Raw genomic sequence first — 57671 nt, 5'->3', positions numbered from 1 at the left:
TGACAACGCCCGGGCCACCTTCCCGCGCGGCGCGACCTCTGGCCCGGCCGCTGGAGCGGCCCTTGGGCGCACCACCGGGACCACCGCCGGGATCACCACCGGGAGCGCCACCGGGGTCTCCACTGGGGCCGCCACTCGGGCCGCCACTCGGGCCGCCACTCGGGCCGTCACTGGGACCGTCAGCTTTTTTGCCTGTTCGGCCGCTGTTTTCGGGAGCGGTCGGGCCATGCTCCCTGTCGCTCACCTGCCCGCCGGGTCCATGCCTTGGTCTGCTTTTTGTCTTTTTCCTTTCCCCTGCGATCATCTGCTTCAAACGCTCCTGCACGGGGTCTGCGATCATGGCCCGGCTCCAGGGCTGCGTCTCCTGCTCGATCAGGTTTTTCAACCGATCTGCCAGATGTGCATCGGGCGTGATTTTGCCCTGTTCCGGCACGTAGTGTCCGGGGCCGAGAACATCCGTGCCGTAACGCAGGGTCCAGACGACAAGACCGCTCTCTCGCGGTTCAAGCAGGACCGCATGTTCGCGCCGGTACAGCACCAGCCGTCCAATCCCCCGTGTGCCGGTGCGCTGCATGGCCTCGCGGATCACCGCGAAGGCTTCCGCGCCGATCGCGTCATCGGGCATGAGGTAATGCGGCGTATCGTACCAGATCCAGCCGATATCGTCCGCGCCAACGAATTTTTCGATTTCGATCACATGCGTGCTGTCGAGTGCCACGGCCTCAAGCTCCGCATCCTCCAGCAGGACATATTGCCCGTCGGTCCGTTCATACCCCATAACGAGCGCGTCATCAGGGACCGGCGCTTGGGTCCGTGCATCGACATAACGGGCTAAAACACGGTGCCCGGTCCTGCGGTTGACCGTATGAAAAACAATCCGCCCGCCCTGGGTGGTGGCCGGGATCATGGACACCGCGCAGGTCACGAGCGAGAGCTTGAGATGCCCGGTCCAGAACGGTTTGGCCACCATGACTTACATGCTCAGGATGTTTTCGGGCTTTATGCGGCCCAGCACCGCATCGCGCAGGCCAAGCCAGTTGCCCACCACGCGGCCACGCCGGTCAATATAGGGTTCGGACCACAGGCTGCGCAGCGTGTTCATGGCAAGGTGGCGCGCAATGCTGCGCAGCGCATGGTCGAGCGGGTAAGACCCCTTGCCCGCCAGATAAAGCGGATTGGCCACTTGGGAATAACCCAGCTTACGGCCCGGCGTGCGCCCCAGCTTGCTGCCCAGATGCACGCCCCGCGCCCCGTTGACACAGGCGATAAGGCCCAAAGCCCCCGCCCGGCGGGAAAAGTCGATATCCTCATACCAGCCGTAAAGGGGCAGGCGTTCGTCAAAACGCAGCCCGGCCTCGCGGATAGTGGACAGACGATAGGCCATGTTGCAGCCGTAAGCGCTCCATGTAGGCCGCACCACGGACAGGCCCGCCACAGGATTGCTGCCGGGATCGGCCAGAATGGCGCGGGCTTCCGCCACGCTCAGCCCAGGCCCCTTGGCCCCGTCCGCCAGAACCCGGCCGGTGGCCACCACAATATCGGGGTTGCCCGCGAACGCATTGGCGCACTGGGCCAGGTAGGCCCTGTCTGGAATGAAATCGTCATCGAAAAACACGACAAGATCCGCATCCCCCGCCTGATCGAGAATGACATTGCGCTGGGCGGCCAGCCCGCGCGCACCCTGCACGATGCTGAGATTGGGGGCATCCGGCAGGCCCGCCACATCCTCGGGCGTGGGGGCGCAGACAATGATCCGCGCAGGCACATGGGTCTGGCGCTGGAGTTCCGCCACCGTCTCGCGCAGGATGGCGGGGCGGCCACTGGTGGCGATCCCCACCGTAATCTTCATGGCGCGGGCCTGTTGCATGACGGTGCTGCTTTCCACCACCAACCCCTGCGCCTGCTGGGCCAGCAGTTCGTGCGACAGGGCAAGGTGGCGTTGCGCATAGGCGTGGGAATTCAGGTCCGTGCGCATGCGCGCGCGTGCGCGCTCCACCATGGCGGCACACAGGGCGGGATCGCCCGCAAGGGCTACAATGGCTTGCCCCAGGGCCGCCGCATCCCCCACGGGCACGTATTTCACGCACCGGTCGTCAAAATAATGGCGCAACCCGCCAGTATCCGTGGCAATGACCGGCAGGCCGCGCACCGTTGCCTCCTCGATCACGGTAATGCCCGAGGCATGCAGGTTTTCACCCAGCGGCACCACCACAAGATCGGCCCGGTCATACAGGGCGAACAGGTCGTCGTTATGGGTGACGGCAACGCGGGTCACGTGGGCCGGGGTGGGGATGGAGCGCGCGGTGGCGACTGTCAGCGCGCAGGCCGCCCCGCCGGGCAGGTGGGCGGTGGCGTCGATCAGGGTCTGCCAGTCGCGGTGGCGGTCATTGCCCACGGACAGGACCTGTATGGGGGCACCGGCCGGGCGGGGGGCGCGCTTACGCTGGGGCATGGCGTCGGCACAGATCCCGAATGCCACCCACTCCAGCCTTTTGCCGGGAAAAATGCTGCGGGCCTGCTTCATGTTTTCGGGGGAGAGAAAAGTCAGCATATCCGCCCTGGACAACAGATGCTGCATCAGCAGTCTGCGCCATACCGGTTCATGCGGCCAACGGTCCATCAGCCAGACGCTCTGCGCGATCAGGGGGGGGTGCGCGGCCCAGGGTGTCAACTGGTAGAGTGCAAGCACCGCAAGGGCCTGGGCTTCCGTATGGGTCCAGACCACGTCGGCCGAGAGAATGCCCTCCCGATTACGCCAGGCCTGCATGAAGTCGAACCCCGCAACCAGCCGCACGCCGTACCGCAGCATGCGCGAGAAAAAATTCTCGCGTCGGTCTTCCGACTGCACGACAACAGTGTCAGGCCCGGCGGCGCGATAATACCCGTAGGCGTAGGGTTCGTTAATGCCGGGTATTTCGCCCCTGTTCCACCGGGCGTTCCAGTCGCTGGCCCCGTATCCGTAACTGAGTTGCACAAAAACACGCAAAGGGGCGGAATACTGCTCCAACATGAACGGGCCTCCGTGGCGCAGGGTCAGAAAATGCCGACCGATACGATCTTGAAATTCTGGTCCGCCATGCGCGCCACCAGGGCGGCATGGGCCATGGCGGCCCGGTGCGGTGTGGAAAACGCGTGGCAGTAACTGCCCTCTATCCCGACATGCATGCCAAACCGCATATTGACCGTACGGGCAAACCGGCCACCATAGGTATACACCGCCATGCGCGATGTGCGCGGCAGACGCGAGGGTTTGCTGATGAACAGCCTCTGGCTGCCCTGATCACCTATGCTGCACCACACCGAACGCGGCGGGTTGTCCGGGTCGTCATCCGCATGGGCGGACGGGACCATCAGCAGCAGGCACAGGGCCACGCCCAGCCCTGCCGCCAATGGACCTGCCGCATATGACGCAGATGAGCCTGCCGTAAGCAGGTTTGCCAAAAACGGGCGGGCCAGAAACCGGTGGGCCAGAAAAAAGCGTGCCAGAAACAGGCGGGTCATGGGGTCAGGCTCCTTGCCACATCCAGCAGGGACCGCGCCGCCCGGTCCCAGGTAAAACTCGCGGCCCGCGCCTTGCCCGCCGCGCGCATGTCCCGCGCACTGGCGGGTGTGTCCAGCACATCCAGCACCGCGCGGGCGATCGCGTCGGGGTCGGTCGGGTCGGCGTAGAGAGCCGCCGCCCCGCAGATTTCGTGCAGGACCGCGATATCCGCCGCCACGACCGGACACCCGCAGGCCATGGCCTCCAGCGGGGGCAGGCCAAAACCTTCATACAGCGACGGGAACACGAAACAGGCCGCTGCCTCGTATAACGCGCGTAATTCGCGATCGGTCACACGCCCGACGTAAATAGCCGGGCTGGGCAGCGTCTGCCCCCCGCGGGCATTGAATACCGCGCCATTCACGCTACCGCTGATGACAAGCGCAATGCCCCGTGCGGCAAGGGCTCGGGCCAGCGCATCCAGCCGGGCGAGGTTCTTGTGGGGGGCCAGGTTCCCCACCGCCAGCACAAAACGCTGCGGGTGTAGGCCAAAACGCGCCAGAATGGACGGATCGGCCGCGACGTCGGCAATATGCTCCGCCCCTTCGCTGATGACGGCAATGCGGTCCGCGCTGATGTGCAGGTATTTCGCCAGTTCCATGCGCGAAAACGCCGAAACCGTGACCAGCCGTGTACGCGTATGGCGCAAAAGCCTGTGCAGGACTTTGTACCAAAGGCGGAATTTCCACGAATACGATCCGGGCTGGCTGAAAACCCCCGCATCGTGAATGATCACAATCCGGGGACCGCCCCACAGGGGGCCGGTATTGCCAAGGTTCAGCAGCACGCCATGCCTTGCGGCACCCGGCAGGTCGACCTGTTCCCAGAGCTGGCCGCGCCGGGTGCCCACAACACGACGGGCCTGCTCCATGGCATAACCCGCCGACTGGCCCACGGACTGGCCTACAGACGGCCCGGCGGCATGCCCCACGGGCTGACACACGGGCTGCCCCTGGGCTGCATTTTCGCACGGGGCGGCGGGGGTCAGCATGATGGGCGCGGCCTGACCGTCGGCCCGGCTGATACGGGCCAGCGCCTGGCTGATTTCCAGGGCGAAACGCTGCACGCCGCTGAGCGGCTGGGTCATGAAGCGGCCATTCACGTAAATGACCGGCTCCGCCACAACGCTGGTGTCGTGCATGATGTTCAGCCCCGTGGCAGCAGTCCGTAATGATTATAGATCCGGAAAGGATGTTGCTCCGCCTCGTCCAGCCCCTCCTGCGGGGCCTGTGTCAGAACGGCACCCAGAGTGCGGGCGTCGTAGCTGTGCAGCGTGCGCATGGCCTGCACCAGTGTTGCCGCCGACGTGTGCCCCCATTTGACCACCATCACCACGCCATCGGTCAGCCGTGACAGCACCGCCGCATCAGGAAAAGCCAGCGCGGGCGGGGTGTCCAGCAGGATCAGGTCGTATTGCGAACTGACCTGGGCGAGAATACGCCTGACTTCCTCGGGGGAAAGCATGGCCCGGCCTTCGCGCTGGGCCATGCCCGCCGGGGTCAGGATATCGACGCCCGGCAGCACGTCGCGTTCCAGCCCCACCAGCAGCGGGTCCACGGGCATCTGGCTGTCATGGGGAACGCTGAGCGCGCCCATGACACGCATGGCCGACGGGTTGCGGATATCGCAGTCGATCACCAGCGCGCGTTGCCCGCCCCGCCCCGTATTGGCGGCAAGAGAGAGCGCGAAGGTAGTTTTGCCCTCAGCATGTTCGGCCGATGTCACCAGCACCACCTTGGCGCGGAAACGGCTATGGCCGAACGACAGAACGCTGCGGATGGATTCCACGGTTTCCAGGTACACCGAACGGTGCCGCCCGGTGTACTGCCGCACCAGCGAGCCGGTAAAGGCGGGCACCAGCCCAAGCGCGAACAGGCCGGGAATGGCGTCCAGCTCCGCTGTGCTGCGCACGCCTTTGCGCGTGCGGTCTATGACAAGCGCTGCCCCGGCCCCGGCCATGAGCGAGAACAGGAGCGCAATGGCCATGTACTGCTTGCGTGGCGGGCCCGAGGCCTCCAGCGGGGGGGCTGCGCGCGAAATCAGCTCCGCTTCCGCGACCTGGAGTTCCGCCTGGGTGGAAGTCTGGGCAAAACGGCCCAGATAATCCTGATAGACGGTGCGCGCCGCCGTGGCCTCGCTCTGGAGCTGGCGCAGGGTCACATCGGCCTCGTTCTCGGCTGTCACCTGTTCCTGCAACTTGTCCACCGCCGAGGAAAGCGCCTTGACGCGCGCCTCAGCACTGGCCAGTTCCTTGGCCGCACTGCTGGCAATATGCTGGACTTCCGCCGCGATCCGGCTGCGGACCTGTGCCGCCGCCGCCCGGGTGGACTGCAAGGTGGGGTTGCCGTCCATCATCACCTGCCCAAGACTTGCCGCGCGGCTGCTGATCTGGGCCTCCTGCGCCTGAAGCTGCTGGATAAGGGGCGAGGACACGGCATCGGGAATACTGTCCAGACTGCCGTTGCGCACCGCGTTCCTGACCTCGTCATACCGTGCGCGGCGTACTTCCAGGTCGGCGCGGGCCAGAATAAGCTCGTGGTTCATCTGGGTCAGTTGCTGGTCCGTGACCGTGCCGCCCCCGCCATCCCCATTGGCGCCATTGCCCATGGGCGCGCGTTCCAGCTCGGCTGCGATCAGGCCGTTTTTCTCACGGAACGCCTGCACCGCCTGTTCCGCCTTGCGCAGACGTTCGCGCAGGGGGGCGATCTGCTCGTCCAGCAGCGCATTGGCCTGCCACGTGGCGGAAACCTTCATGTGCCGCTTGAAGTCGAGATAAACGTCGGCATAGGCATTGGCGATCCGCGCACTGGTCTGCGCCGTGCCCGTACTGGCGGTAATGGTAATGATATAGGAGCGCCCGTCATTGAGGATGGTCACCCAGTGGTCGAGCAGACCGGCCACGGCCTGCACGCGCTCTTCCTCCGTCAGCGGGGGGGCTGGCGGGGCATGCACGAAAAAGCCCGTGACCGTATTGATGATCCGCCGTGGCAGGGACACGTTTTCCATCGCCGCGCGGATCACGGGGTCATGGGTCAGGTCCAGTTTACGCACCACAGCACTGGCAATGGCGGGGCTGCGCAGGATGCTGACTTCGCTGTTGACGGCCACCGTATCGACATCGGTCTGGGACACGGTCGCCTGAAGGTCGCGAAAAGGTGCCTGCCGCGTCCCCACGATCAGGATGGATGACGCATTATAATAGGGTTTGAGCGAAAAAATCCCGATCCCCGCCGGTATGGCAATGGCCAGCGCCACCGCCCCCATGGCCAGCCGGTGGCGGTTCATGATGGTAAAGGCATGCAGGGGCGAGACATGTTGCCCCGCCATCGGGTCCGGCGGGGCATTGGTGTAGGATGATGGCAGTTGCAACGTCGTCATCACATGCGTCCTCCGAAAAAGAACCGGTGTGCGGGGTGGTTTGACTTACCGCGCGCCTTTTTGCGCCAGAACGGCGGGTACGGTTTTCACAAGGATTACGATATCGCGCCACAGGCTCCAGTTCCGGACGTACCAGTTGTCGAGCTGGACGCGCCGCACATAGGACGTGTCGCTCCGCCCGCTGACCTGCCACAGCCCCGTAATGCCCGGACGCGTGGCGGTGTAGTACGCCATGTCCTTGCCGTAATGCACCTCCTCCGCCGCAACGATCGGGCGCGGGCCGACAAGGCTCATTTCCAGGCGCAGGACATTGAACACCTGCGGCAGTTCATCCAGGCTGGTCTTGCGCAGGATCCGGCCGATGGGCGTGACACGCGGGTCGGCTGTCAGCTTGCGGGTGGCGGCCCATTCCGCCGCCGCCTGCGGGTCGCGCGCCAGCAGGTCCGCCAGAACGGCATCGGCATTCACGCCCATGGTGCGGAACTTCAGGCACCGGAACGGCCGTCCGTTGCGCCCCACACGCACATGCCCGAACACCGCAGGCCCACCATCCAGACGGACCAGACCGTACACCACCACCAGAACCGGCAGGATCGCCAGCAGGACCAGCGACGCCACGAACAGGTCGAGCGCGATCTTGGCCACGCGATGCAGCGGGCTGTCGAGCCTGCTGCGAAAGGACATGACCATGCCGTCATGGCTGAAATAGGACTGGCACCCGTAATCCAGCGGCAGGCCACCCAGCGGGGGCATAAGAGAAAATGGCAGACGGGTCCGTGCGATATGCTCGATCACGGCCTGACCATGAAAATCGTGGCTGTCGATCACCAGCAGCAGCCGCGCAGCCCCGTGGCGTGCCAGCAGCATGCGCTGCAGGGACGGGCCGGGCATGTCCAGCAGGCGCGAGGACGACACACACCCCACCGAACGCAGGCCGGGAAAGCGCTCGGACGAAAAAATTTCTATGGCGCGGGCGCAGGCCTCGGGTTCGCCGGCCAGCAGCACGGGAATGCGCCACAACCCCCATCGGTGCAGAAAACGCTTGGTAGCCTGCCGCAATGTCAGGTCGATGATGGGAAAAAGTATGAACGGCATAAGCCCTGCAAGCGTCGGCAGCGCAGGCCATGACAGAACCGTGAAAACACAGCCCGCCGCCACGGAAGCGCCGATGACCTGCGCCGATTCACGCCAGAACGGCAAACGGTCGGTGTAATGGCGCTGGTACAGAAAATACCCGACCATGACTGCAAACAGCACGGAATACGGAAAAAATCCCTGCGGGTGGTCCTGGCTGCCCATGCCCAGCACGATGCCCTCCGCCCCCACGGCCAGAATTGCGGCAACGCAGTCTGCGGCAAGAAGTCCCGTCACACAGGAGATGTGAATATGCCGCAGCGATTTGGCCGCAACAGCAAAATCATCGCCGTCATGCATCGGGGCGCCCTCGTAGGAGAGGGTCGTGATAGCCGGCCCGACTGCCGCGTGAGAAACCTGGGCACCCATGATATGCTCCGTGATGACAGAAATGCAGAGACAGTGTCTGTGGGATTTGGATTGCCCGGCCGGGACAGAAGGAAGAACCGCCGGTTCCGCCCGTCTGTCTGGCCCTGACAGCCCCTATACGTGGCAGCCGCAATCCAAGTTTCTCCAAAGGTTAAAAAAAACTTTTTTCTGAGATCACGGAAACGTGACATCCAGCCTGCCGGGGAAGCGTGCCACTATCGCTCATGGTGGGGGACCGGCAACCTGAACGGACGTATAACCGGGCAAGCATAGCCGACCACCCCGCCAAACACGGGAAAAGAACAGAAAAAATAAAGAAGCTTTTTAAAAAACGGCTTCTTTCATCCATCCCTTCGATGACTGATTGGTAGGACATGCCAGTGCGCAAATTCATGGTCATCGGGCTGAGCCTGACTGCTCCAGCCCAGTTTTTTTTGGCCCACAGCGCATGTGCTCAGGTTATCGACAACTATTTCCCCGCCATTGGCAGCGGTGCGGGCGACCTGGAACAGGAACCCGCCCAGATTCGCGTGAATGAGGCCTATGCCCCGCTGGGCAAGCGCTTCGGCCCGCTGCGTATCGACGCGGACGCCGCGGAGGGGGAGGGCTACAACAGCAACGTCGACCGTCTGGTCGGCGGGCATTCCAGTGCCGTGGTGTCGACCCAGGCGAACCTGTCCGCCGTGGCCCGCTGGGGCCAGCGCGACCAGGTGCATGGCGCGATCGGTGTGGACGACACACGCTACCCCTCCCGCGGGATCCAGAACCGCACGAACTGGACCGCCAATCTGGGCGGGGTGCATGATTTCGGGCACGACACGATCGGGGCGGCCTATACCCATCTCTCCCTCGTCCAGACCCCGACGGATCTGGGCGCCCTGGTCATGAGCCGGCCCGTGCCCTACCAGGTGGACGACATAAGGGCGAGCTACACCGCCACAACCCACGGGCGGCTGAGCTTTATTCCCCAAGGGGGAATCCAGCGGTACCATTTCGACTATTTTACCCCCTCCGCCCTGCAGCCCACCCAGAGCTACCGTGACCGCGTGCTGATTTCGCAAGGGGTGACGGCGCAGTACGAACTGCGGCAGGACAGCCATATCCTGCTTGTCCTGCAGGGCACGGAAATCCGTTACCAGAACCGTATCGACAACGCGCCCTCGCGCGATTCCAACGGTGCGGCCATTCTGGCGGGGTACGATTTCGGCCAGCGGGGGCCGGTCCGTTTCCGTGCCCTGGTGGGGTACCAGACGCGGCGGTACCGGGCGGGGGCCTACAGTGTCATCAATTCCCCGATCGCGGAGGGCGAGCTGACCTGGCTGCCCACGCGACTGACAACCGTGAGCGCAAGCGTGCGCCACGGGATCGAGGACAGCGCGTTCGAAAATGTGGTGGGATATACGTTTACCGGTGCGCGGATCGGCGTCAGGCACGCCTATCAGCGCAATATCATTTTTTCTGCCTACGGACAGATCCAGAAAGCGAACTATCCCGCCGCTCCGAGCTTTCTAGAAAACACAACTCTTTATCAGGCACGTAACAATCAGACGTTCTATGGCGTGGGTGCGGGTGCTGAATGGCGGATCAACCGGCATATCAGCCTGTCGGCCAATTACGACTTCAGCAGTCAGAACACGGTCGGCAGCGGGAGTTTCCCGGTGAACGCCGTCATGGTCAGGCTGCATCTGGCCCTGTAGTCCACGCATACAGGCGATCTGGTTCGCGTTCTTGTACAAAGATCATGACAGGAGGATACGACGTATGCCGACGACCTGTTCAGGAACCAGCCGCTCCGCCCTGCTCCGGCGGTCGGTCATGATGGGCGCCATTGGCGGCCTGCTTGCAGGCTGTGCCCCCGGGTCGGGCCTGAAGCCCGTGCCGCCATATGACCCCCACCAGTACCGGCTGGGCGTCGATGATGAAATTCGCGTCATGACGTATGAACAGGACCAGTTTACGTCCGACTTCCGGGTGGACAGTGCTGGCAAGGTCGCTTTTCCCGTAGCGGGCAGCCTGCAGGCGGCCGGGCTGACGACCGAGGAGTTCGCGGCCGAGGTCACCAAGGCGCTCCAGGCCGCCCATATGCTGCGTGAACCCAGTGTCTCGGTCGAGATCACGGCCTACCGCCTGGTATCCGTGCTGGGTGAGGTGGCAAAACCGGGGCAGTATCCGTACCAGCCGGGCATGACCCTGCTGACCGCGGTGGCGGCAGGGGGCGGGTTTACCTACCGCGCCCTGGAAAGCCGGGCCTATGTCGCGCGTCAGGAAGGGGGACATACGGTCGTGGGGTATCTGAAACCCTACGATTATGTGAAGCCGGGTGACGTTATCAAAATTTACGAACGGCACTTTTAAAGAATTCAGGCGTTTACCTGAACAGCAGGAAAGCCGCGATCAGCACACCCCACAGCACCAGGCCCAGTATGATCCCGATCACGATACCGCGCGCACTTCGCAGGCGGTCCGGCGGGGTGGGGCGCGCTGGAGCGACGGGTGTGTGGGTCGAGGTGTCCTGCTGTGTTTTCAGAGCCAAAGATCAATGTCCTGTAGGTGGCACGCCGGAGTTCTGCTGATGCCCGAAAATATCGGTAACGTCCAGTCTCTTAACCTGTAGGGCACGCGTCTTTTGCCACCGCGCCGCCCCTGCGGACGCGGCCAAGCAGAGAGGCAGACCATGAATGTTGTCCGTCCGGCGGGACAGGTCCACAAGGCCCTGCGTGTCGCCATCGTGCATGAATGGCTTGAGCATTATGCCGGTTCGGAACGGGTGGTGGAACAGTTGCTGATCCTGTTCCCGCAGGCCGAACTGTTCGCCATTGTGGACTTCATGCCCGCAAGCGAACGCGCCATGCTGGGCGGGCGGGCGGTCCATACGACTTTTATCCAGAACCTTCCTTTTGCACGCCGCCATTTTCGTAACTATCTGGGCCTTATGCCGCTTGCCGTCGAACAGCTCGACCTGGCGGGGTTCGATCTGGTGATTTCCAGCAACCATGCCTGCGCCAAGGGGGTCATTACCGGGCCGGACCAGGTGCATGTCTGCTACGTGCATTCGCCCATGCGCTATGCGTGGGACATGCAGGCCGCCTATCTGCGCCAGAGCGGCATGCAGCGCGGCCTGCGGAGGCTGTATGCACGCTGGCTGCTGCACCGCCTGCGCAACTGGGACGTACGCTCCGCCGCCGGAGTGGACGTGTTTGTCGCCAATTCCAGTTATATTGCCCGCAGGATCAGAAAAGTCTACCGGCGCGAAGCCAGCGTGGTCTACCCGCCGGTGGATACCCAACGCTTCAACGGCACGGACCACACGCGCCGGGACTATGCCGTCATTTCGCGGCTGGTACCCTACAAGCGGGTGGACCTGGTGGTGGAGGCCTTCGCACGCATGCCCGGCAAGGTGCTGCATGTGGCGGGTGACGGCCCCGAGCGCGAGCGGATTGCAGCCCTTGCCGCCAATGCCCCCAATATTATCCTGCACGGCCGCATATCCGACGCCGAGGTGCTGCGCATGATGCGCGAGGCCCGCGCCTTCGTGTTCGCGGCGGAGGAGGATTTCGGCATTGCCATGGTGGAGGCGCAGGCCTGCGGCACGCCGCTGATCGTTCTGGGTCGTGGCGGCGCACGCGATATTGTACGCGACACCGACGAAAACGGCGGCCCCACCGGCGTTTTTTTCGACCAGCAGACAGTCGAAGCCATTATGGCGGCCGTCACGGAATTTGAAAAACTGGAAACACGCATGACACCGCAGGCCTGCCGCGCCAATGCCCAGCGTTTTTCGCAGGCCGCCTTTCGCCAGTCCATGCTGCGCGTGGTCGAGCAGGCCCTGCACGACCTGCGCCCGTTCGGGGTGGAGGCGGGCTGCGACGCATAAACACCACATACGGGAGACATGACAGCAACGCCAGGGGTGACACGCAATGACGGTTCCAATAGTCGGGATGATTCTGTTTCCGCTTTGCCTGCTGTTGTGGACACATCCTTTCAGAATACTCCAGGTTCTGATGCTGGCGGGTATCCTGCCCGCGGCCGCGGCACTGGTGCTGGGCGGGCTGGGCGTGCAGCCCACCATGGTGCCCGCCATGGCGTTCATGAGCTATGTGGCGCTGCAATGGGCCATGGGCGTGCGCTATCCCGGCGACAGGGCTGTCATGGCGCTGTGTTTTCCCTTCCTGCTGGTCGTGACCTGGGCGCTGCTGGGGTCGATCGTCATGCCGCGCCTGTTCATGAACGAGGTCATGGTCTGGCCGCAAAAGGGGGACTCGGTGGGCGGGCGCGTGCTGCTGGCACCCAGTTTCGGCAATATCTCCCAGGATATCTATCTGATCGTCAACGCCAGTTTTCTGGTCATTGCCGCCCGGTTCCTGACCCGCAGCGACGTGCATATCGACCGGCTGTACCGCACGTTTTTATTAGGGGGGTGGTGCGTTGTCGTCATCTGCCTGTGGCAGCTTGCCCACCGGCTGGCCGGCGTGCCCTACCCTGACACGTTTTTCTATTCCAATCCCGGGTGGTCGGTTCTCAAGACCCAGACCGCGGGGCCGATGCCACGCATCAACGCCTCGTTCTCCGAACCGGCGGCCTGCGCGACCTTTCTGAGCGAAGTGCTGTTCTCCAGCGTATGGATCGTGCTGAACGGCTACAGGACCATGCAGGCCAAATGGCTTATTCCCGCTTCCGCCCTGGCGCTGGCCTGCACAACTTCCACCACCGGGTTCATTACCGTGGCAGCGGGGCTGTGCCTGTTGCCGCTGGCGGCGCTGGCCAGTGGCGCGAACAGGCTGCTGGGCAATATCATGCGCCTGCTGATGGGGGGGGCGGTGGTGCTGGGGTTCGGGGTTCTGGTGGTGGTGACACTGGCGCCACAGGTCGTGCCTGCGGTCCAGTTCGTTTACGAGTCCACGGCCGATAAAAAACAGAGCCAGTCCTACCAGGATCGCTCACAGGTAGACCGGGATTCCCTGGCGCTGGTCGCACAGACCTACGGGCTGGGGGTGGGCTGGGGCAGCAACCGCGCATCCAGCCTGCTGCCCGGAATCCTGTCCAATACCGGTCTGGTGGGCGGGTTCGGGCTCATGATCTTCAACATGACGCTGCTGCGCGCGGCAGTCAGAGCGCGGCGCGCTGTCCCGCCCGGGCCGGAACGCATGGTGATAGAAGGCGTACTGCCCGCCCTGATCGGCGGGCTGATCGCCGCGTGTCTTTCAAGCCCTACACTGGAATATCTCGACTTTTACCTGCTGATCGCCCTGCTGGTCGCAGCCGTGGCGCGGATCGGCCTGTTGCAGACAATGGCCGCCACCCTCCGCCGGACCGCGCTGGTTGCCCAGATGTCAGTCGCGACACCGCCGCAGCCCGCCACGCAGCACCCGGCCCCGCACCAGATCATGCAGGAAACACAATAGACGGCCAATCAGGTTTTCAGAACATCATCAGGATCGTATGGCATGGATCACACCCTTTTTGCGGGAAGCGTTCGCAAGCTTGACCCGCAGGCCTACAGCAAGACACCACGCATTACCGTACCGGACACAGCCCCGCCGCCCAAACCGGACCCGTTCAGCGAAACATGGTGGTGGGATAGCGCTACATGCGGTCGCTACGACATGATCGAGGTCCGGCGCGATGGCAACATGCGGATCGCGCTGCCCGTATACCCGTCAAGAAAACGCGGCCTGACTACCCTTGCCATGCCACCGTACACCCGCACACTCAGCCCCGAACTCACGCTGCCACAGTCGGGGCCGTTCAGGCGGCAACGCAACATCCGCACCCTTGTAGGGGATCTGGTCGACCGCCTGCCCGACTATGACAGCCTGCGCCTTATGCTGGACCCGGAGGACGAAACACCGTTCGGGTTTTCACTGGCCGGGCTCCAGGTGCGTCAGCAGTTCACCTTCCGGCTGGCCGCGGGGTTCAGCCTTGAACAGACGTTGCACAACTGCGACCAGAAAAGCCGCAACCTGATCCGCTCGGCCGGGCGCAGGCTTGAAATTACGCAGGATATAGCACTTTCCAATTTTATCGCCCTGTCGCACCGGGAACGCGCGGCTTCGGGCAATACGCATCATTTTACAATACTGGAGCGGATTTTCGAGCAATGCACACGACGCGGACAAGGAGCAGCGCTCAGCGCCTGGGACGGAACAAAATGCGTGGCCTCGGTCATTATGGTCTGGGGCAGTCGGACGGCGTATTTCTGGCAGTCAACCCGGGACCGGCAAAGCGGGGTATGCGGGGCCAACCTGCTGCTGCTCTGGAAATGCATAGAAATGGCCCATGCCAGAAACCTGACATTCGATTTCGACAGCTATCATTCTGTAGAAACAGCCAAGATGGTATCCAGCTTCGGGTGCCCGCCCGTGGCGCGCCCTGAAATCAACGGTCGTTCGCTGGCCTGGCAGGTCGCCACCACGGCCAAGGCCATCGCACGGCAGGCCCTGTCGCGGGAGCCGGACTGGCAGGCATGGTAAAACGCGGGGGACAGGCCCGCGGACCTGCCGCCACCACGCCGCCATGCACCGACATCGCGCCGTCGCAGGTGCGGCGACCACGGGTGGTCATCGCACGGTCCACATACCCGCTATCATTGCTGCGACAAATACAGCGGCACCCCCCTGCCCGAGCCCGCACGAAACAATGGCGGGGCCGGGGCAAAGACCCACCAGCCCCCAGCCGATACCGAACACCGCCGCGCCGCCCACCAGCCGCGCATCGATCGCGGTCCGGGTGGGCAGATAAAACTGCCTGGCGCAGAGCGGCCGTGTCATATGCCGGGACAGCCGATACCCCAGAAACGAGACCGCAACCGCACCCCCCAGCACGAAAGCAAGACTTGGGTCCCAGTCCCCCGCAAGGTCAAGAAAACCCAACACCCTTGCAGGGTCGACCATACCCGACAGGACAAGACCCATGCCGAACAGCAGACCGCAACCCAGGGCTACAATTATGGTCATGGCAGAATCCCCAGCACGTGCCGGGTAACAAAGACCGTCACGAAGGCCGTCGCCATGAAGGTGATGACGGCAACGATCGAACGCGGTGACAGCCGTGCGAGACCGCACACCCCGTGCCCGCTGGTGCAGCCTGACCCCAACCGTGTGCCGACCCCCACCAGCGCGCCCGCAAGCGCGAGCACAGGCCATGTCGCGGCATTATGAACCTCTGGCCAGTGCCCGGCCAGAACACGGTACAGCGGTCCCGCCACCACAAGCCCCGCGATGAACGCGACGTTCGCACCGGTCCTGCCGTCGCGTGGACCGACAAGACCGCCAAGTATGCCGCTGATACCGGCAATGCGCCCGTTCAGCAGCAGGAACACCGCGGCGGCAAGACCGATCAGCGCGCCACCGCAGGTTGCCTGAATGTCATGTGTCCAGTTCATCTGCCATGCTCCGGGCTGCGGTTTTCAGGTAACGTTTTTCAGGGCAGCAGGCGCCGCGCGAAAAAGACCGCCACACAATAAACCGCAAGATAAAGCGCGGGAATAAAAAAGATGATCCGTTCCAGGTCACCCATCATGATCAGTTGTCCTTTCCTGTCGCGTGTTCATCCTGGGCGTCGAGCAGAATGGCGCCCGCGCCGGCGATCAGGATAATCATCACCGTACCCACCACCCAGGCAAAATACCATGGCCCCTGGTCCCCCACGAACACGGCGAACAGCAGCGCGATGACCAGAACAACGGCGAGACCCGCAAGACGTATGATGCTCATGACATAGTCCTCAGTAGCTATGGGTGTCGTGAATCACGTCAGCGGTCCGGACCTTGCCGCGCATGACGTAATAGCACCACGATGTGTAGGACAGGATGACCGGCACAAAAATCACGGCAACAACCAGCATGCAGGTCAGCCCGTAGGCGCTGGCGGTACTGTTCCAGATAGTCAGGCTCTGGTCCGGTGTGGTGGCCGATGGCATGAGAAAGGGAAACATGGCCGCCCCGACAGTCCCAATCGTGCCGACCCATGACCCGACACCGATCCACCAGGCCATGACCGGGTGGCAGGCCCGCACCATCAGCGTGCCCGACAGCATGCAGGCCGCACCCAGCACCGGAATGAGCCACAGGGCCGGATGGGCCTGAAAGTTCAGGAGCCAGCCACCAGCCGTGACAGCCACATGCTGCCCCTGCATCGGGTTGGCGGGCATGCCCGGCGCCCCCTCGATCAACCGGAAACCGTTCAGGCGGCTGATCCAGACACCACCCCCCACGAACAGCGTGACAGCGGCAAGACCGCCCCGCATCGCATAACGCCGGGCTCTGCCATAAATCGGCTCCTCCGACCGCAGCATCAGCATGACACCACCCTGATAGACGCTGAGTGCGACAGACATCAGCCCGCACAGGATCGCAAAAGGGTTGACCAGGTAGGACAGGAAGGATTCATCCTGATAATACTGGCCGGTCCAGCCGAAATGATAGCCCACACCTTCAAGCACGTTGCCGAAGGCCGCACCGTAGATGAACATGGGCAGCGCCCCGGACACCAGAAAAGCCACGTCCCAGCCGGCCCGCCAGTGCCGGCTGTCGGCCTTGGACCGGTATTCGAAAGCGACGGGGCGCAGGATCATGCTGAACAGCAGCGTGATCATGACAACATAGAAGACCGAGAAGGATGTTGCATACAGCGTCGGAAACGCGGCGAAAATCGCCCCGCCACCAAGGATGAACCACACCTGGTTACCATCCCAGTGCGGGCCGATGATGTTCAGCGCCGTGCGGCGTTCCCCGTCATTGCGACCGACAAAGCGCAGCAGCGTACCCACGCCCATGTCCATGCCCACCATGACACCCAGCCCGATGAACAGGACGCCCAGGATACCGGCCCAGACCAGCTTGAGAATTGCGTACGTCTCCATTTTTACAACACTCCCTTACGATGACAGGGAGGATGCGACGGAAAACGCATCCTTCCGTTCGGGCACGACATGTGCAGGGCTGCCGTGTTCTCCATGCGCGCCATGGTCGGGGCCCAGGCGGGCGTATTTGAACATCAGGAACAGTTCAGCCGCGATAAAGGCGGAATAAAGCAGCGCAAACCCGGCCAGAGAAAAGACCATGTAGCCCACGCCATGGCTGGACGCGGACAGGAAGGTGGGCAGCCGGTTGAACACCGTCCAGGGTTGGCGGCCCGCCTCGGCGGTAATCCAGCCGAATTCGGTCGCCAGAATGGGCAGCGGGATCGACCACATGCACAGTTTCAGGAGCAGGCGGTTGCGTTCGAGCTGATTTTTCAGGCTGACATAGGCGGAAATCGCAAAAAGCGCGAAAAACCACAATGACAGGAACACCATGATCCGGAACGACCAGAAGGTGACAAACACGTTGGGCAGGATATCGGGTTTGGTCTGCTGCACCACGCGGTCCATCTGGTCGGCCGGAATGGCTGTCACGTCCTGGTTCGGGGCGTGCTGCATGGCCAGGAAGCCAAAGCCCATATCGGCCTCATGCGCCCTGAACAGCGCCAGATCCGCCGGATCGTGCCCCTGCCCGTAATGGCGCAGCGCCGACAGGGCCTGAATACCCGAAACAATACGCGGGCCGGCCTGTTCCTGCAGTTCCGTCATGCCGGTAATGGGCGTGTCGAAAGCATGGGTCACCAGCGGTGTCAGCACGAAAGGCACGCCAATTTCGAGGTGGTTTTCCTGCTTTGCGTCATCGGGCAGGGCAAAGGCCAGCCAGGGCTCGAACGGCGGCCTGCTGGTGTGCCAGAGCCCTTCGATCGCGGCAATCTTGGTGGGCTGGTGTTCGTAGTCCAGCCGCCCCAGCACGTCACCCAGCGTAATGACGGCCACGGTGGAAATAATGCCGAACAGTGCCGCCATACGGAAGGAGCGTGCGGCAAATGCCCTGTTCCTGCCACGCAGGATATAAAACGCGCTGATACCCATGACAAACATGGCCGCCGAGACATAGCCCGCGACCGAGGTATGGACGAACTTGGCCTGCGCGTCGGGGTTGAAGATGACCTTCACCACGCTGTCGAACTGCATGCGCATGGTCTCGGGGTCGAAATGCGCGCCTTCGGGCATGTTCATGCTGGCATTGGCCACAAGTATCCACAGTGCTGAAAGGTTGGACCCCAATGCCACCAGATAGGTGACCGCCAGATGCGCAGGCCGGCTCAGCCGGTCCCAGCCGAAAAACATCAGCCCCACGAAAGTGGATTCCATGAAAAAGGCCATAAGCCCTTCAATAGCCAGGGGGGTGCCGAACATATCCCCGAAAAAACGGGAATACATGGACCAGTTGGTGCCGAACTCGAACTCCATGGTAATGCCGGTTGCAACACCGATGGCGAAATTGATACCGAACAGCTTGCCCCAGAACTGGGCCATGTCCTTGTAGATCTGCCGACCGGTGACGACGTACACCGTCTCCATCGCCGCGAGCATGAAGGTCAGTCCCAGTGTCAGCGGCACGAACATGAAATGGTACAACGCTGTCAGCGCGAACTGGAACCGCGACAGATCGACAACGTCCGGGTTGATAAGGTCCACGATCAATACTCCTGATCTTTGCAGTTTGGCCCGAGCGTTATCCGGTCGGGGCGGTGTCGTGCCGTGCGGCACGCGATCCGTGTCATGTCATCGCGGCCTCCCGCGGGGTGTCGCGCTGTCCTGGAAACGCCGGTCCACGATCTCCACCGTCCGGTCCAGAAAGGGCAGGATCGCCCTGCGATGCGTGATGCACAGTACCGTCGCATCCGGCGGGAGGGCGGCCAGCAGCGCTGTCATCACCGCGCGCTCGGTCACGGGGTCCAGCCCTTCGGTCGGTTCGTCAAGGATCAGCCAGCGCGGGCGGCGCAGCAGCACGCATGCCAGCGCAAGGCGTCGGCCCTGACCGCCCGACAGGCGCAGCCCCGCCTCGCCCACCAGTGTGTCCAGCCCGTCAGGCGCGTCGCGCACGAAGGACGCCAGTTGGGCCGTTTCCAGTGCCGCCCACATTCCGGCCTCATCCGCCATGGGGCACGCCATGGCCAGGTTGCGGCGAATGCTGCCCTGGAACAGATGCGCATCCTGCGACAGCACGCCAACCATTTCGGGCAGGGCGGCGGCATCCAGCACCCGCGCATCCACACCGCCGAAACGCATCTGGCCTTCCTGATACGCATTGAAGCCGAAAAGCAGCGATATGATCGTGCTTTTTCCAGCACCCGACGGCCCGACGAGCGCGACCCGTTCACCCTGCCTTATGGTCAGATCGGCATGACGCAGGACCCATGGCTCGTGCGGCGCATAGCGCATGCCGATCTGACGCAGTTCCAGGTCCAGCGACGCGGCAGGCGGTATCGGCATTGCCTTGGCTGTCGGGGGGGCTGGCGGGCACAGCGCGCGAATGCGTTTGCCCGCCAGAAGCGCGTGGCGCGCCATCTGCCGTGCGGCGGCAAGCGGTGCGACTGTTTCGAACGCCGCCAGCGCACCAAGTGCGAGCATGGGCAGGGAGGTCGCGCAGAGCAGGCCATGCTGCCGGGCCGTGGCGGCACAGGCCATGACACCGATGGCGGTCGACACTGCCAGCAGCCCCACGAGTGCCCGCCCTCCGGCCTCTATCGCGGCCAGTTGCAGGCGTGCGCGCCGGATTGCGGTCTGCCGGCTTTGCAGGCGCTGCCGCATGGCGTCCCCCGCGCCCAGAAACGCGATCTCGTCCAGACTTTGCAGGATTTCCACCAGATCGCCATGCATCCTGTCCTGGTGCGGGGCGATGCGGGCCGTGGCCCGGTCCGACAGGTGGCCCGCGACCAGTGGCAGGCCCACACCGCAGGCCAGCAACCCCATGGCAAGCACACCCCCGGCAAGCGGCACGAAGAAACCGGTTATACCCACACAGACCAGCCCGCAGATGGCAGCCGTGACGCAGGGCACTGCCACATCCAGATAGGCATGACCGACCTTTTCCGTGTCGGAGACAAAGCGGAAAAGCTGCTCGCCACTGCGCTGGTCCGCCACGCGTGCCGGCGCCAGCATGACACGCCGCCCGAAGCTCCAGACCCGGATCTGGCCGACCAGCCGCAGGGTTACGTCGTGGGTGACAACCCGCTCCCCGTAGCGGGCCAGAATGCGCGCACTCGCCAGAAAGCGCACAGCCGCCGCAGGCAGGGCCATGTTAAAGGCGCTACTGGCGGCAAAACCCGCCAGGCCGGCAGCCGCAGCCCCGGCAAGCAGCCAGCCGGACAGAAACAGCAGGCCGAAATTGGCCAGCGCGGCCATGCACGCAAGCCCCAGCCCCAGCAGCATGCGCCGCCCTGTTGGCCCGCCCGGCCATAGAAGGCCCAGCCCCTGTTTCATGCCGCGACCCTTTCCGCGCCCCGCTGGCAGCGCAGGGTGCCGTTTTCGACCACGAGAACCTGGGCGGCGGCATCCACCAGCATCTGCCGATGTGTGGCGACAATAACGATCCGCCCGCTTGCGCAGCGCCGGATGGTGTCTGTCACGCGCTGCTCGCTGCGCGGGTCCAGACCGGCCGTGGGTTCATCCAGAACAAGGATCGCGGGGTCGCGGACCAGTGCGCGCGCCAGCGCCAGACGCCGCACCTGCCCGCCAGAAAGACGGGCGCCGCGTTCGCCGACACAAGTCATGAACCCGTCGGGCATGGCCTCGATAAACGACAGGGCGTCGGCCTGGGCGGCAGCCATGCGCAGCCGGGCCATGTCCGCATCGGGCGCACCCAGACGCAGGATATCGGCAATGCTGCCGCAGGGCAGGCAGGGGTGCTGCGGCACCCAGCCGATCCGGTCGTGCCAGCCCCCTTCAAGCTCCCGCCCGGCACCGTCGCATGCGACGATCCGCCCGGCACCGGGTGAGAGCAGACCCAGCACAAGGCGCATCAGGGTGGTCTTGCCCGCACCGCTTTCCCCCACCAGCACCGTCAGTGCATCGCGCGAAAACTGGCAGGACACATGTTCCAGAACCGCGTTAGCGCCCGCGCCATACCCGGCCGAAACCCCCTGGCACGCGACAAGGGCGATCGGGATCTGCCCCGCCGCCATAAGGGGGGCCATGTCCGCCACCGGGGCTTCGGGCAAGACCAGCAGAGCGGAAATGCGCTGCATGGCCACGGCGGCGTTCTGGCGTGCGTGATAGCTGGCCGAAAACGCCCGCAACGGCATGAAATATTCGGGCGCCAGCAACAGGACGAGAAAAGCCGTGTAAAAGTCCACATGGCCAGCCAGCAGGCGTGACCCGAACACCACCGCCACCAGAGCTATGGACAGGCTGGCGAAAAACTCCAGCGTAGCCGATGTCAGAAAAGCCACCCGCATGACCGACAGGGTGGTGCGCCGGTAGCCGTCGGCCATGGTTGCAACGACCGCCACGGCCTGCCGCGCATGGCCGAAAAGCCGCAGCGTTGTCCGCCCCTGAAGAAAATCGAGAAAGCCCGCGCCCAGCAGCAGCAACTGGGTCCATTGCCGGTCCATGATCGCCTGCGCCCTGTAACCGACCAGCGCCATGAACAGGGGAACCAGCGGGCCGGTCACCGCCAGGATCAGGAAACTCCAGCCGTCCAGCCCGGCCACGCAGGCCAGAACCATAAGGGGCATGACCACCATCATCGCGGCACGGGGCAGATAATGGGCGATATACGGCTCCAGCGCGTCCACACCATCGACCAGGGCTGTCACCGTTTCGCCCGCGCCACGGCCTGCAATACCGAGCGGCCCCACCCGCAGAAGATGGGCCAGAACCTCCGCGCGCAACGCGGCGACAACCTTCATGCCCGCCGCGACCGACGCCATGTCGGCCAGCCAGACCAGCACGCACCGCACCGCCAGCAGGGCCATCATCCACATCAGGTGGCGGGTTTGCCCGCCGAAACCATAAGCCTTGAAGGTCAGGTCATCGACAATGCGGGCCAGAACGATCAGTTGCAGTACCAGCACCGCACCGGCCGCACCGTTCAGGGCGACTGCAACGCCCAGCCACAGGCCACCCCGCGATGCCAGCGCCGTCAGCTTTCTGTCTTCTGTTCGCATCGGCCGCGCACCCTTACCCGCCGCATGGTAGCGGCTTATTACTTTCACATTTTATGAAAGTAATACTTACATTAATCATGAAATTAATGGTGGTCAAGAGAGCGCAATCCGCCCGCCATGACGCGTTCCGCGCCGGAACGCACCCACGCACCACGACAGGGCACAGGGCACAGGGCACAGGGCACAGGGCACAGGGCACAAACCCTATGCCGGCCGACCGGCAACAGAAATATGGAAAGGAAGGATGGAAGGGGCCGGACACAGGCGGGGCGACCCGCTGGAGGGATGGCGCGTGTTCTTCGCCGGGCTATGGAGCCTTCATGGTCGCCTGCGGGTTCTGTCCTTCATGATATCCTTCATGATGCCGGACACGGCAAAAGACGGCGCGCCTTCACCCGCACGACCGCCCCGAAACGCCAATTTCTGTAACGCCATCAATCGCCCCGGACCGCGATAACCGAGCGGCCAGAGCATGATTGGTGACATACGCGTGGGACAAAAGCATTGCCCCCGCCCGTGAGCCCCGGCGCGGGAGATTACGCCGCACAACCGGCAAAACGGGGCTGCGGGCTGCGGGCTGCGGGCTGCGGGCTGCGGGCTGCGGGCTGCGGGCTGCGGGCAGGCAGTCCACAAACGGGGGAAGACAACAAGCCCCATGCGCAGGTGGGAGCGGGGTCACGGCAAGACCATGCGGGGCGACTACAACAGCCCCCTTCATACCCACGGCCATCGGGCCACGGAGCGGGTCAGTCCCTGTCGGCCATGACGCCGACGCGGGCAAATATGGCCCCGACATCCTCGCGCGTGCTGGCATGCGGGCGTGGCGAAGCCCCTCTGGGGGGCACGTACAGGCCGGATTGCGTGTTCCAGACCCCAAACAGCGAACGCACCCAGTTTTCTTCCTCCGGCTCGGCAAAGCTGTAGAAGATCGCGCGCGATTCGCGTTCAGTGCGCAAGATCCCGGCCCGGCGCAGCACCCCAAGCTGCTGGCTGAGTGTCGGCTGGCCAATACCCGTACCGCTTTCCAGTTCGCTGACAGCCCGCGGCCCGTCCAGCAACTGCGCCAGAATCATGAGCCGCTGCGGCTGCGCGAACAGTTTCAGGCGTTCGGTCAGTTTTTTTGCGTCGTCGGCGCTCAGGGCATTCATGCGCGCGTGTCCGGCTGGGTGCGCATGAACCACGCGGGGCCGGCGGCAACGGCGTCCTGCTGGGTCTGCACGGCTGGCAGCACGGTATCGTCCCCCGGTCGCCACCCTTCGGGGGTCAGCACATCTTCCCTGCTGACTTTCTGCAACGCCGCAAGCAGGCGCAGCATTTCCGTGACCGACCGGCCGACCGACATGGGATACCACGTGATCGCACGAATGATGCCCTCGGGGTCGATCACGTGCACGGCGCGAACCGTGGCGCTGTTTTCCGCCGTCTGGTCGAGCATGCCGTAAGCCCGTGCAACCGCCATCGAGGGGTCCTCGACGATGGGAAAAGGGATCGTGACCCCGAACTGCGCACGAATGGCCTCGATCCAGGCCAGATGCGCCGGCAGGCTGTCCACCGAAAGCCCCAGCAAGGCGCAGTCCGCGGCCTGAAAACGCTCGAACGCCGCCGCAAAGGCCAGAAACTCGCTGGTGCAGACGGGCGTGAAATCCGCCGGGTGGGCAAACAGCATGACCCAGTGCCCACGCAGCTTGCTTAACTGCAAACGCCCATGCGTCGTACGCGCGATGAAATCGGGCGCCTTGTCGCCAATTCTCGGTACAGGCTCTGCGGTGCAGGTCATTGAATCGGAGTTCGTCATCGCTTCCTTCATAAATCCATACCCGGCCTTGACGCAACAATGTTTCATTATTAAATAAACAGACACGCCATAGTTAAGAAATTTCATTAACAAATGGAAGCCCGCCATGTCTGATCCCGCACTGGCCGCCGCCACCGCCCAGATCCTGCACGTCGAGAACGGGCAGGCCCGAGCGCCCGTAATCCGCTCCTTTTTCGATCCGGCGACCTTTACGGCAACCCATGTCGTGCATGACCCGCTCACGCGCGGGGCCGCGATCATCGACAGCGTGCTGGATTACGACGCCGCATCGGGCCGCACCAGCCACGCCACGGCGCAACAGGTGGTCGACTACGTTCGGGCCGAAGGGCTGCATGTCGAATGGCAGCTCGAAACCCATGCCCATGCGGACCACCTGTCGGCCGCGCCGTGGCTCCAGGCCCAGTTGGGCGGCAAGCTGGCCATCGGGGCTGAAATCGTCCATGTGCAGGATGTGTTTGGCAAGATTTTCAATGCGGGCACGGAATTCGCGCGGGATGGCTCGCAGTTCGACAGGCTGTTCCACGATGGCGACCGTTTTTCCGTCGGGGGTATTGATGCCATAGCCCTGCATGTGCCCGGCCATACACCGGCCGACATGGCCTTTGTCATTGGCGATGCCGCCTTTATCGGCGATACGCTGTTCATGCCCGATTACGGCACCGCCCGGGCGGATTTTCCCGGCGGCGACGCGCGCCAGCTCTTTCATTCGATCCGCCGCCTGATGGCCCTGCCCGACCGGACACGCCTGTTCCTGTGTCACGACTACAAGGCCCCCGGCCGCGACCATTTCGCGTGGGAGACCACGATCGGCGCCGAACGCCAGGGGAATATCCACGTCCATGACGGCGTGGAGGAAAACACGTTTACCGCCATGCGCACCGCGCGCGACGCCACGCTGTCCCTCCCCAACCTGATCATGCCCTCGGTGCAGGTGAACATGCGCGGGGGCCGCATGCCGGAGCCCGAAACAAACGGTACGCGCTACATCAAAATCCCCATCGACACGCTCTGACACGCCGCCACCGCCATGTACCCCCTCCCCTCGATCGAGACCCCCGACTGATGCCTTCGCGCTCCCCGACACCCCGGTTTTTCATTGCGCCCCGGCTTTCGCTGGCCGATGTCAGGGCGGTGGCATCCAATGGCTTTTGGGGCATTCCCTGCGCACGCCCGCAGTTTCAATATCGTCATCGCGCGGGGGCGGACCACGGGGACGGCGTGGGTCGTCAGGAAAAAAATCGTGCCCGTTCCGCGCCGGCATGGCCTGCCGCGCCACCACGCACTGACCGCCGCACAGCGGTAAGCCCCCGGAGCCTGACATGCAGCCAGGTCTGATCCATCTGGCTCTGGAACTTTTTTCCGGCGGCCTTGTCGGCTTTACGCTCGGGCTGATCGGCGGTGGCGGCTCGATCCTGGCCGTACCGCTGATGGTGTATGTCGTGGGCGTTGCCAATCCTCATGTCGCCATTGGCACAAGCGCACTCGCAGTTGCGGTCAATGCGCTGGCGGGGCTGGCGCAGCATGCCCGCCTTGGTACCGTAAAATGGCGCTGCGCCGCGATTTTCGCCCCATGCGGCGTTATGGGCGCACTGGGTGGGGCCACGCTGGGCAAGGCCATGGATGGCCGCCGCCTGTTGCTGTGCTTTGCGCTGCTTATGGTGGTGGTGGGGGTGCTGATGCTACGCGGCCGCCGCAACCAGGGCTGCGAGGGCGCGGCCTGCAACCGGGAAAACGCGGCCAAGGTCATGACCTACGGGCTTGGCACCGGCGTGCTGTCCGGGTTTTTCGGCATTGGGGGCGGGTTCCTGATCGTGCCCGCACTTGTTGCGTCCACCGGCATGCCGATCCTGAACGCCATTGGCACGTCACTGGTCGCGGTCGCGGCCTTTGGCGCCAGCACGGCAATCAGCTACATGGCGTCTGGCCTGATCGACTGGAACCTGGCCCTGCTGTTTATTCTGGGCGGTATTCTGGGCAGTTTCGGCGGTATGCGCACGGCCAGGGTTCTGGCTGGCACAACCGGAGCGCTGACCGTCTTTTTCTCCGGCGTTATCTTCTGTGTGGCCAGTTACATGATCTGGCACAGCTTCTGACCGCCCGGGCCGCGCCGTAAGGTCCGGCTTACCGGGCCCTGGTGGCACCTGAACGGCCGCATGAGCGATGACCTGCCCGCGAAAGCTCCACCACGCCGCCCCACCCTGCACCAGACCACCCGCCCCGGCCCATGGGCCCAAGGAGCGCGGGGCCAGAACTCGGGGCCCCGAACCGGGAGCCCCAGATTACCAGATCCAAACCGCCGGTCCCGGACACCCCGACCTCCGGCCCCGACTACCGGCCCAGACTACCGGCCCAATCCGCGGATCATGGCAGCCGCAACGTCCCAGTTCCCTGCCCCCGATGTCCCCCTGCCCTGCGGGGAATGCCGTGCGGCCAGCATGGTGGCAGACAGAGCGCACATCCATGGCGGGCAACGCAAGCTTGCAAAACGATATCGCTTTTTTTATAGTGAATTCATGGATACCATGACGGGTATTCGTATTATCAGCCCGTCATGCCTCGTACCCGATGGGGGTGCCTGCGGCAGGCGCTGCGCAGGCATTGACGGGGGTTGCGCCATGCTCTCTCATGGTTTGCGCGTATCCTTACCATGCGCCCTCAAGCACGTGGGAGACATCATCATGCACGTGCCCGTCACCCGTGAAGACACGGTATCTCCCGAGGGTTGCTGAACTGGCATATGGCTGTCATCGCTGACGAACAGGTGACAGAGCCTTAATCTTTTTCCCGCGCGGGGCGTGGTTTGCGGCCGTTCGGCGGCCACAGCGCACCCCTATGCCGTTTGCGGCACCCCCGCGCATAGCCCGGTCCTGCCCCGGTAACACACCGCAGGCCCGGGCTCAGACCAAGGAGCTGACAAGCATGACCACACCGACAATTCCGACACGGACCCTGAACGACGGCGCAACCCAGCCCGCCATCGGATTTGGAACCTACCAGCTCAACGGCTCGGTGGGCGTTGCCGACATGGTCAGCGCGATCAGGGTCGGAAACCGCCTGCTCGACTCCGCCTTCAATTACGAAAACGAAGGTGCGGTGGGCGAAGCCATCCGCCAGGCCGGGGTGCCGCGTGAACACTTACGCGTGACCTCCAAGCTGCCGGGCCGCCACCATCACTTCAAGGAAGCCATCGCCACGATCGAGGAATCGCTCTATCGCGCGCAGCTCGACTATTACGACCAGTATCTGATCCACTGGCCCAACCCCAGCAAGGGCCTGTATGTCGAAGCCTGGACCGCCCTGATCGAGGCACAGAAAAAAGGGCTGGTCCGCTCCATTGGCGTGTGCAACTTCCTGCCCGAACACCTCGAAAAGATCATTGCCGAAACCGGCGTAACACCTGCGGTCAACCAGGTTGAGCTGCACCCCTATTTTCCGCAGGCCGAACAGCGCGCCTTTGACAAGGCACACGGGATTCTCACCCAGTCCTGGAGCCCGCTGGGCCGGGCCAGCCGCATGTTGCAGGACCCCGTGCTACAGACCGTGGCGGAACGGGTTGGCAAGTCGGTAGGCCAGGTCATCCTGCGCTGGCATGTCCAGCTCGATGCCGTGCCGCTACCCAAAGCCTCAGCCCCGGCGCGGCAGACGGAAAACCTGAGCGTGTTCGATTTTGAACTGAGCCCCGACGACATGGCGCAGATTGCAACGCTGGCCCGGCCCGATGGACGCACATTCGGCCAGGACCCCGCCCATTACGAGGAATTCTGAACCATGCGCCACACCGCAAAGGCTCCGGCCAGGGCCGTGACCTGCGCGTTCGTGCTCTGCCTCAGCGCCCTTGCGGGTGGGGCCACCATGCCGGCCCAGGCGGCGGGCACGAACCTTGTCACGACACAGAAACTGGACTGGACGACAGCCGAAAAACTGGCAGCGGAGGCTGTGCGTGTCTGCGCCGCACGCGGTTTTTCGGTCACCGCAACCGTAGTCGACCCGTCCGGCCACCAGCAGGTGGTGATCAAGGGCGATACGGTTCCCCTGCAATCCCTGTCGGTGTCGTACCGCAAGGCCTATACCGCCTATTCCTACGGCATGGCCTTTGGCAAGAACGCAACCAGCGAACTTGTGGCCGCGAAGCTGACAGGCCCAGCCGACGGGTCGCTGGCGACCGTGCCCGAGGTGCTGTTCATTGCCGGGGGTGTTACGCTACGCAAGGCCGACGGCACCGTGCTGGGCGGCATTGGCGTGTCAGGGGCTCCGGGCGGGGACAAGGACGAGGCCTGCGCGCAGGCCGCGGTGGACAGATACCGCGCCGACTTTCACTGATCTGGCGTAAGGCCGCCCCTAGACGGCGGCCTTACGCAGGTAAGGGCGGGTTGCGGCGATACACACGCCCGAAATCACCGCCGCACCTGCCACCACCCACCCCAGGGATGACGCCACTCCCCCCGCCGTGCGGAAAACATGATCGTCCAGATACCCGATCAGCATGGACCCGCCAGACAGGCCGATCATGGCGTTGCACAGCAGTAATGTAGCCGAAAACTGGGCGCGCAGGGCTTTGGGCACCTGCTGCTGCACAACCAGGGCTGACGGCGGCATGGGGAACGACGCGAAAAAGAACGCAACGGCCAGCAGCAGCACGAACGCGGTATTGCCAGGCATGAGCAATGCCGCCAGCAGAAAGAGCGGGGCCGCCACGGCCCCTGTCAGCCCGACACGGGCCGGTGCATCCGCATGGCCACGACTGGCCAGCAGGTCGATCAGCCGCCCGCTGGTATACACTCCGCCACACCCGCACACGATGGCGATCAGGCCCATGACAAGTCCTACATCCTGATGCGAGAAATGCCGCCCGCGCCCGAGCAGGGCCGGGGTCCAGCTCATGAGGGAGAACAGAATGATGGCGGTGCAGGAATAGCCCAGAAAATGCAGTGTAAAAAACTTCCAGTGCCGGGCCATATGACGGGCGGCCGCCCAGGCAGGCGGGCGTTCACCCGTGCCAAAGGTCCGCCCGGCAGGTTCGCGCACGCCCAGGGCGATGCACAGCGCCAGAGGCAGGCCGGGCAGGCCCACAGCCATGAAACACAGCTTCCACCCCGCAATACCATGCCACGATGTCGCGTCGTGCAGGGCTGCCAGCAGCATGCCGCCGCACAGGAAGGCAAGCCCGGCCCCCACAAAGGAGCCAAGCGAGAACAGGGCCAGCGTGCGACCCAGCCTGGCAGGCGGAACAATGTCGGCCAGGAAGGAATACACCGCGGGCACGAGTGCCGCCTCCCCTATGCCGACACAGGTGCGGCAGAAAAAAAGCTGCCAGAAATTCGATGAAAAACCGCAGCCGATCGTAGCCACGCTCCATAATGCAACCCCCGCCGCCAGAATGGGCGGGCGGGGCATGCGGTCCGCCAGAGCCGCCACAGGCAGGCCCAGTACGGAATAGAACAGCGCAAAGGCCAGACCGTTGAGCAACGCGAACTGGAAGTCCGACAGGCCCAGATCGGCTTTGACCGGACCGATCAGCAACGCCAGAATCTGCCGGTCGACAAAGGACAGAACATAGGCTGTCGCGAACAGGGTAATCACGGAACGCGCTTTCATGGCCTTGTGCCTCTTAACTGTACCGGTATCGTAACGTTATGGTAATCGTCTGACATGTCCATGCGCGATGGGCCGGCAGCCCATCGCGGCCGTTCGGGCGGTGCTCGCACCATGGTCTTCTGCCAAAGCAGGTTTTTTCAGACCGTCAGGGCAGGAAGGTTTCGTGCAGGAAGCTCCAGGCCAGCCCGGTTGCCGTGCTGCCGGGCACGAACAGTGCGCTCGACCAGCGTTCGGTGCGGCTTTCGCCCTGTGTCTGCACTTCGCGGTACGTGGCCAGCAGCGCATCCCCCACGCGGGTATGAATGGCCACATCCTCGATCTCCATCACCAGGCCGGGGCGCGAGCCGCGCAGCTTGGGCAGGGCGGCGGCAAAGCCGTCCAGCCCGATACGGCGACCGGCCGCCCCCACCATTTCGTAGCCCGGTGCGAAATGATCAATAATATCCTGCGGGTTTTCGCTCCCTTCCCCACGGAACCATGCCTGAAGCAGCACGTGCAGATCCACGATTTCCTGTGTTGCGGCCTTGAGATCGTCCATATGAAAAATCCTTTTTCTCTCGTTCTTTTTCAAATCCGTATCGGCCCGTAACATGCGGGCCATACCCCGGTGCCCATAGGCATTCAGGGCTGCATCAGCACCGAACGGGTGGGAATGCTCTGTGCCCAGCCCTGCGCCAGAGGGGCTACAAAAACGTTTTCCGTGCGGGTGCGGGCAATTTTCCAGACCCCGTTTTCACGGCGGAACAGGTTGTTCAGGCGGCTGGACCGCAGCAGGGAACTGCCATCGCTGAAAATCCAGGGCTGGCAGTGCACCCATTGCCCGTCGGCCTCATCGCCCTGCACATGAATCTGTTCCGATGTCAGGTAATGCACGTTCAGCACCAGAGCCGGGTCGCGCTTGAGACCCCAGAACCCCTCGAAATGCCTGCGAATGGCCGCTTTGCCCACACACTGGCCGAACTGGTTGGTATAGTATTCCCCAACCCCTTCCCATACCGCGTCCTCGGTATACAGGTCCATGATCCGCTCGATCCGCGTGGCGTCGTCCTCCACCCCGGCTTCGGGGCAGGGTGTATCGCACAGGAACATGTAGCGCGCCTGAATACGGCGGATATCGGCCTCGGCCTCCAGTTCGTCCACCCGGCGGGTCAGAGCTGCGAGGGTCGCACTCAGTGTTTCAACAAGGGATGTGTCGTCAGCCATGGGTCTCACTTTCCTTGAAACGATCGGCCAGCAGCCGTCACGGTAGGTAGTACTGCGCCGGGCGGGCGGCGCAGGCGGGGAGCACTTCAGCCCGCCCGGCTGGCAACAGGAGGAACAGCCCGCCGGGCAACAGAGGGCCAACCGGGGAGCAGCCGCACTGCCAGCCCCTCGCCCGCCCTCAAGGCCGCTTCAGGCGGGCACGACCACGGGCGGGACCGGGCGGGGCGGCAGCACCGTTTCGGCCCAGGCGGCGTGGGCCAGAAGGGCTTCGTCCTCCCCGAAGGCGCCCAGAAGCTGCACACCTACGGGCAGCCCCGCCGCGCTGACCAGCCCCGGCATGGTAAGGGTGGGCAGGCGCAACAGGGTCCACAAACGGCTGAACAGCGGGCTGCCCGTGCCTTCGGTCAGCAGCGGGGCCACGTCGGGCGCGGCGGGGGCCAGCAGCACCGTGCCCGGCGACACCAGCTCGGCCATGCGGGCGCGCAGGTCCTGCGCACGGGCCAGGGCGGTGCGGTAGGTCGCGTAGGCAATGCCCCGCCCCGCGTCCAGCAGGGCCGAAATCTGTGGACTGAGCATGTCGCGCCGGTGCGTATATTCCCACGCCAGAGCCTGAACGGCCTCATAGCTCATGATGGTAATGTGCAGGTCAGCCGCATCGGCAAAGTCGCTCAGGTCGATTTCGACCACGTCCACCTGTGCGCCGAACAGGGTAGCGGCCTGTTCCAGTGCGGCCTGTGTGGCAGGCCCGGCCTCCGCCCAGTGGGGGGTGCGGCACAGGCCGATGCGCGCAGGCGCACGGGCGACAAGCGGGGTGGGGCTGGCGACCGGGCCCTTGAGCACACTGTCGGCCAGGGCAGCGGTTGCCACGTCGCGCGTCAGGGTGCCCAGCGTGTCGAATGAGGGGGCAAGGCTTTTGATTCCCGCCGCCGCATACCGTCCATAGCTGGGTTTGAAGCCGACAATTCCGCAATAGGACGCCGGGCGCGTGAGCGATGCCGCAGTCTGCGACGCAAGGCCGATATCGACCATGCCCGCCGCCACGGCCGTGGCCGAACCGGAGGACGACCCGCCGGGCGTGCGGGCATGGTCGTACGGGTTGACCGTAGCCCCGGCGCGAAAGAACGCGAATTCGGTCGTGACGGTCTTGCCCACGCAGACCGCGCCTGCCGCCCGCAGCAGGGTCACGCAGGACGCGTCCGAACGGGGGTGCCAGCCGTCGTAAATGGGGGAACCGTGACCTGTGGCGTAATCGGCGGTGTCGATAATGTCCTTCACCCCCACGCTCAGCCCGGCCAGCGGTCCCTGTGGCACGCTCAGCGCCTCGGCCCGGATGCGCACCGGGTCATAGGCCGTGAACGCACGCAGCACGGGCTCGCTTGTCTCGATACGCTGCACGAATGTTGCGGCCTGGCGCAGTCTGGCGTCATTCATCGGGGGTCGGCTCCTTGGTTTTCGGGCATGGCGGGCGGTGTGGAACAGGCGGTTGCTGGACGACGGGGCCGCCCGCATGGGCAGCCCGGCATACCGGCGCGGATGTCAGGCGTTGTCGCCGTGCCAGAGTGGGCCGCGTTCGCGCCGCATCTTGCGCACGGCGGCATCGAACATCTTGTCGGCGGCGTTGGTGGTGGACAGCACCCAGGCCGCGTCGCGCGCACAGGCCGCGCGGATGGTATCGCTGATGGGGGTGTCGGGGCCGGGGATCATGCCGGTATGGCACTGGATTTCGGCCGCGCGTTGCACGGTCCAGAGCAGGAAGAAAGCACGGGCGATATCGCTTTCACCCACGGCCACGCCATGGTTGCGCAGCACCAGCACGTGCCTGTCCCCCAGGCTTTCCAGCATGCGGGGGCGTTCTTCCTCATACAGGGTAATCCCCTCGAACGCGTGGTAGCCCACACGGCCGAAAAGCTGCGCACCGTAGAAATTGTCGTGGCTGAAACCGCCCTGCTTGACGGCCACGGCACTCACCTCGCTGGTGTGGGTGTGGATGATGCAGTGCACGTCGTCCCGCGCGGCGTGGATCGCACCGTGCAGGGCAAAGCCTGCCGGGTTGGGCTTGTCGGGCGCATCCGTTTCCAGCTTGCCGTCGGCGTTGACCACAAGCAGGTTCTCGGGAGAAATTTCGTCGTAATTCAGGCCGAAGGCGTTGACGAGGTAGCGCCTCGTCTCGCCCGGCAGGCGGACCGAAATGTGGTTGAAGATCATTTCCGTCCAGCCGAAGTAATCGACCAGATGGTAACATTCGGCAAGGCGCACACGCAGGCGCCATTCGTCTGAACAGATATCGGCCGTCATGACTTACTTCTCCCTGTTGGCGGCACTTTTGAAACGGGCCAGCCTTACGAGTGTTCGGGTTACGGGAACGGCAATGCCGTAAACATCGGCCAGGGCGATGACCGCATCGCCTATCGCGGCCAGTTCCAGGGGGCGGCCGCCCCTGTAGTCCTGAAGCATGGAGGTTTCGTGCCCGCCGGCCGCGGCCACCATGTCCAGCAGCTTTTCGGGGCCGAGGGTTCCGTGCAGGCCGCACGCGGCCCCCACCTGCAGGCCTTCGCGCGCGACGGCTTCGATCAGGGCGCGGGTCTGCTCCTGCGTGCCAAGCTGGCCCAGAGATGCCTCGCACACGACGGAAAGCGGGTTGGTCGCCAGATTGGCCACCAGCTTGTCCCATGCGGCACTGTAAATATCCGCACTGTGTTCGACCGCAATCCCCGCACGCAGCAACACGTCCAGTACCGCCGCCATGGCCGGGGCCGCCACACCGCCGGGTACGGCCGCACCCAGCACAAGCCGGGGCTGGCGCGCGCAGACCGCAACCCCCGGCTCGGGCATGGTGGAAAACACATAGGCCACACAGCCAAGAACCGCCCGCAGCGCGACACCACGCGCCAGAACCCCGCCGGGGTCCACGACGGGAGCCGCCGCACCGCATGACTGGTGGCTCCCATCGTGGAGGCTGCCATCCCGACCCTGCCGGCCGACCGGGATGGGCGTGCCCGAAGCGGGCGTGTCCAGACAGGGCTCCTCCAGACTGGACGCATCCAGACTGGGCGTGTCGGGCCCGGGGGTATACGCGCCGGGCCGCGCGGTCATCCACCATGGCACGCCGTTGACAATGGGCAGCACCAGTGTGTCCGGCCCGATTACCGGCGCCACCGCAGGCAGAACCGCGCCAAGCTGGTGCGACTTGACGGCCAGAATGACAAGATCGCACGCGGGGCCACTGGCCTGCGCCGCAGCCCTGGGCCTGCATGTAAAAGCACCGGCCCCGTCATGCAGGGTCAGCCCACCCGACTGCAGGGCGGCCAGCGTCGCTCCGCGCGCAACCAGCGCGACATCGGCCCCCGCGCGGGCAAGCATGGCGGCAACCGTGCCACCCACGGCCCCGATCCCCGCCACACAGACACGCGGGGCGCCAGACATCAGATATCCACAACCAGCAGCGGGCTGCGCGCGCGCGAACAGCACAGGGCGATCTGGTCCGTGCGTTCCTCGTCCGTCAGGTACTGGTCGCGGTGGTCGGCTTCACCCTCCAGCACGCTGACAACGCAGGTGCCGCAAATGCCCTGCTCGCAGCTCAGGGTGACTTTCACCCCGGCCTTGCCCAGGGCCGCGGCAATGCTTTCCTCCGGCCCGACCTCGACCCGAACGCCAGAACGCGCGGCCAGAACGCTGAACCCCTCGCCCCCGACCACCGGCTCGGCGGAAAAAGCCTCGCGGTGCAGGGTCTGCCCGGCATAGCCCAGCGCCTGCCCGGTTTCGAACACCGCATCCATCAGCCCCAGCGGCCCGCAGGTATAGACATGCGTGGACGCGATCTCCGCCCCCTGTGGCAACGCACCCGCCGACAGTGCCTGCGCCAGGTCCAGGCGCGGGGCGTCTGGCGTGCTACGGTCATGCACCACAACACGGTCCGCAAAAGGGGTTGCCGCCAGCACCTGCGCGAAAACCGGGTCCCGCGCGACGTAATGCAGCGTAAAGGGCTGCCTGCGATCATGCAGTTCGTAGGCCATGGCGATCAGCGGGGTCACGCCAATGCCCCCGCCCACCAGCACGGAATATGCCGCCCCCGTATCGAGTGCGAACAGGTTGCGCGGTGCGCCAATGGTCAGTTTGCGGCCCAGGCACACCTGATCATGCACCGCGGCCGACCCCCCGCGGGACGCCGGGTCGCGCAGCACCGCCAGACGGTAGCACGACCGTTCGGCCGGGTCGCCGCACAGGGAATACTGGCGGATCAGCCCGTCGCCCAGAACAAGGTCGATATGCGCCCCGGCCTCCCACGCGGGCAGGTCCGCACCGTCGGGCAGGCTCAGGCTGAACAGCAGCACGTCACCCCGGCGTTCGGCGGCTGTAACTTCTACCTCCAGGCTCTGGCCGGGCAGAATGGCGGCGGATGCGCAGGGCTGGGTCATCGCATGTAAAGTCCGCTGTTGATGTCGATAATCGAACCGGTAATGGACCCCGCATCAGGCCGGGCCAGTTCGGCCACCATGCGCGCTACGGTCTCGGGGCTGCCGGGCTGGCCGGTCGGCAGGCCGGACAGCACCCGGGCGGCGTTTTCCGCCCCGATGGTGGCGGCGACCGAGGGCAGGTCTAGCGGGCCGGGGGCAATGGCGTTGACCGTAATGCCGTGCGGGGCAAGGTCACGGGCGAAAACCTTGGTCAGCGTATGCACCCCGCCCTTGGAGGCCGCGTAATGCGCCCCCGTGGCGGTGCCGCCGTTTTCCCCCGCGAGAGACCCCATATTGACGATCCGCCCGCCCGCATTGGCCGCCCGCAGCCGGCGTGCAAAGCGCTGGCACCCCAGAAACGTGCCGCGCAGATTGACCGCGATAATGGCGTCGAACGTGTCCACACCGATATCGAGCACTTTTTCCGCCTTCATGACAGCGGCGTTGTTCACCAGCAGCCATGGCAGACCGAAGGTGGCCTCCACCGCGTCCAGCCCGGCTTCCACCGCGCGTTCACTGGTCACGTCCATGGCCACGGCCATGGCCTGCGGCCCCAGCGCCGCAGCCGTTGCCTGGGCGGCGGCTGCGTTCACATCCGCCACCGCGACACGATACCCGCATGCGACCAGATGGGCCGCGATACAGGCCCCCAGCCCGTTGGCACCCCCCGTTACCAGGGCAACGGGCAGGGCTACAGGCGCTGTGCCAGAAGGTGCCGTGGCGGTCACAGGATATAGCTCACGGCGGTCAGCGCCTCGGTCGAGGTCAGGAGCCTTACGACCTTGCGCCCGATCCTGAGCCCTGCCTCCGTGCGGACCAGATCGAAGGTGACATTGGCGGCGTAGTAGCGTTCACGCCCCTGACGCAGTTCGATCAGCAGCTGCGCGCAGCGCAGGGTGCAGGCATCGGCACCTGTGTCGAGCAGGCGATAGCGCGAAAGCAGGCGGACCGTGCGGGCCGGAGGAGCAGCCGAAATGGCGCGCCCCCCCAGCAGGCGCTGCACGCGCTTTTCCCGCATTTCGGCATTGTCGTAGGCATAATTGAGAATATCCTCGAAATCGTCCGTATCGGGGTCGATCGGCACGATATACAGCCCGTCCTGGGTGTAGAGGGACAGCCACGGCGTAAAGTCGCCATGGTCGAGCATATCTGCCTCCAGCGTCACAAGCTCGACGGCTTCGTTCAGCGTAATGCTCATGCCACGGTCTCCCTTTCTTCCGCGCTGCGGGCTGCGTTCACATCCGTCATGGCCGCCAGCCACTGCCTGTAGGCCGCCCGCATGCCGGTTTCGGCGCTGACATCGCTGAACAGGTTACCGTCTTCACGCCGGGCTTCATGCCCCAGCCCGCGATTGAGCAGAATGGCGATGTCACGCCCGGCCAGCGAACCCCGCTGCACGCGGTCCCAGGCCTCGGCATCGTCAGGGGAACCAAAGCCCATGGGCCCCTGGAAATGCTCATGCAGGCGCAGGCGCATGTCGTTGCCCAGCTTGGGTCCGCCATCCATGCCGATGGCGATATGGCGGATTTCGGTCTCGGTCACGCTGAGCGGACGCAGGACGCGGAAAAACGCCATGGAACATGCAAGATTGGGAAACAGGTTGAGGTTGAACCCAGACCCGCCGACCGCGCGCACGATCCTGCGCACCTGCTCGGGCGGATAGTCCCTGGACAGACATTCGGCCAGTTCCATGAACCGTTCGGGAATGGGGGCGTCCAGATCGGCTTCGAGATCGACCAGTTCGGGGATCATGACCATGACGGAATGGCCGTGGCCCAGATCCTCGACATAACCTTCGCCCTCTACAAAGTCGAAGGTGTTCTGCGTTTCCCCGTCCACGGAATCCAGGAAGGATTTGTGCACGATGGGGAAATGGTAGGCATCGGTCGTGTTTTCGAGCTGGATCTTCCAGTTGCCCGGAAAGGTGAACTTGTGCTCGCCCATGGTCTTGACCGGCCACCCGGCCCCCTGCTTCATGAACAGGTCGATCCACGGCTTGGCGCGGCCCAGCCACGCGTCCAGCGGCATGATATCGGCATCGAACGTCGCAAAGATCAGGCCGTTATATTCTTCCACCCGCAGCGAGACGAGCGGGTATTTCGCCTTGTCGAGCTGGCCCGAATACCCGTCCTGGAACGGCACGCCGCGCAGTGCGCCGTCCAGCCCGTAAGCCCAGCCGTGATAGGGGCAGACAAAGCTTGCCGCCTTGCCGCGCTTGTGTTCGCACACGGTCGCACCCCGGTGGCGGCAGCGGTTGAGCATGACATGCACATCCCCCTTGCGGTCACGCGTGACCACAACAGGATGCGCGCCGACAAAGGTGGTGATGAAACTGCCCGCCTCGGGAATGTCGCTGCGATGGGCGACCCAGATCCAGTTGTGCATGAAAATGCGGTCCATTTCCATGTCGTACAGATCGGGGTTGGAGTAGATGGAACCGTCCGCGTAGTCCGCGTTGACAAGGCTCCTTGGGTCGGGGAGTGTCGTCATTGGCTGTCGTCCTTGCTCTTCTTGCCCCTGAACCCCTGCGGGCGGACCGCGGTGTTCAGGAAAATCTTTTCCGGGGTGGCGTATCCAGACCGTTCGCGGGCGGCCGCTTACGGGTAGCCCGGCCTGTCGCCACGACCCAGCATGACACGCCCGGCGGCCTCGTAATTGCCACGGGCCATGAACGCGTGCTGCGCCACCACTGCGCAATCCTGGAAGCAGCGGCCCAGAATATTGTCGGAGCGTACGGCGGCGATCCCACCAAGGCTGAAACAGTCCCGCGCCACATCGAACGCGGTCTGCGCACCGTGTGTTGCGGCCAGCCGCACCTTGTTGGCCTGCTTGTCGGATATGGTCTCGCCCGCGCAGAGCTGGCCCCAGACCTCCCGCGTCACGTCATAGAAAAAAGCGCGGGCCGCACTCAGCCGGGCTTCGGCCTGGCCAAGCACCCCCTGCACGAAAGGCCTGTCCCCCATGACGGGTGCGCCGGTAATGGAGCCGCGACCGTCCGCCATGGTCCGGGCCTCGTCAATGGCGCGGCGGGCACAGCCCAGCCCCACCACGGTCAGCACCTGCGCCGCCAGACCGAGCGAGGGGTAGGCATAGATCGGCGCATCCAGGCTGGGTGCGCCACCGCGAATGAAGGTCCACTCATGGGGCACGAACACATCGTCCACCACCACGTCATGACTGCCGGTACCCGCAAGACCGATCGTGTCCCATGTCTCGTCGATCCGCACGGAGGAACGCGGCATGACGGCGGTGCGCGGCAGGCCACCGCTTTCGCCCTCGACCGCGATGCCCACACCGATCAGCGAGGCGCCGGGGCAGCCACTGGCATACGGCCAGCGACCGCTGACCATGAAACCGCCATCCACCCGGCGGGCCTTCTGCGGCGGGAAGATCGCCCCCGCAAACACGACATCTGGGCCGTTGGCATAGAGTTTTTCCAAGGTCGGGATCGGCAGCGCGGCAAGATAGGTGGCCGAAACCCCGAAACTGGCCACCCACCCGGCGGAGGCGTCGGCCTGGGCGATGGTTTCAACCAGTTCGAGAAAAGTCATGGGCGAGACTTCAAGCCCACCAAAGCGGCGTGCCACCAGAGCGCGGTAGACACCCACCGTCCTGAACTGTTCGACAACAGGCTGGGGAATACGCCGCGCGGCCCGGAATTCGAGCGCCCCGGCACGAATGGTGGCAAGCAGCCCCTCCAATGCGTCACCGGTCTGAAGCGCGTGTGGAGCCGGAAGAGTGTCGTTAAGCATTGTATCCTGCCTGCCTCGCTCCGGGGTGCGGCGAGCGTCGCCCCCTTTCGTTCCATGCGGCGCACCACCCGCGACCCGTGTGGCGGCCATGTCCTGATGTACCGACAATTTGTTTCCTTTTCAAGTAACTTTTTGTGTTTTTGGGGGTGCCGGAACACCCCCGCCATCAGAAGGAAACACCGCCCTGAATGTACCACTGGCGGCCGCGATCAAAGGATTTCTGGAGGTTGCCGAAGCTGCCGGAATAGCTGCCCCATGCCATGAATTTCTCGTTCGTGGCGTTGTCCAGCCCGGCCATGAAATTATAACGCCCGCTGGCACTGACCCAGCGCGCGCTCATGTTCACGGTAATGTATTTGGGCTGCATGAGCTGCGCATACGGAATGGAGTTGAGGTTGGCGTTGTAGCGCGAGCGATATGTCGCATCGACACGCGGCGTAAGGGTCCCGGCCTTGCCCAGATCGATCGCCTTGGCCAGGCCGAGATTGGCCGTCCATTTGGAGACAAGAACGAACGGACTGCTCAGGGTCAGGCCCTGCACGCCACCGTTGAGCTTCGTGTAATGCGCATCCGTCATGCCGACAGACCCGATAGCGGTCCAGCCATCGCCAATGGCATACTGGCCTTCAAGTTCGAAACCGGGAATACGCGCCTTGCCTGCGTTGGTGTAGTACGGGCCGATATGGGTTTCATCCGCGACCAGAAGCTGCACGTCGTTATAGAATGTGTAAAAACCTGCGGCGCTGACACGCAACCTGCGATTGAGACCGTAGAACTTCAGCCCGCCTTCGAACGAGTTGACGCTTTCAGGCCGGAACGCCGGCGGAGAGGAGGCAATATTCGTCAGACGCTGCGTAAAGCCGCCCCCCTTGAACCCCTGCGAGAACGTGGCATAGGCCATCAGCTCATGCGTGACCTGGTACGCCACATTGACCATGGGCGTCCAGCGCGCATTGTTGTTGTGGTAGGTCTGGTAAGGCACGATACGGGTGCCCGGCGGAATGGTGACATACGGTGCGCGAGCCGAGGTATAGAACTGGTTGGGCGTGAAGCTCTTGTTGTCTTCGGTATAACGCACGCCAGCCGTGACATGCAGCTTGGAAGTAATGTCGTAGGTGGCCTGCGCGTATGCGGCGTAATTGGTGTCGTGGAAATAGCCGCCGCTTTGCAGGCTCAGCAGATAGAACTGCGTGGGGTTCAGATCCTGGCCGGACTGGTTGAAGTAATACACGCCCACCGCGTAATGCAGGCGGTTACGCAGCGCGCGACCGTTGACCTGGAATTCTTCCGAAAACTGCTTTTCGGCATAATTGTCATAGACCGCATTGATTCCAATGGGAGAAGAATCACGATCCTGCGCGAATTTGCCGAGGCTTTTTCGATATCCGGTAATGGATTTAAGGTCGATGTAATCGGTCAGGTGGTAATCGATCGTGCCGGTGGTCGACCAGCTTGTCAGGTTGGAATAATCTGGGTCGGTGCCGTAGTTGGTGTTCTTGCTGTAATAGCGCGAATTGTAGCACCCCGACCCCGAACAGTTGTTGAGCGTGCCGCCGGCATTGGCATTGTTGATGCTAATCATGGTGGCTGGCGACAGCACGCCAGTCGTGACATAGGGCGCGCCGTTGCTGCGGTCACGCGTCCAGTCGCCGCGCAGAACGATATCGAGCTTCTCGACCGGATGCCATCGCAGCGCACCTTTGAACACGCGGCTGTCCTGGTTACCCAGAGACCGCGCGTTTTTCTGGTACGGCGCATTGACGTAGCCGTCCTGCATGAAACTGCCGACCGAGAAATTGGCATAAAGGTTCTTGGCGACAGGCGTGTTGACGAACGCCCGCACGTTGATGCGGTTGGCCGTGCCGTATTTGACATCGGCCTTGGCAGAAAGGGTCTCGTTCGGCGTAAGGGAGGACACCGAGACCGCACCACCAATGGTGTTACGCCCGAACAGCGTGCCCTGCGGGCCACGCAGCACCGAGACATCGGCAATATCGACCATGCTCAGCACCGCGCCCACGGGGCTGCCGACATACACGCCATCGACATACATGCCCACGCCCGGATCGACCCCGAAGGAGAAGTCGGTCTGGCCGATCCCACGAATGAACACGGCCGAGGCGTTGGCAACACCGGAGTTGGACGCCACGTTGCCGAACGAGATATTGGGCGCGAAATTCTGGATTTTATCGAGCGAGGTAATGCCGCGTTCGGTAAACTGCTGACCGGACATGGTTGTCATGGAAATAGGCGTACGCTCGAGGCGTTCGCTACGCCGCCGGGCATGCACCATGACGTCTTCCAGACCGGTGCTGCGCAGGGCGGCTGTGTTCTTCGGCTTCCGCCCCGCCCCTGCCGGCGCAGCGGCAGTGCCGGCAGGTGACGTTGCCGCCGTTTTCGCACCTGTGGCAGCGCCGGTTTTATGGACAGATGCCGTCGCGGCCTTGCCCCCCTTCGTGCGTGAAGCAGCCGTTGTCGCCGCGGACGCCGCATCGAAAGCAAAAGCCAGCGCCAGCACCGAACAGCCGGACTTCAGCACCGGCGCCCTGAGGGTAACCATAGAAGGGAATACCGCAGGAAGCACACCCTTCCTTGCCCGATTTATCCACATCTTTCTTGTTTCCTCACTAACCCGCCGACCGACCGGCGGGTATCAATCGATACGATAAGGCAATGATGTATCCTGCCGCCGAGCCTTTCCAGCAAAAAAGGGTTCGACGATTGCCTGTAAACAGAAAATATTATGTGAAAAGGAAACTGATATGTCCAGCAGTTTCCTTTCGATTCTGTACTATTTTTTCGCGGATGATCCAGCGGGCAGCGCCATCGCGCGGCTGATCAGGAACTGCCGGATCTTTTCGATATCCTGCGCGGCAAGAACACTGGAAAACCCCACCATGCCATAGGCGGTCAGCGCCCCGCGCCCCACCACGGCCTCGAACCCGTCGCGCGTGGCCAGTGCGCCGGAATACCGCAGATCGGGCAAAACGCCGCCACCCACGGCGTTATCGCCATGACAGGCCAGGCAGTAATGCTGGTACAGATCATACCCGGCGGGCACCTGCGCGGGGTCGGCGGTCTGGGTCATGCGCACCGGCAACTGCCCGGTGCGGGTTTCCGCCGGCAGGCGGGCCTGCCCGTCCAGTGCGAACACCAGCAGCCGCGAGTGGTTGATGCCGGGGTTACGGTACCGGGCCAGCGCACCGCCCATAAGCGGGAATACCCCGCCCCATCCGGCTTCCACCGCTACATACTGCCGCCCATTCACCGCATAGGACACGGGCGGGGCGACAATACCGGTATGGGCGTCAAAATGGTACAGCACCGCGCCAGTGCGCGCGTCATACGCTTCGAAGCCGCCGGTGGCGAGCCCCTGGAACACCAGATCGCCCGCCGTGGCCAGCACGCCGCCGTTCCAGGCCGTGTCATGTTCCACCCGGAACGCTACCTTGCCAGCCACGGGGTCCCAGGCTTCGAGCCAGCCTTTTACCCCTTTTGTCACGGCGTCGATCACGGCAGGCACGTCGGGCAGGCCCGCCATGTCGATACCCAGATTGACGCCCATGCCATGCAGGCGAAAGCCTTTTTCCGATTTGAACGGCTCGGGCAACTGCTGGGCGGGAATATAGACGTAACCCGTTCTGGGGCTGTAGGCCATGGGCGCCCAGTTATGTCCACCCAGCGAGCCGGGAATACCCATCCAGGTCTGCCCGGTCAGCGACCACAGCGCATCGGGCACGATCACCGGACGGCCGGTCAGCGGGTCCACCCCGCTGGCCCAGTTGAGAAATGTGTAGGGTATGGCGGAAACGAATTCCCCGGTTGCGGCATCGAGCAGATAGAAAAAACCGTTCTTGGGGGCCTGCGCCAGCAGGTGACGCCGCACGCCGCCCAGTGTCAGGTCCAGCACCATCATGGGCTGTGAGGCTGTAAAGTCCCACTGGTCCATGGGTGTTTCCTGAAAATGCCAGACATATTCGCCTGTTTCGGGGCGAATGGCCACAATGCTGCCCAGAAAGAGGTTGCTGCCAATGCCGTTGGAGCGGACCTTGTAACTCCATGGCGATCCATTGCCCACGCCCAGAAAGACCAGATCGGTCTGCGGGTCGTAGACGATGGAATCCCAGACGGTGCCGCCACCGCCCGAACGGGTCCAGGCGCCGGTTGGGCTCCAGGTCCGGTAGGCCTTGCGCGCCAGCACGGTATCGGACACGGTCCCGTCGGGGCGGTTATCGGGGGCGGGCACGGTGTAAAAGCGCCATTTGAGCACGCCGGTCCGCGCGTCGAACCCGGACACAAAACCCCGCGCCCCGAATTCGGCCCCACCATTGCCGATCATGACTACGCCCCTGGCCACGCGGGGGGCGCCGTCAATGGTGTAGGACCGTATGCCGCCCAGACTGGCCCGCGCGGGAATGGTGTCGACACTCCATAGCTGGTGGCCTGTTCTGGCATCCAGCGCGATCAGCCGGCCGTCGAACGTACCGACATAGACACGGCCGTCCCAATAGGCGGCCCCGCGGTTGACCGTATCGCAACAGCCTTTGGCGGCCACATTGCCGGGCACACGCGGGTCGAACTGCCACAGCACGGCCCCTGTCGCGGCGTTCAATGCCTCGACCTTGCTCCAGTTCGTGGTGACATACATGACACCATCCACGATCAGGGGCGTGCCCTCCTGCCCGCGAAACGTGTCAAAATCCTGATACCAGGCCAGACCCAGACGCCCCACGGTTTTCGTGTCGATCTGGGTCAGCGGGCTGTAACGCTGCTCGGCCGTTGTGCGGCCATGCTGCGGCCAGTCCTGGTCGGGCACGGGCAGCCCACCCGCCGCAAGAGCCGCCGCCATGGCTGGCGTGCCAACCGGGTTGCCAAGCGGATTACTGGCCGGATTACTGACCTGATTGCTGGCCGAATTACCAGCTCCCCCGGCCAGCAAACCGCCACGCGGGGCGGCCTGGGGGGGAACCAATGGGGTAGCCGAAGGAATAGGCGACACACCTGCGGCGGCGGGGGCATGGCCCGAGGCAGCGGCGGCATGCGCCGCACCCCACACGGTACCCTGCCCCCCACTCCAGCCCGCAACCAGCGACAGACATGCGACAACGCCCGTCACGCAGCGCAGGGGCTGCGCCAGCAGGCCGGACCGCCCTGCCGCGTATTCGGAAAGAGAGCTGTTTTTCAAAATCTTTTTCCGTGCATTGCGCATGAGCCGCATCATCCCTGTCAGTGCCGGATACAGACGGCTTTGAGTTCCGTGAACGCATCCAGCCAGGCGGTGCCGAAGTCCCGCCCCAGCCCGGACTCCTTCATGCCCCCGAACGGCAGGTTGGGGTCGATCATGACATGGCTGTTCACCCAGACCGTACCGGCCTGCATGCGCGGCGGCAGGTCCATGGCCCGGGCAAGGCTGCCGGTCCACAGGCTTGCGGCCAGACCGAAGGCGCTGTCATTGGCGCGGGCCAGTGCGTCTTCCACGCTGTCGACCCGTGTCAGGGTCATGACGGGGCCGAACACTTCCTCCCGCGTGAGGGCCAGCCGGTCATCGGGGTTCAGCACCAGCGCCGGGCGCACGTAGTAGCCAGCCCCTGCACCGGCCCCCGTATTGGCGGGAAGGTCCTGCCCCCACAGGATTTCGGCCCCCTGCGCCACGGCGTTCTCCAGGTAGCCCGCCACCTTGCGCTGCTGCACGGCGGACGCCACGGGGTTGACCTGCGCGGTTTCGTCCATACCCGGACCGATCCGCATGGAGGACAGGGCCGCGTGCAGTCCGGCGGCCACCCTGTCGAATAGCGGGGCCTGCACATACACCCGCGAACAGGCCGCGCAGACCTGCCCCTGGTTGAGAAAACCCGCAAGCGCCAGTCCGCCCACCACCTGTTCGACATCCGCATCCGCCAGCACGATGGCGGGGTTCTTGCCGCCCAGTTCGAGCGAAACCGGGGCCAGCCGCTCCGCGCAGATCCGGGCAATGCTCTTGCCCACGGGGGTAGAGCCAGTAAAGCTGACCTTGGCCACATCGGGGTGGCGTACCAGCGTATCCCCCGTGGTGGCGCCACGCCCGGTCACGACGTTGAACACGCCGTCGGGCACACCGGCTTCCGTTGCAAGCTGGGCCAGGTACAGCAGGGTCAGCGGTGTGGTGTCGGCGGGTTTGGCCACGACCGAACACCCCGCCGCCAGGGCCGGCAACACTTTCCACACCGCGATCAGCAGCGGGAAGTTCCACGGCACGATACCCGCCACAACCCCCACGGGTTCCTTGCGCGTAAAGCTGGTGTAACGCGCCCCCGGCGGCAGGGCGATGGACACGTCCAGGCTCTGGCCCGTGATCTTGGTGGCCAGCCCCGCCACATACCGTATCCAGGACTGCGCCCCGCCGGATTCGAGAATACGCGACAGCACCAGCGATTTTCCCTGCTCCAGCGTTTCGAGCTGGGCCAGGATTTCGGCATCGCGTTCCACCAGGTCCGCAAGGCGCAGCAGCACACGCTCACGCATGCCCGGCGCAAGAGACGTCCACACACCGGAGCAGAAGCTCTCACGCGCGACTTCGACCGCGCGTGCCGCGTCACGTGCGGAGGCATCGGGCACGGTGCTGATCAGCGCCCCGGTCGCGGGGTTGTAGACATTCAGCCGGGCATCGCCCTCGGGCTCCACCCACCGGCCACCGATATAAAGCTGATGCCTGCGGTCCAGAAAGGCCTGAACCGCGGGAAGGATGGATGTTTCGGTCATGCTGTTGCCTCTGCTGGGCGGAAGTCGGGCACGCACGCACCGTCCCCGCCCGTTGGAATGGACGATGTTTGAAAACACATGGGCCACATGGCCCGCAGGGATGTCAGGTCGGCCGCACCCAGCAGCGTCATGGTGCTACGCATGCCATCGCGCAGGCTGGCCAGCACATCGGCCACGCCCTGCCCGCCCTGCGCCGCAAGCCCGTAAACCCATGGCCGCCCGATCAGCACGGCGGAGGCGCCGAGCGCCAGCGCCCTGACAAGATCGCCCCCCGACCGAAAACCGCCATCCACACAGATCTCGACCCGGCCCCGGGCCGCATCCACGCAGGCGGGCAATGCTTCTATCGCGGAAATGGCGCCGTCGAGCTGGCGCCCCCCGTGGTTGGACAGCACCACCCCGTCCAGGCCAAGTGTGGCCGCGCGCGCGACATCCTGCGGATGCAGAACACCCTTGATGACCAGCCGACCTTTCCATTGCGCGCGCAGGCGGGCCATGTCGTCCCAGTCCAGTGTGGGGTCCATGGCGCGACCAATGGACGCCGCCTGGGCGAACAGATTGGCCCCCATGTCATAAGGGACCAGATTGCCCACAAGCCGGTCGGACCGGCGCATGGCCCCGTACAGCCAGCGCGGGCGGGCCAGCATCTGCGCCGCCAGACGTGGCGAAATACCTGTCGCACTCCGAAAACCATTGCGCGCGTCCCGTTCGCGCAAGGGGGTAACGGGTGTATCCACCGTGACGACAAGGGTGCGTATGCCCACGGCCCAGACACGGCGCAGCACATCCTGCGTAACAGCGCGGTCGCGGAAGACATAAAGCTGAAAGCCCAGCCGTGCCGGGTCGACACGGGCTGCGATCTGCTCGATCCCCGCGAGCGAGAAGCTGGACACCCACATGGCGCTGCCCGCCGTAGCCGCAGCCTGCGCGGCTGCGATCTCCCCCGCCGGGGACACAAGACCCGCCATGCCCACAGGGGCCAGAATAACCGGAAAATCCAGATCGAAGCCCAGCACATCGGCCCCGAGCACCGGAGCCGCCGCACCCCGCAGCGCCATGGGCACAAAGCCGATCCGCTCCAGTGCGGCGCGGTTCCGGCGCAGCGTGACCTCGGACCCCGCACCACCGTCGATATAGTCGAAAAGCCAGCGGGGCAGCCTGCGCCGCGCCACCCGCCTGCGATCCTTTGCGGAAATGATCATGGCCGCCGCACTCCGTCATCACCCACCATATCTGGCGGGCGAAAACGATACTACATCGGAATAGTAGACATTTCCACTTATTTATTAAGTTTCTGGCGCAGGGCGATCAGTAGATATTGTCGTAGATTTTACGCAGGGTTTTCATGAATGCGTCGATCTCCGCATCCTCCACGTCATGAAAGGCGCGCTCAAAAATCAGCCCGGCCTTGGCCCGCACCTGCTCGACGGCGGCCCGCCCCTTGTCGGTCAGGTTCACCTCCGTCACGCGGCCGTCACGGGCGGAAACCTGCGTGCGCACCAGGTCTTCGGCCTCCATCCGGTAGATCAGCTTGGTCATGGTCGGCACCCGGATCACCGCCAGGTCCGCAATGGTGCTGATGGTCGCGCAGTCGCGTTCGGACAGGATATTGAGCACACGCCAGCGCGGCACGTCCATGCCGATCGGCTTGAGATGGGCATCCATGCGCAGATGGTACAGCCCCGTCAGTCGTGACAGATGGAAGAAGGGCGATGCGTCAGGCGAAAAAGCCGCATTGGTCGGGTTGGCCTGACGCCAGATCTTGCCTCGTCTCAAAAAACCAGTCCTCGGCTCTGGAGCGTCCTGCCTGGCAGGCGATGCGACCCGGCCTGCCCGAACGCGTCATCCCTGGGCGGCGACTCGCCCTCCGTACCCGGATGGCGCTGTATGCCACCGGTTTCAAAGGGCAGGACTAGCCGATCTGCCGGGCGGCGGAAAGGGTCATTCTTGCCCGGTGCCACGGCATGCCAGCAGGGCCAGCCCCGAACAGGCCACCAGCCCGACAAGGTAGACGGCAACGGCGTTCACATTTCCCGCCATGTGGTAAAGACCCGCCGCCGCCACGGGGGAAACCCCACCCGCCAGCACGGCACCCCCCTCATGCGCCACGGCAATACCGGTATAGCGCAGGGCGGGCGGGAACAGGCGTTCCAGCAGCAGCGGTTCCACCGCGATCGTTGGCGCATGGCCCAGCCCCAGCGCCAGAACGAAGGCCGCCACCACACATGGCGTCGTGCCAGAACGGATCAGCATGAAAAACGGCACGGACAGAACCGCCAGGGCCACCAGCCCACCCAGATAGATGCGCGCAGCCCCCAGCCTTGTGACCAGCCGCGCAAAAAGCGGCATGGCGCAAGCATCGGCCACAAGCCCCGCCGTCAGCCCCGCCAGCAACCGTGAATCGGGCACGCCGCAGGCACGCCCGTAAACCAGCCCGAATACCGTAATCAGGTACACGCCGCCGTTTTCAGCCAGCCGCAACCCGATCCCGCACAATACCGGGCCCGGGCTGGTGCGCATAAGCCGCCAGATGGGCAAGCGCGCGACCGCTGCCTGCCCGCCGCGCCGATCCATGGCCCGACTGGTGCCGTCAGCAATGACCTGACCCGTGGTATGATCAATGGCATGGGCCTTGGTCTGACAGATAGGCCGGTCCATTGGCGGGCCGGTCAGTCCCGCGCGCAGGCGCACCCCCACGATCACCGCCGGCAGCGTGACCAGAAACGGCACGCGCCAGCCCCAGCCTGTAAACTGCGCCGCGGGGAGCGCGTGCGCCAGCCACAGGGCCGCAGTGCCCAGCACCATGCCCAGCGCCACCCCGCTCTGACTGAGCGCCATCATGACATGGCGTGTCCGCCCGCCGGGTGCCGCCCCGCCTATGACCAGCACGCTGCCTGCCCATTCCCCACCGGCGGCCAGCCCCTGCACCAGTCGCATGACCAGCAGGCACAACGGCGCCAGCACGCCCGCCTGTGCATAGGTGGGCAAAAGCCCGATCAGCACCGTCACGCTGCCGATCAGCAGCAGGGTCCAGCGCAGCGCGCTCATATGCCCCCTGCAATCCCCCATATGTCCGAACAGCACACCCCCTGCCGGACGCATGACATGGCCCGAGGCAAAAACCACAATGGCCGCAAACTGGTTTGCAAAGGACGACTGACCGGGCGGAAAGAACAGCGGCGCGAAAACCAGCGGGGTCGCGGCGGTATAAAGCGCGAAGTCATACCATTCGACCATGTTGCCGATCATGGCGCTGAAAAGGCTTTTACGCTCGGGGGTCATGGCTGTCCGCAATTTGTTACTATCGTGCAATTAAATATTTTTCACATGATTTTGCAACAATTTTACACGCAGCGACTGCCAGCCCCCGACCAAACCGCGATGCACCGCCCCGCGTCGTCTGGTCCATGTGCGGCCCCTGCCGGGGCCAGAACCTGGGAGCATGGCCGGGACCATGAGCAGTGAGCAGTGAGCAGTGAGCAGTGAGCAGTGAGCAGTGAGCAGGGCCATGAGCGAGACCATGCCCGGGGGCAATAAACGGGGGCATATCGACGCAAAGCCCTGCAGCACCCCCGGCACCGCGCACAGGCTCCACACCGGCTACAGGTCGCCCCGCCCCCTGCACCCCGCCGCCTGCAACGGGGCCGCGCGGGACTTGCCGGATCACATATGCTAGAACAGACAGACTGTGCCACAACCGGTTCTATACGCGTGAAACCTGCCCTGCCCGATAACCAGACATGAGTGACCTGTTCGACGCCGGGGCACAAAATGGCCCGCGCCCGCTTGCCGCACGACTGCGCCCCGCAACGCTGGATGACGTGATCGGGCAGTCTGCCGTGGTGGCACCCGGCTCGATCCTGCGCCGCCGTATTGCCGCCGGTGCGCTGGGCAGCGTCATTCTGTATGGCCCGCCCGGCATTGGCAAAACCTCCATCGCGCGGGCGGTGGGTACCATGCTTGGCAAGGCCTTTCGCGCGCTCAACGCATCCCGCGCGGGCGTCGCGGATATCCGCAAGCTGGCCGATGAAGCGCGTATGGTCCCGCTTCTGATCTTCGTGGATGAAGTCCAGCGCTTTTCCGCCACCCAGACCGACGATCTGCTTGCCATCTGCGAAGACGGCACAGCGGACTTCATTGGCGCCACAACCGGCAACCCGTATCATGTGCTGACGCCCGCTCTCGTATCGCGCTCGACAATTCTCAAGCTCGAGCCGCTCAGCATCGAGGACATGGAACAGGTCATCCGGCGGGGGCTTGCCTGCCTGCAGGCCAGCGGCGCCAGCATTATCATGGCCCCCGCCCAGATCCGCCTGATCGCGGGGCGTTCGGGCGGCGACGCCCGGCGCGCACTGACAGCGCTGGAAAGCCTTGCAATCGGCCATGGCGAGCAGACCGTGACCGTAACCGACGCCATGGTGGAGGAGGTGTATGCCGCGGCCCCGGTCAACCACGACCGTTCGGGCGATGCGCATTACGATGTTGTTTCGGCCTTTGTTAAATCCATGCGGGGGTCCGACCCCGACGCAACGCTGTACTGGCTGGCGCGCCTGATCCACGGGGGCGAGGACCCGCGCTATATTGCCCGCCGGATCATGATCCATGCGTCTGAAGATGTCGGCCTTGCGGACAATACCGCGCTCCAGACCGCGGTTGCCGCCGCGCAGGCGGTCGAAAAAATAGGCTACCCCGAAGCACAGATCGTTCTGGCCCATGCGGCCTTGCATGTCGCGCGGGCCCCCAAATCCATGTCGGCCTATCGTGGCATTTCGACGGCGCTGCATTACGTGGCCAGCAAGCCCGCGGCAGCCGTGCCGCTGCATCTGCGCGACACGCATTATAAAGGTGCGGCAGCCCTCGGGCATGTGGGGTACCGCCTGCCCCATGACGACCCCCGTGGCTGGGTGGAACAGGTTTATTCGCCACTTGCCGCAGGCACGCTCTACCAAAGCGACGCACGCGACGCCCCGACGTTTGAAAAAAGAGCCGATGACTACTGGCAGCGCATAACCGGCCGGCCACAAGCCCGCGACAAGGCATAAAATACCGCAGCCGACCGCCGCATGGCCATTGCGGCGCCGTTCTGCCGGTCATGGCCTGCCATACCGACGGGCGACGCCCCCTGCGCGTGCAAGACCAGCCCCGCAGTCCGCCCAACGGCAGGTGCGACACGATGCCCCCGGACCCGTGGCGCCAGCGTAGCCACGGGCGGATGACTGCCGTCAGTGGTCCCGCGGCATGCCGTCAGGGCGGTTGCCGTGGCGTTTTCCACCGTCAGGTGCCTGCATGAGGGCAAGCAGCACGTCATTGGCCGTCTGGTGGCTGGCACTGGCGATCTCGTCAATCGTCCGGGTATCCGCATCCACCGTAAAATGCGCGGCCTGAAGGCGATGCAGCGCCTGTTCCGGGTCCGCACCGAAAAGAGGGGCGACCTGACTGAGCGGGGCTTTTGTCACCATGCCCACAACGCGGAACGCAACCTGCCTGTTGCCTGCCTTGTTCCCGGTCGCCGGAGCCACGAAAAAATACGCACTGCCAAGCAGCGCAATCAGGAACGGCACGTACAGCCACCCCCGACGGGCGTAGTTCAGCAGGGAGTTCCAGTTCTTGATCATGTGCAGCACAAAAGGGGCCAGCAGAACCATGCTGAGCCATTCATGCATGGGATGGAACGCACCCGGCCCCCAATGAAAGAACAGCGCGACACCGGTTATTGTGGAAACAAGGAAAAAGCCCGTCGTAAGGGGGGTACCGTAACGGTTCATGAAAACCGTGAACGGACGACGGGGGCGGTCGGGAAGCCCCCTACCAGACGATACCGGACCGGGTGATACCGAACCGGACGACGCCGGGCCGGGCGATGCGGAGCCAGACGATGCCGGGCCAGACGATGCCGGGGAAGACGAATTGATTGCCATGGAAGACCATCTTTCATTGCAGGCATGCGGCCGTATCCACACCGGCCGTCAAAGTTACAAAGGGTATAAACCTCAAACGGAGCTGAAGGCACCTGCCCTACAGATCACCCGGCCAGGTCCTGCTGCGCCGCCACCCCTTCGCGTGCCTGCAGGCGGTGGCGGGTTTCGGCCAGAATATGCGCAAACTCAGCATCTCCGCGCCCAACAAGCACCTGCTCCAGTACCAGCCAGTACTGGTCGAAGCCCAGCGGCAGGGAACGCCGGAACCACCGGGCGGCGGCGGCCGGGTCCTTTGCGTCAAGGCACAGGCGGCCCATGTTCAGACAGGCCCAGCAGTCTCCGCCCTGGGCCGCCGCCTCGAAAAAAAGCCTGGCGCCATCGGGGTCGGGTCCCTGCGGCAGGTCTTTTTCATGAATGAGCCCGAGCATGTTCAGCGCCTTGGCAACCCCCCGCCGCGCCGCCCGCTGGTAATGCGCATAGGCTCGCCCGACATGACGCGGCACCCCTTCCCCCGCAAGATAGAGATCGGCCATGTTGAACTCCGCCCAGCCGTCACCGCCCTGGGCCGCCGCCGCGAAATAGTCCAGTGCGCGCGCGACGTTTCTTTCCACCCCCCACCCCCGTTCATAAGCCCGGCCGAGCATGTTCAAAGCCCGGGGCTGCCCGCTTTGCGCCGCGATCATGAACATATCGAACGCCCGGGAAAAATCCCCCCTGTCCAGAGAGATCTGCCCGAGCATAAGCTGGATATCCACCGTGTCGCCCCCCACCGGGGCCACCGTGTCGGCCCCGGTGGGGGGGAGCGCTACCTCCCCCCCCGACATGTCGGTTTTCATCAGAATGTCAGGCCGACATTTCCGATAAAGGACCGACCGGGACCGGGCACGGCACGCCCGGTGCTGAACGAGGATGCGTAGTTCAGATGGTCGGTAATGTTGTTGGCGTTCAGAGACACGCGGTAATGCTTCATTTCCCACGACACCATACCGTTCAGCGAAAACTGGTAGGGAATACGGGCTGTATTGGCAAAGTTGCCATTGGCCCAGTACGCGGATGCATACTGCGCGCCCCCTGCGACTTTAAGCGCACCCCAGCCCGGGTTGAGCAGATGATCCGAAACGTTATAGGACGACCAGACCGAGAAATTGTTGTGCGAAACACCCGGGGCCTGGTTGCCGTTATACGCGGCACTATGGGTGATGCGCCCGTCCATATAGGAATAGGAGCCGTAAATGTCCCAGTTTTTGGTAATTTTCCCGCTCAGGCTCAGCTCGACACCACGTGTGCGCAGGCCGACACCTGAATCGCTGAAGCCGGTCACGACGTCGCCGCTCTCGTCATAGTAATAGGAGTTGTTCTGGTTGATCTGGAAAAAGGCAATGCCCATGCCCAGACGTTTATTGAAGAAATCGGTCTTGTTGCCGAATTCGAACAGGTCGCTGCGCTGCGGTTTGAAATCCGCGCCATTCTGCGCCGTGTCGCTGGGCTGGATCATGACCTGGGACGACACGTCGGTGCCGATCGGCTTGTAGGAGCGCGAAAACGTGAAATAGAACGACGATGCATCGAACGGTGAATAGACGACACTGCCCGACGGGCTCCACCGGTCGGCATTCTGCTTCTGGCGCGGCACGGTTGCGGATATCTGATACCCCGCAAACGTGGACTGGAACGCATCCCACCGCACGGCACCGAACAGGGCGAGCTGTTTTGTCAACTGGATATGATCTGACACGAACAGACCCACATCGCGCTGATCGGCGTTTGCCATCTGGGACCGGGGAAAGCGGACGTAAGCACCGTTCGAGGCATGGGACGGATTGCGAAGCGTCTGGTTGTTGTTGCGGTTATACCAGGTCCCGGCATAGCGGTTTTCATCCTGGTAATTGATATCCACGCCAAACTTGAGATCATGCCTGACAAAACCGGTATGGAACCGGGCATTGCCCATCAGGACATTTTCAGCCCCCCAGCCCTTGGACAGATATGCGACACCGCCACCCGCGCCATAGGGGAAAAGTGGATTACCGCCAGCCATGAACTCGTTCACGCAGGCTGTAGTGCTGCAGGCCCCCGGCGTTGTCGCGGAGTAATTACGTTCGTATTTGGTCAGGCGGGTATTGTTCGTCAGCGTGAACCACGACGCGATTTCAGACTTCAGCGATGACGTCAGGCTGTGAATATCAGAATTGTCGCGATCGGCACTGCGGGCATAGGTGGTGTTGCGGTTCAGCCCCTCGCTGGTGATCGGGCGATAGACACCCCCTTTCAGGATCATCGGCACGCCGTAATCGGGTATGCTGTCGGTATGCAGCCACCGCCAGTTCAGGTGCCACGACGTCTTGCTTTTCAGCCCCACGCCCAGGTCGACAGCAGCACCATACCGGTTTGAAAAGACGTAATCCCGGTCCTGCACGCCGCTCTGGTTGTACATGCCGTTGATACGCAAAGCGATATTGTCGTTGATCCCGTAATTGACATCCGCCTGCCCACGGTAAAGGCTGGCACTGCCAAAGGCCTGATCGTAATTGTACGACGTGCCCGCATGGGCTTTCTTGAGCGTTTCGTTGATCAGGCCGCCAAGGTTGGCCGCCCCGAAATACTCGCCCGCCGGCCCCTTGATGACTTCGACATTCTCGATATCGAAAATATCGCGCGTATAGGTCCCGAAATCCTTCAGGCCATCGGTATACACATCGCCACGGGCCTGCTGGCCGCGAATACGGAACTGGTCCCCGTTCAGGCCCCCACGGCCTTCGCCGGTTGAAAGGGTAATGCCCGGCACGTTCGCCAGCGCCTGGTCCAGCGTATAAAGCCGCTGTTCCTTGATGATTTCCTGCGGAACGACATTGATGACCTGCGGCGTTTCACGCACCGTTGTCGGCATACGCCCGATGCCAAGCGTTATCTCGTTCGTATTGGGGATTTCATGCGAGGTATCCTCCGCACGGACACGCACGGCCGGAAGCTTTATGGCGGAATCCGCCGCCTCCGGCTCGGTCTTCATATCCTGGGCGTCGGCCTCGCCCTCGATCAGCCCCACCCCGGCGGTAAACCCCAACATAATTGCCATCCCGAAACGCATTGCCGGGGAAGCGGCGCGATCAGACTGTTCCATTCTCACCTCACTGAACGGGGCTCAAACACCCACGTATGAACAGGACTCCGTTTTTTACGAGAGCCTGCTTATCTGCAAGTGATAACTACTCGCAATACCAAATAGTCCTTCCTGTCAGGTGCGCTGCGATTCATCGGAGTTGATGTTGCGAATTCATCACAGCCGAAAGCGCCCAAGCCTCCGAACAGGACGGGGTGCGCTCAGGCCCGCCTGGCGGGTGCTCGCCCCCTGTCGGATGCCCCCAATCCAGACACTGTCTTTTGTAATATCTTTCTGCAATCAATGATTTTTATAATAAACCTGACCACCTGAATCATGAACCTTACAGGCTGCATCCGTAGGGCAAGCATGCTCCATGAACTGTACAGCCATCATGACATTCACCGCCGAACGGCACTTTTTCGCCCGTATCAGGCCAGTTCATCCAACAGGTGCAGAAAAACATTTTCCAGATCATGAGGAATCGCGGGCTGGATTTTTTTTCTGGCAACCGGGTGAAAAAATGGAACCGGTGGCAATATCTTTGCGTTGCAAGCCCGGTCGCGCCATCGCCCGCCACCCTGCTGTGCCCGTGTCATGCATTGTGACCGATGGTGACAGGTACTTTTACCGGGCCGCAACACGCGGACGGCGCGAAAGCCCAGCGCCCCGGTTGGCACCCCCGACTGGCACTCTCGACTGGCAGCCTTAACTGGCAGCCCCGGCTGACCGCCCTTGCGTGCGACGCCATTCGGCAGAACCGGCTGGCAGGCCTGGGCATGAGCCGGCCCGTGCCTCCGGCTGGCATCCATGACCGCCACAGCACCTGTCCGCCCGCCTGTTTATGCAATCGATTCTTAGTTGCATAATGTGCGCGGATACGCCATATATCTGGCACCTTTTTTTCTGACCTGCGTGACGTTCCGCATCCATGCAACGCTCCGCCCTGCCTGAACGGATCTATCAGCCATGCCCCCACTCCCGCCCGTTGCCATGTCTTTTTCCCCCTGGGAGATGTTTCTCAATGCCGGCCCGGTGGTCCGTGCGGTCATGTCGCTGCTGGCTTTTGCGTCGCTGGTAAGCTGGACGATCTTTGTGGCCAAATCGGTGGAATTCATCCGTGTCAGGCGGCGACTGGATCAGGACGAACGTGATCTTGCGCAAGCAGGGTCCCTGCAGATCGCGGATGAACACAGCCGCGATACCCGCAGCATCGCCCATATTTTTGTGGCGGCCGCAGAGGAAGAAAAAGCCCGTTCGCACGATATTCCCGACGATCATGACGGGTTGAAAGAACGCATTGTCCTGCATCTGGAGCGGCTGGAAGCCTCCGAGGGCCGCAGGCTGATGCGCGGCACCGGCCTGCTGGCCACTATTGGCGCGACATCGCCCTTTATCGGCCTGTTCGGCACGGTGTGGGGGATCATGACATCCTTTACCGGCATTGCGGCCAGCAAGGCCACCAGCCTTGCCGTGGTGGCCCCCGGTATTGCCGAGGCCCTGCTGGCCACCGCCCTTGGGCTGGTGGCCGCCATTCCCGCGGTGGTGATCTATAACCACCTTGCCCGGCAGTCCGCCACATGCCGCGCACAGGTAGCGGACCTGACATCGCTGGTCATGCGTCTTGTCTCGCGCGATCTGGGCCGCATGCAGGCGCTGACCAATAGCGGGCAGGTGGTGCGGCTGGGTTCGTCGCGTCTTGCGGGGGAGTAAGCGGCATGATCCGCATCCGCCACACCGATGAAAGCCCGCATGAGGCGAGCGAAATCAACGTTACGCCGTTTATTGACGTCATGCTGGTGCTGCTGGTGATTTTTATGGTCACAGCACCGCTGACCACGGTGAACGTGCCCGTGGACCTGCCATCCTCGACCGAAAAACCGGCCCCCCGGCCGGATGAACCGGTGTTCCTGACCGTCAAGGCCGATCATGGCCTTGCACTGGGTGAAGACGATATCGGCACCGACGCACTTCCCGCCGCGCTGGCAACAGCGACAAAAGGCAACAAGGACGAACGTATTTTCCTGCGCGCTGACAAAACCGTGGATTACGGCACGCTGATGGGTGTGATGGATCAACTGCGCGCCGCCGGGTACCTCAAGGTGGCACTCGTCAACCTTCAGGGCCAGGAGGAAGGCAGCGCAGCCGGTGCGGTGCCGGTGCCAACGGGCAGCGCAGCCCCCGCGCCGGACGCCACGCCGTGAACAGCCTGGCCGACATGGCGGATACGCCCCACGAGGCGGTAGCGGACAGGGCCATTGCCCCCGCCTCCAGCTTTGCCGACTGGCGCCGCGCACGGCTCCAGCGCGCCCGACGTGACGATACCCTGCGCTGGGGTCTGTCCTTTCTGGCTGTGCTGGTCCTGACAGGCGGGGTCGTGGGGTGGGTCATGCACCTGCCACCCCCTGCAAAAGCGGCACCGGCACCACCGCCCGCCGCGATCGCCATAGACATGGCGCCCGAGCCTGTCTCGACCCCTGCCCCGCCGACCGATGCGCCACTGGGCCCACAGCAGACGCTGTCGCAGGTCACGCCCCAGCCCGACCCGCCGCCACAGGTCATGGCCCCGCCATCGCCAGCCCCCAACCCGCCCGTGCCGGTACCAAAGCCGGAAAAACCGAAGCTTTTGAAGAAAAAAATCAAACCGACCCCCGATCAGAAGGTCAAAGTCCCGGACAAACAGGCCCCCGCGCAGGAAAC

48 protein-coding genes and 1 pseudogene (1 of these 49 running past the window's edge) are annotated in these 57671 nt (G+C 63.9%); 13 read left to right on the top strand and 36 right to left on the bottom strand.

The genetic code is table 11. The features are described 5' to 3' along the window. The 6 genes in view from ABF990_RS09905 to ABF990_RS09880 are tightly spaced (at most 45 nt apart) and all read right to left on the bottom strand, a layout consistent with a single transcriptional unit that may run on beyond the window. Nucleotides 1-970, bottom strand: partial view of a Ku protein gene (locus ABF990_RS09905; protein WP_415500113.1) — the 5' portion only. Its footprint begins 59 nt before the window's first position; 970 of the gene's 1029 nt are visible here — the first part of the coding sequence; its start codon is at nucleotides 968-970; the stop codon falls past the left edge of the window. 3 nt (nucleotides 971-973) lie between these two features. Continuing rightward, entirely contained in the window at nucleotides 974-3010 is a 2037-nt protein-coding gene (locus ABF990_RS09900) for a glycosyltransferase (protein WP_415500114.1), read from the bottom strand. 23 nt (nucleotides 3011-3033) lie between these two features. Then, entirely contained in the window at nucleotides 3034-3501 is a 468-nt protein-coding gene (locus ABF990_RS09895; protein ID WP_415491922.1) for a hypothetical protein, read from the bottom strand. Continuing rightward, nucleotides 3498-4682, bottom strand: coding sequence for a glycosyltransferase family 4 protein (locus tag ABF990_RS09890; protein WP_415491920.1), 1185 nt, complete (start codon nucleotides 4680-4682; stop codon nucleotides 3498-3500). Before ABF990_RS09890 ends, ABF990_RS09895 begins: the two co-directional genes overlap by 4 nt. Before the next feature lie 5 nt (nucleotides 4683-4687). After that, nucleotides 4688-6919 carry a GumC family protein gene (locus ABF990_RS09885; protein ID WP_415491919.1) on the bottom strand — a complete coding sequence of 744 codons (2232 nt, stop codon included), beginning with the start codon at nucleotides 6917-6919 and terminating at the stop codon, nucleotides 4688-4690. A gap of 45 nt (nucleotides 6920-6964) precedes the next feature. Next, complete coding sequence (locus ABF990_RS09880) at nucleotides 6965-8422, bottom strand: exopolysaccharide biosynthesis polyprenyl glycosylphosphotransferase (protein ID WP_415491918.1); 1458 nt, start codon at nucleotides 8420-8422, stop codon at nucleotides 6965-6967. A 374-nt stretch (nucleotides 8423-8796) separates the two neighbouring features. Between ABF990_RS09880 and ABF990_RS09875 the strand changes: the two genes are divergently transcribed. Together ABF990_RS09875 and ABF990_RS09870 are read left to right on the top strand one after the other, a co-directional pair. Continuing rightward, a complete protein-coding gene (locus ABF990_RS09875; RefSeq protein WP_415500116.1) occupies nucleotides 8797-10119 on the top strand; it encodes an outer membrane beta-barrel protein in 1323 nt (440 codons plus the stop codon). Between the two features lie 64 nt (nucleotides 10120-10183). Then, nucleotides 10184-10777 carry a polysaccharide biosynthesis/export family protein gene (locus ABF990_RS09870; protein WP_415491916.1) on the top strand — a complete coding sequence of 198 codons (594 nt, stop codon included), beginning with the start codon at nucleotides 10184-10186 and terminating at the stop codon, nucleotides 10775-10777. Nucleotides 10778-10790: 13 nt separating this feature from the next. Here ABF990_RS09870 and ABF990_RS09865 read toward each other — a convergent pair whose 3' ends face one another. Continuing rightward, the gene (locus tag ABF990_RS09865) at nucleotides 10791-10955 is read right to left on the bottom strand and encodes a hypothetical protein (RefSeq protein WP_415491915.1); all 165 of its coding nucleotides are present in this window, start codon (nucleotides 10953-10955) and stop codon (nucleotides 10791-10793) included. 141 nt (nucleotides 10956-11096) lie between these two features. On the opposite strand from ABF990_RS09865, the gene ABF990_RS09860 reads away from it, so the two are divergent. From ABF990_RS09860 to ABF990_RS09850, 3 genes are read left to right on the top strand one after another with little or no spacing between them, the layout of a single operon-like run. Continuing rightward, the gene (locus ABF990_RS09860; protein WP_415500117.1) at nucleotides 11097-12296 is read left to right on the top strand and encodes a glycosyltransferase; all 1200 of its coding nucleotides are present in this window, start codon (nucleotides 11097-11099) and stop codon (nucleotides 12294-12296) included. A 46-nt stretch (nucleotides 12297-12342) separates the two neighbouring features. Further along, nucleotides 12343-13827, top strand: a complete 1485-nt coding sequence (locus ABF990_RS09855; RefSeq protein ID WP_415500118.1) for a hypothetical protein — start codon at nucleotides 12343-12345, stop codon at nucleotides 13825-13827. A 42-nt stretch (nucleotides 13828-13869) separates the two neighbouring features. Further along, nucleotides 13870-14895 carry a GNAT family N-acetyltransferase gene (locus ABF990_RS09850; protein WP_415500119.1) on the top strand — a complete coding sequence of 342 codons (1026 nt, stop codon included), beginning with the start codon at nucleotides 13870-13872 and terminating at the stop codon, nucleotides 14893-14895. A gap of 87 nt (nucleotides 14896-14982) precedes the next feature. Here the strand turns inward: ABF990_RS09850 and ABF990_RS09845 are convergent, their stop codons facing one another. The 9 genes from ABF990_RS09845 to ABF990_RS09805 form a co-directional block, all read right to left on the bottom strand. Beyond that, complete coding sequence (locus ABF990_RS09845) at nucleotides 14983-15378, bottom strand: DUF6691 family protein (RefSeq protein WP_415500120.1); 396 nt, start codon at nucleotides 15376-15378, stop codon at nucleotides 14983-14985. Next, complete coding sequence (locus ABF990_RS09840; protein ID WP_415491910.1) at nucleotides 15375-15806, bottom strand: YeeE/YedE family protein; 432 nt, start codon at nucleotides 15804-15806, stop codon at nucleotides 15375-15377. Before ABF990_RS09840 ends, ABF990_RS09845 begins: the two co-directional genes overlap by 4 nt. 139 nt (nucleotides 15807-15945) lie before the next feature. Then, entirely contained in the window at nucleotides 15946-16137 is a 192-nt protein-coding gene (locus ABF990_RS09835) for a hypothetical protein (protein WP_415491909.1), read from the bottom strand. A 10-nt stretch (nucleotides 16138-16147) separates the two neighbouring features. Continuing rightward, nucleotides 16148-17284 carry a cytochrome d ubiquinol oxidase subunit II gene (gene cydB / locus ABF990_RS09830; RefSeq protein WP_415500121.1) on the bottom strand — a complete coding sequence of 379 codons (1137 nt, stop codon included), beginning with the start codon at nucleotides 17282-17284 and terminating at the stop codon, nucleotides 16148-16150. A 15-nt stretch (nucleotides 17285-17299) separates the two neighbouring features. Beyond that, complete coding sequence (locus tag ABF990_RS09825) at nucleotides 17300-18925, bottom strand: cytochrome ubiquinol oxidase subunit I (RefSeq protein WP_415491907.1); 1626 nt, start codon at nucleotides 18923-18925, stop codon at nucleotides 17300-17302. Between the two features lie 87 nt (nucleotides 18926-19012). Continuing rightward, a complete protein-coding gene (gene cydC, locus ABF990_RS09820; protein ID WP_415500122.1) occupies nucleotides 19013-20713 on the bottom strand; it encodes a thiol reductant ABC exporter subunit CydC in 1701 nt (566 codons plus the stop codon). After that, entirely contained in the window at nucleotides 20710-22398 is a 1689-nt protein-coding gene (gene cydD / locus ABF990_RS09815; protein ID WP_415500123.1) for a thiol reductant ABC exporter subunit CydD, read from the bottom strand. Before cydD ends, cydC begins: the two co-directional genes overlap by 4 nt. 746 nt (nucleotides 22399-23144) lie before the next feature. Continuing rightward, nucleotides 23145-23546 (bottom strand): ArsR/SmtB family transcription factor, encoded by a 402-nt coding sequence (locus tag ABF990_RS09810; RefSeq protein ID WP_415490790.1) that lies wholly within the window; start codon nucleotides 23544-23546, stop codon nucleotides 23145-23147. Beyond that, on the bottom strand, nucleotides 23543-24193 hold the full coding sequence (locus ABF990_RS09805) for a peroxiredoxin (RefSeq protein WP_415490789.1): 651 nt from the start codon (nucleotides 24191-24193) through the stop codon (nucleotides 23543-23545). Before ABF990_RS09805 ends, ABF990_RS09810 begins: the two co-directional genes overlap by 4 nt. Before the next feature lie 106 nt (nucleotides 24194-24299). Here ABF990_RS09805 and ABF990_RS09800 point away from each other — a divergent pair, with 106 nt between their 5' ends. The 4 genes from ABF990_RS09800 to ABF990_RS09785 all read left to right on the top strand — a co-directional run bounded on the left by ABF990_RS09800 (nucleotide 24300) and on the right by ABF990_RS09785 (nucleotide 28534). Continuing rightward, complete coding sequence (locus tag ABF990_RS09800; RefSeq protein WP_415490788.1) at nucleotides 24300-25226, top strand: MBL fold metallo-hydrolase; 927 nt, start codon at nucleotides 24300-24302, stop codon at nucleotides 25224-25226. 307 nt (nucleotides 25227-25533) lie between these two features. After that, nucleotides 25534-26307 (top strand): sulfite exporter TauE/SafE family protein, encoded by a 774-nt coding sequence (locus ABF990_RS09795; RefSeq protein WP_415490787.1) that lies wholly within the window; start codon nucleotides 25534-25536, stop codon nucleotides 26305-26307. Nucleotides 26308-27133: 826 nt separating this feature from the next. Next, entirely contained in the window at nucleotides 27134-27979 is an 846-nt protein-coding gene (locus tag ABF990_RS09790) for an aldo/keto reductase (protein WP_415490786.1), read from the top strand. Between the two features lie 3 nt (nucleotides 27980-27982). Continuing rightward, nucleotides 27983-28534, top strand: coding sequence for a GlcG/HbpS family heme-binding protein (locus ABF990_RS09785; RefSeq protein ID WP_415490785.1), 552 nt, complete (start codon nucleotides 27983-27985; stop codon nucleotides 28532-28534). Nucleotides 28535-28552: 18 nt separating this feature from the next. Here the strand turns inward: ABF990_RS09785 and ABF990_RS09780 are convergent, their stop codons facing one another. The 17 genes from ABF990_RS09780 to ABF990_RS09700 form a co-directional block, all read right to left on the bottom strand. Next, complete coding sequence (locus ABF990_RS09780; protein WP_415490784.1) at nucleotides 28553-29809, bottom strand: spinster family MFS transporter; 1257 nt, start codon at nucleotides 29807-29809, stop codon at nucleotides 28553-28555. Nucleotides 29810-29954: 145 nt separating this feature from the next. Then, the gene (locus ABF990_RS09775) at nucleotides 29955-30347 is read right to left on the bottom strand and encodes a hypothetical protein (protein ID WP_415490783.1); all 393 of its coding nucleotides are present in this window, start codon (nucleotides 30345-30347) and stop codon (nucleotides 29955-29957) included. 83 nt (nucleotides 30348-30430) lie between these two features. Next, a complete protein-coding gene (locus tag ABF990_RS09770) occupies nucleotides 30431-31012 on the bottom strand; it encodes a nuclear transport factor 2 family protein (protein ID WP_415490782.1) in 582 nt (193 codons plus the stop codon). A 189-nt stretch (nucleotides 31013-31201) separates the two neighbouring features. After that, on the bottom strand, nucleotides 31202-32443 hold the full coding sequence (locus tag ABF990_RS09765) for an amidase (RefSeq protein WP_415490781.1): 1242 nt from the start codon (nucleotides 32441-32443) through the stop codon (nucleotides 31202-31204). Nucleotides 32444-32548: 105 nt separating this feature from the next. Next, nucleotides 32549-33307 carry a class II aldolase/adducin family protein gene (locus ABF990_RS09760; RefSeq protein WP_415490780.1) on the bottom strand — a complete coding sequence of 253 codons (759 nt, stop codon included), beginning with the start codon at nucleotides 33305-33307 and terminating at the stop codon, nucleotides 32549-32551. A 3-nt stretch (nucleotides 33308-33310) separates the two neighbouring features. After that, nucleotides 33311-34435, bottom strand: a complete 1125-nt coding sequence (locus tag ABF990_RS09755) for a ketopantoate reductase family protein (RefSeq protein WP_415490779.1) — start codon at nucleotides 34433-34435, stop codon at nucleotides 33311-33313. Further along, entirely contained in the window at nucleotides 34435-35427 is a 993-nt protein-coding gene (locus ABF990_RS09750; protein WP_415500124.1) for a PDR/VanB family oxidoreductase, read from the bottom strand. The genes ABF990_RS09755 and ABF990_RS09750 overlap by 1 nt, the downstream gene beginning before the upstream one ends. Further along, a complete protein-coding gene (locus tag ABF990_RS09745; protein ID WP_415500125.1) occupies nucleotides 35424-36194 on the bottom strand; it encodes an SDR family NAD(P)-dependent oxidoreductase in 771 nt (256 codons plus the stop codon). Before ABF990_RS09745 ends, ABF990_RS09750 begins: the two co-directional genes overlap by 4 nt. Next, nucleotides 36191-36664, bottom strand: coding sequence for an aromatic-ring-hydroxylating dioxygenase subunit beta (locus tag ABF990_RS09740; protein ID WP_415490776.1), 474 nt, complete (start codon nucleotides 36662-36664; stop codon nucleotides 36191-36193). The genes ABF990_RS09745 and ABF990_RS09740 overlap by 4 nt, the downstream gene beginning before the upstream one ends. Next, complete coding sequence (locus tag ABF990_RS09735) at nucleotides 36661-37956, bottom strand: aromatic ring-hydroxylating oxygenase subunit alpha (protein WP_415490775.1); 1296 nt, start codon at nucleotides 37954-37956, stop codon at nucleotides 36661-36663. The genes ABF990_RS09740 and ABF990_RS09735 overlap by 4 nt, the downstream gene beginning before the upstream one ends. A gap of 107 nt (nucleotides 37957-38063) precedes the next feature. Then, nucleotides 38064-39218, bottom strand: coding sequence for an acyl-CoA dehydrogenase family protein (locus ABF990_RS09730; RefSeq protein ID WP_415490774.1), 1155 nt, complete (start codon nucleotides 39216-39218; stop codon nucleotides 38064-38066). 166 nt (nucleotides 39219-39384) lie between these two features. After that, the gene (locus tag ABF990_RS09725; protein ID WP_415500126.1) at nucleotides 39385-41778 is read right to left on the bottom strand and encodes a TonB-dependent receptor; all 2394 of its coding nucleotides are present in this window, start codon (nucleotides 41776-41778) and stop codon (nucleotides 39385-39387) included. A 231-nt stretch (nucleotides 41779-42009) separates the two neighbouring features. After that, the gene (locus ABF990_RS09720; protein ID WP_415500129.1) at nucleotides 42010-44067 is read right to left on the bottom strand and encodes a PQQ-dependent dehydrogenase, methanol/ethanol family; all 2058 of its coding nucleotides are present in this window, start codon (nucleotides 44065-44067) and stop codon (nucleotides 42010-42012) included. 377 nt (nucleotides 44068-44444) lie between these two features. Beyond that, on the bottom strand, nucleotides 44445-45956 hold the full coding sequence (locus ABF990_RS09715; protein ID WP_415500127.1) for an aldehyde dehydrogenase family protein: 1512 nt from the start codon (nucleotides 45954-45956) through the stop codon (nucleotides 44445-44447). Continuing rightward, nucleotides 45953-47158 (bottom strand): alpha-hydroxy acid oxidase, encoded by a 1206-nt coding sequence (locus ABF990_RS09710; RefSeq protein WP_415490771.1) that lies wholly within the window; start codon nucleotides 47156-47158, stop codon nucleotides 45953-45955. The genes ABF990_RS09715 and ABF990_RS09710 overlap by 4 nt, the downstream gene beginning before the upstream one ends. A gap of 106 nt (nucleotides 47159-47264) precedes the next feature. Continuing rightward, complete coding sequence (locus ABF990_RS09705; RefSeq protein WP_415490770.1) at nucleotides 47265-47732, bottom strand: MarR family winged helix-turn-helix transcriptional regulator; 468 nt, start codon at nucleotides 47730-47732, stop codon at nucleotides 47265-47267. A 165-nt stretch (nucleotides 47733-47897) separates the two neighbouring features. Then, nucleotides 47898-49238, bottom strand: coding sequence for an MFS transporter (locus ABF990_RS09700; protein WP_415490769.1), 1341 nt, complete (start codon nucleotides 49236-49238; stop codon nucleotides 47898-47900). A 458-nt stretch (nucleotides 49239-49696) separates the two neighbouring features. Between ABF990_RS09700 and ABF990_RS09695 the strand changes: the two genes are divergently transcribed. Continuing rightward, on the top strand, nucleotides 49697-50998 hold the full coding sequence (locus ABF990_RS09695; RefSeq protein ID WP_415490768.1) for a replication-associated recombination protein A: 1302 nt from the start codon (nucleotides 49697-49699) through the stop codon (nucleotides 50996-50998). A gap of 180 nt (nucleotides 50999-51178) precedes the next feature. Here ABF990_RS09695 and ABF990_RS09690 read toward each other — a convergent pair whose 3' ends face one another. The 3 genes from ABF990_RS09690 to ABF990_RS09680 all read right to left on the bottom strand — a co-directional run bounded on the left by ABF990_RS09690 (nucleotide 51179) and on the right by ABF990_RS09680 (nucleotide 54947). Continuing rightward, a complete protein-coding gene (locus tag ABF990_RS09690; protein ID WP_415490767.1) occupies nucleotides 51179-51874 on the bottom strand; it encodes a DUF4405 domain-containing protein in 696 nt (231 codons plus the stop codon). A gap of 104 nt (nucleotides 51875-51978) precedes the next feature. Further along, nucleotides 51979-52710 carry a tetratricopeptide repeat protein gene (locus ABF990_RS09685; RefSeq protein WP_415500128.1) on the bottom strand — a complete coding sequence of 244 codons (732 nt, stop codon included), beginning with the start codon at nucleotides 52708-52710 and terminating at the stop codon, nucleotides 51979-51981. Beyond that, nucleotides 52710-54947 (bottom strand): TonB-dependent receptor, encoded by a 2238-nt coding sequence (locus tag ABF990_RS09680; RefSeq protein ID WP_415490765.1) that lies wholly within the window; start codon nucleotides 54945-54947, stop codon nucleotides 52710-52712. The genes ABF990_RS09685 and ABF990_RS09680 overlap by 1 nt, the downstream gene beginning before the upstream one ends. Nucleotides 54948-55940: 993 nt before the next feature. Between ABF990_RS09680 and exbB the strand changes: the two genes are divergently transcribed. The 3 genes and pseudogenes from exbB to ABF990_RS09665 all read left to right on the top strand — a co-directional run. Further along, nucleotides 55941-56684, top strand: coding sequence for a tonB-system energizer ExbB (gene exbB, locus ABF990_RS09675; RefSeq protein ID WP_415490764.1), 744 nt, complete (start codon nucleotides 55941-55943; stop codon nucleotides 56682-56684). 5 nt (nucleotides 56685-56689) lie between these two features. After that, a complete protein-coding gene (gene exbD, locus ABF990_RS09670; RefSeq protein ID WP_415490763.1) occupies nucleotides 56690-57175 on the top strand; it encodes a TonB system transport protein ExbD in 486 nt (161 codons plus the stop codon). Then, nucleotides 57172-57671, top strand: a pseudogene (locus ABF990_RS09665) (energy transducer TonB); the annotation flags it as partial. The gene exbD and the pseudogene ABF990_RS09665, both read left to right, overlap by 4 nt.

Source organism: Acetobacter sp., assembly GCF_047723915.1.
In the GTDB taxonomy this organism is placed as follows: Bacteria; Pseudomonadota; Alphaproteobacteria; order Acetobacterales; family Acetobacteraceae; genus Acetobacter.
Note: the sequence above shows the minus strand (reverse complement) of the source record. Positions and strands in the feature narration are given on the sequence as shown.

Coding starts and splice junctions, on each gene's coding strand:
- ABF990_RS09900 (WP_415500114.1), bottom strand. CDS start 3,010: ATGTTGGAGCAGTATTCCGCCCCTTTGCGTGTTTTTGTGCAACTCAGT.
- ABF990_RS09895 (WP_415491922.1), bottom strand. CDS start 3,501: ATGACCCGCCTGTTTCTGGCACGCTTTTTTCTGGCCCACCGGTTTCTG.
- ABF990_RS09890 (WP_415491920.1), bottom strand. CDS start 4,682: ATGCACGACACCAGCGTTGTGGCGGAGCCGGTCATTTACGTGAATGGC.
- ABF990_RS09885 (WP_415491919.1), bottom strand. CDS start 6,919: ATGACGACGTTGCAACTGCCATCATCCTACACCAATGCCCCGCCGGAC.
- ABF990_RS09880 (WP_415491918.1), bottom strand. CDS start 8,422: ATGGGTGCCCAGGTTTCTCACGCGGCAGTCGGGCCGGCTATCACGACC.
- ABF990_RS09875 (WP_415500116.1), top strand. CDS start 8,797: ATGCCAGTGCGCAAATTCATGGTCATCGGGCTGAGCCTGACTGCTCCA.
- ABF990_RS09870 (WP_415491916.1), top strand. CDS start 10,184: ATGCCGACGACCTGTTCAGGAACCAGCCGCTCCGCCCTGCTCCGGCGG.
- ABF990_RS09860 (WP_415500117.1), top strand. CDS start 11,097: ATGAATGTTGTCCGTCCGGCGGGACAGGTCCACAAGGCCCTGCGTGTC.
- ABF990_RS09855 (WP_415500118.1), top strand. CDS start 12,343: ATGACGGTTCCAATAGTCGGGATGATTCTGTTTCCGCTTTGCCTGCTG.
- ABF990_RS09850 (WP_415500119.1), top strand. CDS start 13,870: ATGGATCACACCCTTTTTGCGGGAAGCGTTCGCAAGCTTGACCCGCAG.
- ABF990_RS09845 (WP_415500120.1), bottom strand. CDS start 15,378: ATGACCATAATTGTAGCCCTGGGTTGCGGTCTGCTGTTCGGCATGGGT.
- ABF990_RS09840 (WP_415491910.1), bottom strand. CDS start 15,806: ATGAACTGGACACATGACATTCAGGCAACCTGCGGTGGCGCGCTGATC.
- ABF990_RS09835 (WP_415491909.1), bottom strand. CDS start 16,137: ATGAGCATCATACGTCTTGCGGGTCTCGCCGTTGTTCTGGTCATCGCG.
- cydB (WP_415500121.1), bottom strand. CDS start 17,284: ATGGAGACGTACGCAATTCTCAAGCTGGTCTGGGCCGGTATCCTGGGC.
- cydC (WP_415500122.1), bottom strand. CDS start 20,713: ATGAAACAGGGGCTGGGCCTTCTATGGCCGGGCGGGCCAACAGGGCGG.
- cydD (WP_415500123.1), bottom strand. CDS start 22,398: ATGCGAACAGAAGACAGAAAGCTGACGGCGCTGGCATCGCGGGGTGGC.
- ABF990_RS09810 (WP_415490790.1), bottom strand. CDS start 23,546: ATGAATGCCCTGAGCGCCGACGACGCAAAAAAACTGACCGAACGCCTG.
- ABF990_RS09805 (WP_415490789.1), bottom strand. CDS start 24,193: ATGACGAACTCCGATTCAATGACCTGCACCGCAGAGCCTGTACCGAGA.
- ABF990_RS09800 (WP_415490788.1), top strand. CDS start 24,300: ATGTCTGATCCCGCACTGGCCGCCGCCACCGCCCAGATCCTGCACGTC.
- ABF990_RS09795 (WP_415490787.1), top strand. CDS start 25,534: ATGCAGCCAGGTCTGATCCATCTGGCTCTGGAACTTTTTTCCGGCGGC.
- ABF990_RS09790 (WP_415490786.1), top strand. CDS start 27,134: ATGACCACACCGACAATTCCGACACGGACCCTGAACGACGGCGCAACC.
- ABF990_RS09785 (WP_415490785.1), top strand. CDS start 27,983: ATGCGCCACACCGCAAAGGCTCCGGCCAGGGCCGTGACCTGCGCGTTC.
- ABF990_RS09780 (WP_415490784.1), bottom strand. CDS start 29,809: ATGAAAGCGCGTTCCGTGATTACCCTGTTCGCGACAGCCTATGTTCTG.
- ABF990_RS09775 (WP_415490783.1), bottom strand. CDS start 30,347: ATGGACGATCTCAAGGCCGCAACACAGGAAATCGTGGATCTGCACGTG.
- ABF990_RS09770 (WP_415490782.1), bottom strand. CDS start 31,012: ATGGCTGACGACACATCCCTTGTTGAAACACTGAGTGCGACCCTCGCA.
- ABF990_RS09765 (WP_415490781.1), bottom strand. CDS start 32,443: ATGAATGACGCCAGACTGCGCCAGGCCGCAACATTCGTGCAGCGTATC.
- ABF990_RS09760 (WP_415490780.1), bottom strand. CDS start 33,307: ATGACGGCCGATATCTGTTCAGACGAATGGCGCCTGCGTGTGCGCCTT.
- ABF990_RS09755 (WP_415490779.1), bottom strand. CDS start 34,435: ATGTCTGGCGCCCCGCGTGTCTGTGTGGCGGGGATCGGGGCCGTGGGT.
- ABF990_RS09750 (WP_415500124.1), bottom strand. CDS start 35,427: ATGACCCAGCCCTGCGCATCCGCCGCCATTCTGCCCGGCCAGAGCCTG.
- ABF990_RS09740 (WP_415490776.1), bottom strand. CDS start 36,664: ATGAGCATTACGCTGAACGAAGCCGTCGAGCTTGTGACGCTGGAGGCA.
- ABF990_RS09735 (WP_415490775.1), bottom strand. CDS start 37,956: ATGACGACACTCCCCGACCCAAGGAGCCTTGTCAACGCGGACTACGCG.
- ABF990_RS09730 (WP_415490774.1), bottom strand. CDS start 39,218: ATGCTTAACGACACTCTTCCGGCTCCACACGCGCTTCAGACCGGTGAC.
- ABF990_RS09725 (WP_415500126.1), bottom strand. CDS start 41,778: ATGGTTACCCTCAGGGCGCCGGTGCTGAAGTCCGGCTGTTCGGTGCTG.
- ABF990_RS09720 (WP_415500129.1), bottom strand. CDS start 44,067: ATGGCGGCGGCTCTTGCGGCGGGTGGGCTGCCCGTGCCCGACCAGGAC.
- ABF990_RS09715 (WP_415500127.1), bottom strand. CDS start 45,956: ATGACCGAAACATCCATCCTTCCCGCGGTTCAGGCCTTTCTGGACCGC.
- ABF990_RS09710 (WP_415490771.1), bottom strand. CDS start 47,158: ATGATCATTTCCGCAAAGGATCGCAGGCGGGTGGCGCGGCGCAGGCTG.
- ABF990_RS09700 (WP_415490769.1), bottom strand. CDS start 49,238: ATGACCCCCGAGCGTAAAAGCCTTTTCAGCGCCATGATCGGCAACATG.
- ABF990_RS09695 (WP_415490768.1), top strand. CDS start 49,697: ATGAGTGACCTGTTCGACGCCGGGGCACAAAATGGCCCGCGCCCGCTT.
- ABF990_RS09690 (WP_415490767.1), bottom strand. CDS start 51,874: ATGGCAATCAATTCGTCTTCCCCGGCATCGTCTGGCCCGGCATCGTCT.
- ABF990_RS09685 (WP_415500128.1), bottom strand. CDS start 52,710: ATGAAAACCGACATGTCGGGGGGGGAGGTAGCGCTCCCCCCCACCGGG.
- ABF990_RS09680 (WP_415490765.1), bottom strand. CDS start 54,947: ATGGCAATTATGTTGGGGTTTACCGCCGGGGTGGGGCTGATCGAGGGC.
- exbB (WP_415490764.1), top strand. CDS start 55,941: ATGCCCCCACTCCCGCCCGTTGCCATGTCTTTTTCCCCCTGGGAGATG.
- exbD (WP_415490763.1), top strand. CDS start 56,690: ATGATCCGCATCCGCCACACCGATGAAAGCCCGCATGAGGCGAGCGAA.